The following is a 57,671-nucleotide window of genomic DNA, read 5'->3' on the forward strand; positions in this document are numbered from 1 at the left end:
TCCAGCAATATCCAGATGCGCCCATTTTGGATGATTTTCAATAAATTGTTCCAGGAATTTCGCAGCAACGATACAGTCTCCGATAGGTTTCATGGAAATGTTTTTTAAATCCGCCACATCAGACTGGATATCGTCTTTCCAGACATCCCATAAAGGGAGATTCCAAAGCCTTTGATTGGTTTTATCGCCTGTTTTTATAAGTAAATTTTTAAATTCTTCATTGTTTGAGAAAAGTGCGCCACAAGTATCACCGAACATTCTGACCGAACTTCCCGTTAAGGTCGCCAAATCGATAAGGCAATCGGTTTTATAGTTTTTCGCCAGATATGAAAGTCCGTCTGCCAAAATCATCCTGCCTTCAGCGTCAGTATTCAGAACTTCAATTGTTTTTCCATTATAAGCCGTAATCACATCACTTGGAAGAAATGCATTTTCGGAAATTGCGTTGTCCGTAATAGGTAAAATCGCAATAATATTAACAGGAAGCTGCATTTCCGCTGCATAAATTAAAGTTCCCAAAACGGCTGTCGCACCGCCCATATCAGATTTCATGTAATGCATGTTGTCGGGATTCTTCAGTGAAATTCCGCCTGTGTCAAACAAAACACATTTTCCGACCAAACCGATAGTTTTAGCATTTTTTACCGTCGTTTTATATTCCAAAATGGTGAAAGCAGCATCATAAGCACTTCCTTGATTGACAGAAAGATAAGCTCCCAAACCAAGCTCTTCACATTTTTTCCTGTTGAATGAAGTGTATTTTAAATCGTGTTTTTTTGCTAAATTTTTAAGATATAAGCCGAAAGTATCAGGTTTTTTAAGGTTTGCCGGCTTGTTTAGCCAATCCTGACAAGCAATTTGGCCATTACTCAAAGCTAAAGCTCTTTCAGAGATCGTATCCAGCTTTTTCTGGCTTACATTTTCAAAATGAATCTCAAATTTTGGACTCCAGAAAGCATGCGTTTTTTCAAAAGGGTAGTTATAGGTTCCGATTAAGAGGCCTTTTACAAATTCTTCAAATTGTTTTTCAGTAAGAAAATCTGCTAAAACCAAGGTCGGAACAGCATGGAGATTTTTCTTCTGGCCTTGAGAAAATTTATTGGCAACCTGCTGAATTTCAAAGTTCTGTAAGGTTGATTTTCCTAATCCGATAAAATAAGTAATGCCTTCCTCGTGGGCATTTACAAATATTTCATTTTTTTTTCCTGTGAAGAAAGTGGAAATATTTTTGTTGAAATTTTTTGCTGTTTTCGTCCAGTTTTCTTCGGTGAATAAATGGAAAACCTGAGTATATGTTTTATTTTTTTTGTTGATTAATTTCATAATTAATTTTTAATGCTTTTTTGTTGTGGCTTTACTTCTACAGGATTTTCGGTGTTGTTGTAATACAGCCATTCGATGGCTCTCGGAAACTCCTGTGACCAGTAAAATTCATTGTGTGTGCCTTCCGGATTTACGCTGGTTTTAAACTCAAAATCAAAAAGGTTTTTCTTTTCCCAACGTTTTAAATATTCTTCAAAAATGCGGATTCTTTTAACCATCTTCGAGCCTTCCTGACCACCGCCATACAAATAAATTTTCATTTTGTAAGGTACGCGGAAATTCATCATCGGAAAATTATTATTTGGCTCCACCCAAAGCGAAGGAGAAAAAATCAATAATTTAGAATATACTTCAGGATACAGAAAACCGCTGTAAATGCTTATCAATGCGCCTAAAGAACTTCCACCGATCCCGGTATTTTCCCTGTCTTTTTTGGTGCGGTAATTTTCATCTACAAAAGGTTTCAGAGTATCAGCAATAAAGCGGATGTATTTTTTTCCTTCCGAGCCGTTGGCCACATTATCATTATCAAAAATATATTCTTTAATTCTCTCTTCACTGCCGTGCTCTATGGCAATTACAATCACATCTCCACGACCATATTCCGCAAGTATAGAGAGCTTTTTATCAATTTCCCAGTTTCCGTAACCGCTTCCTTCGTTAAATAAATTTTGGGCATCCTGAAGGTATAAAACAGGATAGCTTTTATTCGAAACATAATAATCATACGGCAACAATGCCCAGACTTTTCTGTACCGATCAAGCTGCGGAATATAAAACCGCTCTGAAATGATCTCAACGATCGGAAAATATTCATCTTTAAAAGGCCCCCAGTTGAATCTCCATTTTTCAACAATATCGGAAACCTTGCCCGCAGATTTTGCAATTTTTTTATTAGGCGTAATGTTTCCATGCTTGTCGAGCTCTACATTTTCCCAACCGCCTTTTGTGAATTTATATTCAATTTCATCGGGCAAAAGCAGATCTTCGATGTCTATAAAATAATTATTTACGTCTGTTTGATTGAGCCGATAGCTATAATCTTTAGGATTCCAGCTGTTGAAATTTCCTGTAATATAGATGGCTCTGTCATCACTTTCCCCGGTATAGAGTTCAAACCTCATCATGTGTGTTTAATAGATTTAGCCGCTAAATTTATAAAAAAATCTTTTTAAATCGATTATTTTTAAAATTCATAAAAGGGTGAAGAAAAAATTATATATTTGATAGACACGTGAGTGTGGAAGAATTAGATAATAATAATTTCAATGATAGTTAACGAAAATTGTTGATATTTTTCGTAGTTTCAAAGAAAATATAAAAAATAAACCAAGTTTTGATGAATTCGGTGAAAACCTATACACTTTTTACAGACCATGATATTTACCTTTTCAAAGAAGGTAGACATTATAAGCTATATGACAAGTTTGGTGCACATTCTGTAGAAAAAGACGGGGTAAAAGGGGTTTATTTTTCGGTTTGGGCTCCAAATGCGAAAAAAGTTTCAGTAATAGGTAATTTTAACAATTGGAACCATAAAGATCATATTCTGTATCCCCGATGGGACGAATCGGGGATTTGGGAAGGATTTATTGCGGGATTAACCTGGGGAACATTGTATAAATACGCTGTTGAGACAGCTCATGGCGAAATTTTAGAAAAAAGTGATCCTTATGCATTAAGCTGGGAACAAAATTTACAGGCGGCGTCTTTGGTTTCTACGACCTGGTACGAATGGGATGATAAAGAATGGCTTGAAAACCGTTGGAAAGTGAACAGTTTGAAAGCTCCTCTTTCGGTTTATGAACTGCATTTGGGTTCCTGGGTAAGAGAAATTGATGCTCCCAAGCAATTTTTAAATTATAGGGATATTGCCAAAAAATTGGTTCCTTATATCAAAGAAATGGGCTTTACCCATGTAGAATTCATGCCCGTGATGGAATATCCGTACGATCCGAGCTGGGGGTACCAGATTACAGGATTTTATGCGGCGACATCGCGCTTCGGCTCGCCACAGGATTTAATGTTTTTGATTAATGAGCTGCATAAAAACGGCATCGGCGTTATTCTAGACTGGGTTCCTTCCCATTTTCCGGGTGATGCGAATGGTTTGCATCGTTTTGACGGTTCTTTTTTATACGAGCATGAAGATCCGAGAAAAGGTTTTCATCCCGATTGGAAGTCCTATATTTTCAATTACGGAAGAAATGAAGTGAAATCTTTTTTAATTTCAAATGCCATGTTCTGGCTGGAAAGGTACCATGTTGACGGATTGCGTGTGGATGCCGTAACTTCAATGCTTCACCTCGATTATTCAAGAAATGAAGGCGAATGGGAACCCAATATGTACGGTGGAAACGTAAATCTTGAAGCAAAAGCTTTTTTACAGGAATTCAATACTGCTGTTTATAAAGAATTTGGAGATAATATTATCACAATTGCCGAGGAAAGCTCAGATTTTCCGATGCTTACAAAACCCGTTCACGCAGGCGGGGTAGGTTTTGGAATGAAATGGATGATGGGATGGATGCACGATACATTGGATTATTTTAAAGAAGATTCCGCCAACAGAAAATTTCATCACCATAAGCTGACCTTTGCCTCAATGTATATGTATAATGAAAATTATATGATGCCATTATCACACGATGAGGTCGTTCACGGAAAAGCAAGTCTTATCTATAAAATGAGAGGCGATGAATGGCAGAAATTTGCAAATCTCCGCGCGCTGTATGTGTATATGTTTACGCATCCCGGCGCGAAACTTCTTTTTATGGGAGATGAATTCGGGCAGACAAGCGAATGGAATTTTACCCAAAGCCTGGACTGGCATTTGCTGGAATATCCCGTGCATAAAGGATTGCAGACATTAGTCAAAGATTTAAATCATATATACCGGTATGAAGCTGCATTTTATGAAAATCAGTTTGATCCAAGCGGTTTTGAATGGGTTGAAGCTGATGATGTGGAAAACTCAGTTTACATTTATTTAAGGAAAGGCAAAAAACGGGACGATGTTTGTATGGTAATTTTAAATTTAACACCAAGAGTTTTGGATTATAAAATCGGAGTAAATGCAGGAACCCAATGGGAAGTGATTTTTAATTCTGATGACGAAAAATATAGCGGAAGCGGTGTAAAATCTGAAATTTTCCTTGAAAAAAATGAAGAATGGATGAATCATCCGAAATCGATAAGCATTAATTTGCCACCCCTTGCCGGAATTATTTTAAGGCAAAAGAAAGATAAGAAGTATAAATTACATAGAATTAAGCACAAAAGATAAAAAAAATGATTGTTTATCATCTAAGCACGGAATGTTATCCGATAGCTAAAGTAGGAGGTTTAGCAGATGTCGTAGGAGCTTTGCCGAAATATCAAAATAAAATAAAAGGCGTTGATGCTAAGGTTGTTATGCCTTTTTATAATAAACCTTTTGTTCGTGAGCATGAGTTTGACACAGTTTTTGATGGCTTCATTCATCAAAGAGGAAACATGCTTCAGGTACAGGTTTTGAAGGAGAAAAGTGATGTTTTGGGTTTTGAATTATTTATGGTCAGAATTCCCGGACTTTTAGACCGAGATAATCCTTACGGTTATCAGGATGAGAATTATCAGTTTCTGGCTTTTCAGCATGGCGTTTTGCATTGGCTGAGCGCGATGGAAATTCGTCCGGATGTATTGCATTGCCATGATTATCATACAGGATTAGTTCCTTTTATGATTGAATATTGCCCGGAATTTGCTTATTTAAAAGGTGTAAAAACAATCGGAACCATTCATAACGGTGAATATCAGGGAATGATGAGCTGGGAAATGGCGAATTATATGCCTGCTTTTGATTCGTATAAATGGGGAATGATAGATTGGAACGGGCTGATAAATCCTCTGGCAAGCATGATTAAATGCTCGACAGCTTTTACAACAGTCTCAGAAGGTTATCTGGAAGAACTTTTTATAAGTTTCAGAGGTCTGGAAAGCTTGGTTCGACAGGAATTCAGCAAAGCCTACGGAATTATCAATGGTATTGATACAGAAGTCTGGGATCCCAAAACCGATCCAATGCTTGATTTTAATTTTAATAGTAAAAATGCCATTGCCCAGAAAAAGAAAAATAAAGAAAAGCTCTGTAAAGAATATGGGTTGAAGCCTGAGCTTCCGTTATTTGCTTTTATCGGAAGGTTTGCAACTGAAAAAGGAGCAGATTTACTGCCGGATGTAGTCTGGAAAAGCATTAAACAAAGCTTTGGAGCTTTAAACATCATGATTTTAGGCTCAGGAAACACGTATATTGAAGATAAGCTGAAAGAATACGATTATACGTACTCCAATTTTGCACTGGATTTAGGCTATAAAGAGCATCTTTCACATAAAATTTATGCTTCGGCAGACTTTTTATTAATGCCTTCAAGGGTTGAGCCCTGCGGATTAAATCAGATGTATTCAATGCGGTACGGAACAATTCCCGTCGTGCGATATACAGGAGGTTTGAGAGATACTGTAGAGGATATTTCGACAGGCGGGGCAGGATTAAATTTTACTTATGCCGGAGTAGATGATATTGTACATGCAATGAACAGAGGATTAAGTATTTATAACGAAAAAAATATCATGGAAAATCTCATTCATGCCAATATGAATTTTGATTTTGCCTGGGAGAAATCCGCAGAAAAATATATAGCTTTATATAATAATTAAGTAAAAACGCAACATAATTTATGAATCGCAATGTAATTTCCATTGTTTTGGGAGGAGGAAGAGGCACAAGACTTTTTCCGTTGACGTACACAAGATCAAAACCGGCTGTTCCCATCGCGGGAAAATACAGATTGGTAGATATTCCTATTTCAAATTGCCTGAACTCGGGGCTGAATAAAATCCTGGTTCTTACACAGTTTAATTCGGCATCATTAAATTCACATATCAAAAACTCTTATCATTTTGATATCTTCAGTAAAGGTTTTGTAGATATTTTAGCTGCTGAGCAGAATGTGGAAAACGAAAGCTGGTATCAGGGAACTGCCGATGCAGTGCGCCAGTCGATGAAACACCTTGAAAAGTATGATTATGACTATATTTTAATTCTTTCCGGCGATCAGCTATATCAGATGGATTTCAGGGAAATGCTGAATTTCCATATCGAAAAAGGGGGTGATGTAACGATAGCAACGATTCCCGTAAATGCAAAGGATGCCACAGGTTTCGGTATTTTAAGCTCTGATGATGAAGGAAATATCACTTCTTTTGTTGAAAAGCCAGGCTATGATATTCTGGATGGCTTAAAATCCGAAGTTTCCGAAGACAATAAGCACGCAGGAAAAGAATATCTTGCTTCTATGGGAATTTACATTTTTACGAAAAGTATTCTTAAAAAAATGTTTGATGACGGGGCAGGTGATGATTTCGGAAAAGACATCATTCCAAACTCGATCGGAAAATATACAACATTAAGCTATCAGTTTGAAGGATATTGGACGGACATCGGAACGATCGAATCTTTTTATGAAGCAAATATTGATCTTTGCCAGGATTTTCCTCAGTTTAATCTTTTCTCATCTTCACCGATTTATACAAGAGCGAGAATGTTGCCGCCGTCAAAAATCAACGGATCTTATGTAAGTAAGGCTGTTTTTGGTGACGGATGCATTATTATGGCTGATAAAATCGAAAATTCGGTTATTGGAAACAGAACGAGAATCGATAAAGGGAGCACCATCGTAAATTCTTACGTAATGGGTGCTGATTTCTATCAAAATACCAAAGAAATTATCATTAATGACAGAAAAGGACGCCCTAACATGGGAATCGGGAAATATTGTTATATCGAAAAAGCAATTTTAGATAAAAACTGCTATATCGGAGATAATGTAAGGATCATCGGAGGAAAACACCTTCAGGACGGCGATTTTGGAACACATTCAATCCAGGACGGAATTGTTGTTGTAAAAAAAGATGCAGTGATACTTCCCGGAACTCATATTGGGTAATTGGATTTGAGAGTTTTAGGGTTTGAGTGCGCTGTCATTCTGAATGAAGTGAATGTGGAGTGAAGAATATATTCGTTATAAATAAAAAAAGGTAGCTCATTTAAGTTACCTTTTCTTATTTAACTATTACAGGGAAATCTTATTAATCAGGTTACAATTATAAAAGTAGAAAAAATAATCACTTTAATGTGATGAAATAATTTTTTATATATTTGAGAACTAAAAAAAACAAAACAAATGAGAGAAAAAACTATTCTCAGGCTATTTTTATTAATAGTCTTAAGTATTTCACTGTATTCCTGTGTTCACGATGAAATTTCTTCATCATCCGATCCTTATTCAAAAGAATATAGTTCCAAAAGTCCTGTTAAAGAAGACGAGGTGTACATCAAAAATGTAATGAAAGTTTTTGAACAGTATGGTAACAAAGATTATTTTGCCAATAATTTTGGTACTATCTCTTGGGATTATGCAGTAACGATGGGAACTCATGAAAGCTTTCTTGAAGTACCTGTCATAAAAAATAATAAAGTAAACCTTGTTCTTTTCGTTTATAAAGAGGGGAACAGAATCTTTTTTAAAAGAAAAGACGAAGAAGACTCGAAGCAATTTTTTAATGCCTTAGTTTTTAATGATAGAAAGAATCTTAAAAATGCAACAGTAAACAATTCTTTAAGTGATAAAGGCGGTTGTATTTCTATGACAATCACTTGGACTTGGACAAATGAGGACGGTAGCGCAGGACCTACTTATACATTTGTTACAATGGGTTGTTTACCTTCTGGTCCTTCATTGCCATGTCAGGCTATAGATGAAAATGCAAATTGCGGTGGTTCTACCGGAGGTAACACAGGAGGTGGATCATCATCTGGCGGAGGTGGTGGTGGTTATCCGTATCCCCAAACCCCACAGACTCCCTGTGACAAAGTATTAGATGTATTATCAAAACCGGGTGTACAACCAAAAATTAAGGAATTAAAGGATCAGTCTACACAAGGCGGTGAAAAAGGTGTGAAATTTAAAATTGATGGCACTCCTTCGCCGACAATAACAGGTGGAGCTCATAGTGTGAATCTAGGAGATAAGACAGGATACACTGGAGGTTATCATAATCATACACCTACTGGAATTCCAATGCTTTCACCACCTGATATAGACCAATTACTAGGTTTTGCAAGAGCTCAGCCAACATCTAACCCAACTAATGTAAATAATGCTTATTTGGGAATGATTGCTCCTAATGGCATGCATTATGTTATTTGGTTCAACGGAACTTATCAAGATGCTATTAAGACTTTTTCGCAGGATGATTTAGATGTATTCGGTGAAGATTATAGAGAGTTAGCTAGTGATCTAACTACACCATTACTATACGGACAAACTTATAGAAATAGTGACGGTTCAATAAATAACTTGGGCGTAGAAAAATTATTTTTTACAACTTTGAAAAAAATGGGATTGGAAGGAAAGGTTAATTTACAAAGAATCGAAGATAATGGAATAATACAAAATATAAATTTGGACAGTAATAATACTCCGAATGCAGTACCTTGTTCTTAAATTAATAAAAATTACAATATGATAAATTTTAAAAATATTATACTATTCAGCTTTATTACATCTATTACGTGTTGTAAAGCACAAACGCAAACATTGCCATTAAATACAGGAGTATTAGACATACCTCAAAATGCATATGTTAAAGACTTAAATAATGAACTAACTCCATATGTTGGTACTTATAAGGCAAGCTTTCAAGGAAAAGAAATAACATTGTATATTACTAAAGAAGAAAATAAATTAGTGAAAAGGGCTAATCAACAATTTTATAGAGATGCTTTGGTGGTAAAATATATAGTTAAAAACTCGGCGGGAACTACTTTACAAGATACAAAGAATAATAATCTACCTAAAATTTATATTTATAGTACTAAAATGAAATCACAAAATTCGGTAGTGTTTATCTATAGTGGTACTAATTGCCGTGTAGGTTGGGGGGATATTTACTTGACAAAAGTTAACTCAACACAAATTTCTTGGGAATATCGTCCTGACGATATTATCCTTGAAAACAGTAAATGCCCCCCTGGAACAGATATAAATATTTATCTTCCAGAGACAAAAGATTTAATTTTTACAAAGCAATAACGTAAAGCATCTTGCAAGCTTTTTCAAATAATGAGATATGAAAAATATATTTTTATTCACATTATTGGGAGGAACGCTTTTCTGTAAAGCACAACAAATTCTTCCCCTAACTACTATGAATAATGAGCTTTCCCTAAATTCTTATATAAAAGATTTAGATAATCAACTTCCTGCATTTGAAGGGATATGGAAGGGAATTTCAAATAATAAAACATTTACTATTGTTTTCAAAAAAGTGAAATATTATGATACACTTTCACAAAAAAATCCGTACTACAAAGATATGCTTTGGGGTAAGTTTCAAGTAAAAGACTTAGATGGTAAAACTCTTTTTGATAATCTTTCCATTGAAGATAATTATTCAAAAATACAAGGTATGCATATTTATCCTAGTGGAAAGTACGAGTTAATGTATATTGATCAAGATTTATGCAATAAAGTAGGCCTTATTATGATTGGATTTACAGATTCTTCAAAGAAAGAATTAAAGTTTAAATATAAAGATTATCCACAAAACTTAGATCCTAAGTGTTTTTATTATGGTAAACCTGTTGATCAACAACCAGATCCATTACCCAAAGAAATTATTCTAGTAAAACAATAATGTAAATCTTCCAAATGGAGTTTTTTATTTTCTGGATACAAATCTCATATTTAATTTTTACTAAGCAATAAAAACATAATACAAAGTGATCAATATATTGGTCACTTTTTTTATTTGTCTTACTTTTGTGTGATGCGTTTTTTTAAAATCATAGCGGTAATTGTTGTTTTGCTGGGAGGGGCTTATGCTGCTTCCATGTATTATTTTGTGGATGAAAGCAAAAGTTTTAAGATTGAAAAAGAGATCGATTATCCTGTCGGGAAAGTTTTTAATCAGTTCAACAACCTGCAGAATTTCACAAGATGGAATAATTTCTTTAAAAGCTCTCAATCGATTGATATTGATTACTATACACCTTACGAAGGACAGGGAAGTTCCATCAGTTATGTAGATCCGAAAAACGATACCGACGGTGAGATGTTCATCCGGTATGAAAACCCGAACAGAACCCTAAGATATCAGCTTTTTGAGAATAAAAATGAGAATCCGACCCTGGTTGATGTTAAATTTAAAGCCGTTTCCGCGCAGAAAACAAAAATCACGTGGACCGTTCATACTCCGAAATTATCTGTTTGGAAAAGAGTTGAAAATTTTTGGACAGAAGATAAATTTGCCGAAAATATTGATAAAAGCATGGCCAATCTTAAAAATGTTTTAGGCAATAAGGTCGAAAAAGACAATCAGATGGCTGCCATAAAATACGACAGCTTAATGGTGGAAAATGAAGAAGCTAAATTATTATTGGGAATCAATGTAAGCACTTCCAATAAAAAAGACGCACTTTACAAAAATATTGTGATGAATTACAATAAAGTCTACAATTACATAACGATGGATTTAGGCAAAAAAGACGACGAATTCGGATATCCGATCCTGATGACAGATGCCGATAATTACAAGGATAAAGAAGTATCTTATTTCCTTGGTGTGCCTTTGTCTAAAAAGTTTGGCGTTACAGATAACAACTTTAATTTCAGATCGGTAAACCCAACCCAGAATTATGTAATGTACTACAAAGGAAGCTATGAAGGACGGGTAAAAGCCATTCAGCAGCTGATGCAAAAAGCGAAAAATGATGAAATGCGTTTCGGGGATATTCGCCAGACTTTCATCGAACGCCCGACGGAGGGGCAGGATGTGAATATCAAGCTCTCTTTATCTGTCTTTAAGTAAATTCATTACATTTATTTCTTTTATAGTTTTTTTAATACTTTGAAACTCTTACAACTCGGTTTTTTTTATTAAATTTGAAGATTAATTCTACAAACAAAATTTAATAATAGATAAACTGTAATAATGGACAGATTTTCATTCCTAAACGCAGCTCATTCTCAGTTAATTGAGGATTTATACCAACAGTACTTAAAATACCCGGACTCTTTAGAACCATCATGGAAAGCTTTCTTTCAAGGCTTCGATTTTGCTTTAGAGAACTATGGTGATGATGATAGCGTTCAATATATTCAGGCTCCGGCTAATTCTGCACCTGCAGTACAGCAAATTTCCCAGGCAGCAGCCAACGGAGAGGTTCCTGAGCAAATCAAAAAAGAATTTAAAGTAGTAAACCTTATTGAGGCTTACAGAACGAGAGGGCACTTGTTCACAAAAACAAATCCTGTCAGAGAAAGAAGACACTATACTCCGACTCTGGATATCGAAAACTTCGGGCTTGATCAATCTGATTTAAATACAAAATTCAACTGTGCCGTAGAAATCGGTTTCAAAGAACCTGTGACTTTACAGGAAATAGTGAAACGCTTAGAAACGATCTATTGTGATTCTATCGGTGTTGAATATACATACATCAACAATGTTGAAGAAAAAGATTTCATCAAAAAATGGCTTCAGGTAAATGAAAACCACCCAAGTCTTTCAGCCAACGAAAAAACTGAGATTTTATTGAAGTTGAATCAGGCTGTAGCTTTTGAAAATTATCTGCATACAAAATTTGTCGGACAGAAAAGATTCTCACTGGAAGGTGGTGAAACTTTGATTCCGGCTTTGGACCAGTTGATCTCGAGATCTTCTCAATTGGGAGTTGATGAGGTAGTTTTGGGTATGGCTCACAGAGGAAGACTGAATGTGTTGACAAACATTTTCGGGAAATCTTACAAACAGATTTTCTCAGAATTTGAAGGTAAAGAATTTGAAGAAGATGTATTCTCAGGTGATGTTAAATATCATTTAGGTTCATCAAAAAAAATAAAAACAGCTTCAGGAGAAGAAGTTTCAATTAATTTAACTCCGAACCCGTCTCACTTAGAAACAGTTGCCGCTCTTGTAGAAGGGATTTGCCGTGCAAAAGTGGACGATAAATATAAAGGAGATTACTCTAAAATTTTACCGATCGTAATCCACGGTGACGGTGCGTTGGCTGGTCAGGGTATTGCTTACGAAGTTGCTCAGATGATGACTTTGGAAGGTTACAGAACTGGTGGTACCGTTCATATTGTTGTCAATAACCAGGTTTCATTTACAACGAATTATATGGATGCAAGATCTTCAACGTATTGTACAGACATTGCAAAAGTTACGGAATCTCCTGTAATGCACGTAAATGCTGATGATGCAGAAGCGGTTGTTCATGCGATTCACTTTGCTGCTGATTTCAGAGCGAAGTTTGGTAAAGATGTTTATATCGATTTATTAGGATACAGAAAATATGGTCATAACGAAGGGGATGAACCAAGATTTACTCAGCCTAATTTGTATAAATTAATCTCAAAACACCAGAATCCGAGAGAAATTTATAAAGACAAATTAATCAACGACAGTGTAATTTCCAACGATGTTCTTAAAACAATGGAAACAGATTTCAAAGCGCTTTTAGATAAAGACTTTGATGCTTCCAAAGAGATCGAGAAAAACGTTATGGATTTATTCATGGCAGAAGACTGGACAAACTATCCGCTTGGAAAAAGAGGAGCCGTGCAGTTGCCTGTTGATACAAAATATGACTTAGAGAAGTTGAAAGAGCTGGCAATTAAAATGTCAACGCTTCCGGCTGATAAAAAATTCATCAATAAAATTACAAGACTTTTCGAAAACCGCATCAAGGCGATCGAAGGAAACTCTTTGGATTGGGCCTTAGGAGAGTGGTTGGCATATGCTACATTGCTTACTGAAGGTCATAATATCAGAATTTCCGGAGAAGATGTGGAAAGAGGAACGTTCTCTCACAGACATGCAGTTGTAAAAACTGAAGATACTGAGGAAGAATATGTTCCCTTGAAGCATGTTTCTGAAAACAGATTTGATATTTTCAATTCTCATCTTTCTGAATACGGTGTTTTAGGTTTCGATTACGGATATGCGATGGCTTCTCCTAATACATTAACGGTTTGGGAAGCTCAGTTTGGTGATTTCGTAAACGGTGCTCAGATTATTGTTGACCAATATTTAGCTGCAGCAGAAGAAAAATGGAAGATTCAGGATGGTTTGGTGATGTTATTGCCTCACGGTTCGGAAGGTCAGGGTGCAGAGCACTCTTCCGCAAGATTAGAAAGATTTTTAACGCTTTGTGCAAATGAAAATATGGTGGTGGCAAATATCACTTCACCAGCCAATTATTTCCACTTGTTGAGAAGACAATTAAAATGGTCTTTCAGAAAACCATTGGTCGTAATGAGCCCAAAATCATTGTTGAGACATCCAAAAGTAGTTTCTCCGCTTGAAGATTTTGCTACAGGTGGTTTCCAGCCGATCTTGGATGATCCAACTGCAGATCCTAAGAAAATAGAAAAATTAGTGCTTTGTTCAGGTAAATTATATTTCGAATTATTAGCTAAAAAAGAAGAATTAAATGCTGAGAATATAGCTTTGGTAAGATTCGAGCAGCTTTATCCGCTTCAGGCAGATGCAATTGAAGAAGTTTTTGCTAAATATGAAAACAGAAAAGAGCTTGTCTGGGCTCAGGAAGAACCTGAAAATATGGGAGCCTGGTCTTATATTCTAAGAAATTTCAGAGATACGGGAATCCAGGTAATCGCTCCGGTACCAAGTGGTGCTCCGGCTCCGGGAAGTCACAAAATGTTTGAGAAAAATCAAAACGCGGTGATCAACAGAGTGTTTGACAGAAACGATGCTCCTGTAAAAAGACCTGTAACAGCTTAATTTAAAATAGAAGTTAGATATTAGAGGTTAGAAGTTAGAATTTTAAAGGTCTTTTTTCTTCATCTATTTTCTTAAAATCTAAAAAGAAATAATAATCATTAAAAAATAAAAAATACGATATGTCAGTTTTAGAAATGAAAGTTCCTTCACCGGGCGAATCAATTACAGAGGTTGAAATTGCCACTTGGCTTGTAAAAGATGGTGATTACGTAGAAAAAGATCAACCTATCGCTGAGGTAGACTCAGATAAAGCGACTCTTGAATTGCCTGCAGAAGAAAGTGGAATTATTACTTTAAAAGCAGAAGAAGGTGACGTGGTACAGGTGGGTCAGGTTGTTTGTTTAATTGATAGAGATGCTGCAAAACCGGAAGGGGCTGCTGCTCCTGCTGCAGAAGCTCCGAAAAAAGAGGAGGCTCCAAAAGCGGCTGAACCGGCTAAGCAAGAAGCTCCAAAACCTGCTGCTCAACCAGTAGCGGCGGCGACTCAAACGTATGCGACGGGAGCTCCATCTCCTGCTGCAAAGAAAATTCTAGACGAAAAAGGTATCGATGCTTCTCAGGTTTCAGGATCTGGAAGAGATGGAAGAATTTCTAAATCTGATGCTGAATTAGCAGCTGTTCCTGCATTTGGTGGAAGTTCATTAACTGCTACAGGTTCTAGATCTGCAACGACCACTAAACTTTCAGTTCTTAGAAGAAAAATCGCTCAGAGATTAGTTTCTGTAAAGAATGAAACAGCGATGTTAACGACTTTCAACGAGGTAGATATGTCTGAAATCTTTAGACTGAGAAAACAATATAAAGACGAATTTGCTCAAAAGCACGGAGTAGGACTTGGTTTCATGTCTTTCTTTACAAAAGCAGTTACCAGAGCATTAAAAATGTATCCGGATGTAAATGCATCGATCGACGGAGATTTCAAAATTAACTACGATTTCTGCGATATTTCAATTGCGGTTTCAGGTCCTAAAGGATTGATGGTTCCCGTATTGAGAAACGCTGAAAATATGTCTTTCAAAGGTGTTGAGGCAAACATCAAAGATTTGGCAACTAAAGTAAGAGACGGTAAAATCACGGTTGACGAAATGACCGGCGGTACGTTCACAATTACAAATGGCGGTACTTTCGGATCAATGATGTCTACACCGATTATTAACCCTCCTCAGTCTGCCATTTTAGGAATGCACAATATTATCCAAAGACCGGTTGCGGTTGACGGTCAGGTGGTTATCCGCCCAATGATGTATGTTGCCATGTCTTACGATCACAGAATTATTGACGGTAAAGAGTCTGTAGGATTCCTTGTCGCTGTAAAAGAAGGTATTGACAATCCTGTTGAAATTTTATTAGGTGGAGACGAAAGAAGAGGCCTTGAATTATAGATTTTAATAAAATTATAGTATAAATTTCTAATCTCGCCTCAAAAAGGCGAGATTTTTGTATCCGTTTAATAAATACTAAAATGATGTTCTCAAAAACTACCTTAAATATCAGAGTTTCAGTCATACCTGAATATGATAGTAAAAATAGTTATCCATCTGAAAACAGATATGTTTTCAAATACAATATAACAATTGAAAATGACGCAAATTTTTCTATAAAGATTCTTAAAAGAAAATGGTTGATTTTTGATGTTGGCTTTGGATATACGGAAATAATAGGAGATGGGGTTATTGGATTGACACCGGAGATCCCTATGACTGAAAATTTTGAATATTTCTCTAATGTAATGCTTCGTTCCGGAGTCGGAAACATGAGTGGAAAATATCTTGTAAAAAATATGGAAACCCAGGAAAATTTTGAAATAGATATTCCAAAGTTTAATTTGTTGTCAGAAGTTTTAAGTAATTAATTAAGCAAAGAAACACATTGCAATTTATACAAAAGTTTGTATAAATCCGTGTAATCTGTGGAAATACTAAAGCTTTTTAATCTTCAATTTCATATATTCCTGCACTTCTTCATTGCTTGTGAGAAATAATTTTTCAAAAGCAAGTAAAGAAATCTTCGCACAAGCTTCCGCATCATCTCCCGCACGATGATGTTTAAACTTAATTTGATGATATTCCGCCAAATGCTTCAAACCATATTTAGGAAGATAATTCCATGACTTTTTCGCCAGCTGAATGCTGCATAAATAATCCAATTTTGGCGTAAACATCCCATAATGATCGAGACAGCCTTTTAAAACACCGGCGTCAAAACTCGCATTATGAGCAATCATCAATGTTCCGTACATCAATTCTTCAATTTCATACCAGATTTCGTCAAAAGTAGGAGAGTCTTTCACATGATCGGGCAAAATCCCGTGTACATCAATGTTATACTGACTAAAATAAGGAAAGCTGGGTGGTTTTATCAGCCAGGTTTTAGTTTCTACAATTTTAGAATCCTGCACAACACAAACTCCGACTTCACAAGCTGAGCTTCTGTGATTGGTGGCTGTTTCAAAATCTATTGCGCAAAAATCCATGTATTGTAGTTATAAATTGAGAGTGATAAGATATGAATTTTTTCTAATATTTTGTGCAGCTTGGAACTTCGTTTTTAAACTTCGAAAAAGCATTTGCTTTATCTCTTTTATGCCCTCCTTTCCCATGATTTGTAGTTTTAAAAACTACAAAATGTGCTCCACTTAAGTAGACCTATACCTTTGAATCTTTCTTAATGTAACATTAATTACGGAATTAAGCCCTACGACCTAAATCCTGCAATCCTTGTTATAAAAAATGTTTAAAGATCAACCATTTTGTCTGATAAAACTTGTCTTTTTGATGTTTTTGTCTCAGCTTCCAGGTTCCTGATGCCTGTCCGTAAAACCCGAAATGAGCTCTCGCGACCGCCCAAAGATGTGGAAAGCCCAGTTTAAATCCAAAATAGATGCCTGCAGCTCCATCTAAACAAAGCCTGAAAAATATCAACCAAATCAAGCTCGGAAACGGTAAATTTTTCAACATCATTGAAAGATTATTTCTAATGTTTAAATAAGTTTTTTGAGCACTTTGCTTGTTTAAAGTTCCACCACCAACATGGTAAACTTTAGATTTTCCTGTATAAAAAATTTTCTTTCCCGAATTGATTAATCGCCAGCAAAGATCAATTTCTTCCTGATGGGCAAAAAATCTTTCATCAAAACCTTTCTGTTCCCAAAAATCTTTTGAACGGATAAATAAGCTGCATCCCGAAGCCCAGAAAATTTCTGTTTCATCATTATATTGGCCTTTATCTTCCTCAAGATCATCGAAAATTCGCCCTCTGCAATAAGGATAACCTAAATTGTCAATTAACCCGCCTGCAGCTCCCGCAAACTCAAAGAAATTTTTATTATTATAAGATAAAATTTTAGGCTGAATAGCAGAAATTGATGAATCTTTTTCAAATAACTGTAATACAGGCTCCGTCCAGTTTTCTGTAACTTCTACATCTGAGTTTAAAAGACAGTAATATTCAGCTTCAATTTTTTTTAAACCTTCATTATAACCGCCTGCAAAACCGTAATTTTTATCATTTTTAATGACTTTTACGACAGGAAATTCATTTTGTAAAAATTCAACTGAATCATCTGTTGAAAGGTTATCAATCACATAAATATCCGCATTCTGAGAAAAATTAATAATACTGGGAAGAAATTTCTCAAGCCAGCTTTTCCCATTCCAGTTGAGTATGGCGATTGCTAATTTTTTCTGCATGTGATCTATATTTTTTCAGAATCAAAAACTTTAATAGAGTCTTTATATTTCCACTTTCTATGTGACCAAAGATAGTTGTCAGGCCTTTTGTGTAAGGTGTTTTCTAACAATTTATGGAACTTTTTTACCACTTCATGTTCAACGAATTTTTCTCCGTCAGGATAAATTCTGTGATAATTGACCTGATAAAAACTGCGTTTTACTTTCTTCATTTCACAATAAATGAACGCAAGATCCATTCTTGTTGCGAGCTTATCATAACCTATAAAAACGGGCGTTTTCTGATTAAGAAATTCCAAACCGTAATTTACATGGGAAGAATGTGGGGTTTGATCTGCCACAAACATATAAATAGAATTTCCGTCATTTTTATTCCTGAAAATATTGAGGATCACTTCGTTGGCTTCCAATGCTTCATTCCCGAATTTGTTGCGGACCTTTTTCATCTGGTTTTCCCAAAAATCACTGTTAACCTTTCTGTACACCGGATGACAGTGCTTTTGAGGAACAATTTTCGCCAAAGCATTGATCCATTCCCAGTTAAAAACATGGCCGGCAAGCAGAATTATATTTTTTCCTTCCTTTTGGGCTTCATGAAATAATTCCTGATTAATATGCTGCATTCTCACTCTTGCTTCCGTTTCCGAAATGCTGAATGATTTTACCGTTTCAACCAGATAATCTGAAAAATTTAAATAGAATTTTTTTCGTATTTCGTCTATTTCTTCTTTAGATTTTTCAGGAAACGAATTGGTAATATTTTGAGTAATTACATGCTTTCTATAGCCTACAATATAATAATTTAGGAAAAATATTATATCTGAAAAAACGTATAATATTTTCAGAGGAAGTTTAGATATAAAGTATAGTATTTTTATTAAAAAGTTCATAAAACAGGCAAATTTACGGATAATAAAATTATGGTTCTATTTTTGATGCAATTAAGTATTATTTTTTTATTTTTATGTTATGAAAAAACTGACATTAGCAGCATTTTTAGGAGTAAGCTTTTTGGCTTTTTCCCAGGAAAGTAAAACTCCTGAAAAAAGAGATACAGATAAAGCGTTACTGGTTAAAACAGATCATGCAGAACTTGATGCAAAGAAAAAAGCAGCTGAAGAAAAAGCAAAGCTGCCTAAGCCATACGACCCGAAAGCCGATGCGCAGGCGGATATCGATAGATTGGTAGCACAGGCAAAAAAAGAGAATAAAAACATCATGATTCAGGCGGGTGGCAACTGGTGTATCTGGTGTCTGAGATTTAATCAATTTGTACAAACTACTCCAGAACTGAAGGGGATTGTTGATAAAAATTATCTTTATTATCATTTAAACTTCTCTCCTGATAACAAAAACGAGAAAATTTTCGCTCAATATGGCAATCCGGGGGATAAATTCGGATATCCGGTTTTTATTGTTTTAGATAAAAACGGCAAGATGATTCATGTTCAGCAAAGTGATGTTTTGGAACAGGATAAAGGATACAGCTTAGAAAAAGTAAAGGAATTTTTCAATCAATGGACGCCAAAGTCTTAATAATATAAACCGGGAATTTTTCCCGGTTTTTTTATAGCAATTTTTTGATCCATTTTAATTTATTTTCGGAATATGGTGGATATTTTATATTTGGTTCTCCCCAAGTTGTTTTCTCTAAAACAGTTTTCTGATGTGAAAAAGTTTCAAAACCATATTTTCCGTGATAACTTCCTATTCCTGAATTACCAACTCCTCCGAAAGGCAGATTTTCATTGCTTAAATGCATAATAACGTCATTGATACAACCTCCGCCGAAAGACAGTTTTTGGGTAAAAGCTTCTTTTTCTTCATTATTATTGGTGAATAAATATGCAGACAAAGGCTTTTCTAATTCTATTATTTTATTTAAAGTTAAATTGTAATTATTAAAAGAAATAACAGGCAATATTGGTCCGAAAATTTCGTCCTGCATGATTTCATCTTCCCAATTGATATTCGTTAAAATTGTTGGTTCGATGAATAATTTTTCTTCATTAAAATTTCCGCCAAAATAAATTTTATTTTTGTCAATAAGCTGAATTAGTCTTTCAAAGTTCTTTTGATTGATAATCCTTGTATATTGCTCTGAATCAAATTCATATTTAAATTCTAGGATATATTTTCTTAATAATTCCAGAAATTGCTCCTGAATAGATTCTTCAACCAATAAATAATCCGGAGCGACGCAGGTTTGACCGGCGTTTAAAAATTTACCCCAAATAATCCGTTTGGCAGCAACTTCCAGGTTAGCGTCCTTAGAAATGATTACAGGCGATTTTCCGCCTAGTTCTAGCGTTACAGGAGTTAAATGTTCTGCTGCAGCTTTGTAAATAATTTTCCCGACTTTGGTGCTTCCTGTGAAAAATATTTTATCGAATTTTAATTTTAAAAGCTCTGTCGTTTCATCAATTCCGCCTTCAAAAACATATAAATATTCAGGAGGGAAGTTTTCATTGATGATTTTTGACATTGCTTTCATTGTATTTTCAGCAATTTCGCTGGGCTTTAAAATACAGCAGTTTCCTGCCGCTAAAGCTGCGACAATAGGAGAGAGGGATAATTGATAAGGATAGTTCCATGCGCCAATTATCAATGCACAACCAAGAGGTTCGGAATATATTTTACTCGATCCGATCTGATTGGCGAGATTTGTTTTGACTTTTTTAGGTTTTGCTAAAGATTTTAAATTCTTTATATAGTAATCAATATCTTTGATGACAAAAGAAATTTCCGTTGTAAAGGTTTCAAATTTGGATTTTCCGAAATCTTTATCAATGGCTTCATATAAAAGGTTTTCATTTTTAATGATAATTTCCTTTAATTTTTCAAGATATATTTTTCTGAATTTCAGATTTTTTGTTTTCTGCGTTTTAAAAAGCTCTTTCTGGCTTGATATGATTTCGTGAATTTCCATACCTCAAATTTCAGAAAATATTACAAATTTTTTGCCTAAAAATTCATATAATATTTGAATTCTGAAAACCAGGATCTATTAAAACAGAAAACCACTTCAATTGAAGTGGTTTTATATATATGAGAAAAATCTCTTAATCTTAAGCTTCTTCAGTAGGAGTTTCTTCTACTACTTTAGCTTTAGGAGCAGCTGGTTTAGGAGCTTCTACCGGAGCGTCTGATACGATATCGAATTCGAAATTGTACTCAACATTTCTGTGTAATCTTACATTTGCAGTTACTTTACCAGTTCTCTTGATCGTGTTTCCTGGGATTTTGATATATTTCTTATCTACAGAAACTCCAGCCTTAGCAAGAGCAGCAGAAAGATCTGCATTGTTGATAGATCCGAATAATTTATCACCAGAACCTACTTTTGCAGGAATAGTAATAGAAGTTTTCTTTAATTGATCTACTACCGCGTTAGCAGCAGCGATTAATTTAGCTTCTTCTTCTTTTCTAGCTTCCAAAGTAGCTTCCAGAGCTGCTTTATTTTTAGGTGTAGCTAAAAGTGCAATTCCCTGAGGAAGTAAAAAGTTTCTAGCATAACCTGGCTTTACGCTTACTGTATCGAATTCAAGACCTAAGTTTTCTACGTCTTTTTTTAGGATAATGTCCATTGTTGTTGTCCGTTTTAAGATTGAAAAATTAAAGATTGAAAAATTAAAAGATTAAGAAATTCAAAAAATCTAAAATCTAAAACCCAAAATTTAAAATCTCAATTTTCGTTAGAATTAAAATTATTTATTCAGCAACAAAAGAAGAAGGCGAACCCTCTTCTCTTATTTATTTTTTTGTTGGCTTATTTTAACAAGTCAGCTATATACGGCATCAAAGCAAGGTGTCTTGCTCTTTTGATCGCTGCAGAAACTTTTCTTTGGTATTTCAAAGAAGTTCCTGTGTATCTTCTTGGTAAAATTTTACCTTGTTCGTTTACGAATTGTAATAAGAAATCAGCATCTTTGTAATCAACGTGCTTAATTCCAAATTTTTTGAATCTACAATATTTCTTTTCAGATTTTGTATTGATATCAAGCGGAGTAAGGAATTTTACTTCTGATTCTCCTCCAGCTGAGGCTTGTTTAGCCATTTCGTCTATTGCCATGTCTTGTCGTTTTAAAAAATTGGGTTAATAATTAAGCTCTAGATGCTTTTACTTTAGTTCTTCTAGTTACCGCATACTCGATAGCGTGCTTGTCTAGTTTTGTTGTAAGGTAACGGATTACTCTTTCGTCACGTTTGAATGCTAATTCTAAATCAGCAACGATAGTACCTTCGCCTTTAAACTCGATTAAAGTATAGAATCCGTTCTTTTTCAATTGAATCGGATAAGCTAGTTTTTTTAATCCCCAGTTTTCTTTAGCAACGATTTCACAGTTCTTTTCTTTCAAAAGATCTTCAAATTTTTTCACTGCTTCCTCCACCTGAGCATCAGATAGAACGGGAGTTAAAATGAAAACAGTTTCGTAATTGTTCATAATGTTAAATGAATTTGTTAATTATTTCGAGGTGCAAAATTATGGTTTTTATTTCTAATACACAATATATGAGTGAATATTTATGGAAAAATATTGGTTCATATTAGTTTATAAATAGAAAAATTTCGGATTTTTTAACTAGGAACTAGCATCATTAAAAAGCTAAAAAACTAGTTAATCATCATTATTCCTAATTTCGTTCAGGAAATTCAGTTTAATGACATCATATAAAGAATGTCTGCTCACTAAAATCGAAACAATGGACGAAACCATTCCTGCCAGCATTAGATGAAATATAAGTGAATGTCTGTCAGTCATTTCCAGAACGATAATTGCAGATGTAAATGGTGCTCTCGTAATTCCGGTAAGAAAAGCGACCATTCCTCCGAGAATGACAACATTGCTTTCGTTTGGTGTTAAATGAATTGCTCCTGAAATAACAGAACCAATACTTGCTCCTGCTGTCAAAGCTGGTGCAAAGATTCCTCCTGCGCCACCTGAAGTGAAGGAAAGGGCAGGGCCCAGCATCCTTAAAACAGGAACGTACCAGTCTTCATGTTTATCCTGAGTAAAAAGTACGCGCTGCATAATTTCTTTACCTGAACCTAATATTTCTCTGTTGATAAAATATGCTATAGAAGCTATAACAAGTGCACAGGCAATTAAAAAAAGTATGTTTGACCGGTCGGTTTTAAGCTTTCTTTTCTTCCAGTCGCTCATTTTAAGCATAGTTACAGAAAGCTGGCTCGCCAAAATTCCTGCAATTCCTGCAACAAGAATAATAGGGAACATGACCATTAAAGAAACGTCATTGGTTTTCGGATAGCCGAGGTATAAATAAGATCCGGCTAATGTTTGCGCTGTTAAACCCGCAATAATAACAGCGGTAAAAAGAGCGGTTTTAAAGTAATTGATATGTGTTTTTGAAAGTTCTTCAACGGCAAATACAATTCCGCCAAGCGGTGTATTAAAGGCAGCTGCAAGTCCGGCTGCGGCACCTGTCATGATCATATTTTTCTTTGAAATTTTCGGCCACCATTCGGGAAGATATTCATTGACTTTCCTGAAAACGGAGCCCGCAATCTGAATTGTAGGGCCTTCACGTCCAACGGCGCCGCCTCCAATTACTAAAACAGTGGATGAAAGTATTTTAAAGAAAATAATTTTAAGGCTTAAAAGGCTTCTGATTTTTCGATGCTCTTTAGGGTTTGCCAGCTCTACGGCGGCCATCACCTGCGGAATTCCGCTTCCTTTGGCATTGGGGGCAAACTCTTTCACCAGCCACCAGGAAAGCACAAAACCGATCGGCGCAATAATGAAGATCATCCAGGCGTGCCAATCGATAATTATGTGTAAAAGACCTTCACCCCATGCAAAAATTTTAGCATACATCACTGCAAAAAAGCCTGTAATCACCGAGCCTATCCAAAAAGGAATGGCTTGAAGCAAATTATGCTTCAGCTGTTCGTTTCGGATATTGTCAAAAGATTTTTTGAGACTTCTGCGGATGAGATCGAAAATTTTACGCATACCTCAAATTTAATCTAAATTTTATTAAAATGAAAAAATATTGGTTAAATATCTTTTAAAAATTTCGAAATCTGTAAAGCTCGAGCTAATGATAATTTTTTAGATAAGCCGAAACTTAAAATATTGTTTTTAATTTCGAGTTTAAAATCTTTATCTGGAAATAATTTTATAGTTTCTTTTCTTTTTGGGCTTAAAAAATTCTTAGTCTTAAATTGATCGCTTCCCAAAACATAGAAATCTTTAAAATCATCATCTTTTATATTTATATTAAAACTGCTGAAAATTCCTGCAATTTTATCTGTCCATTTCTTTTTGTTGATTGAAATGTATTCGAAGTTTTCATCTAATTCTTTTATTCCCCAAACTTCTAAAAATTCTTGTGTTCTAGCACTATACTTTCTGTTATAATGTATGGTTCTGATTACTATATAAAGGTAAAATGAGTTATTTTCACTATCAACTAAATAACAAATTTGAGGAATGAAATCCGGATTCTCTATCATTGGTTTGAAATGGAATAAAGGAGAATCTTTAATGTCAATGACTGAAACATTATATATTTCACAAAGCTTATCATAAATTTTGAAAATTTGTTTTTTCTGCTCTTCAGTAAAGTAAATAATTTGATATAGTTTATTTCTCTTAAATTAAAATTCATTTATTTGAATATAAGATTTTAAAATTAAATAAATCAATATTAAATCCAACAAAAAACCTCCGAAAAAATTCGAAGGTTTGTATATTTTAAATGTTTCGATAAGTTAAAGATAACAATTATCTCACTTATCAATAATCATTTATACATTAAATCTCTGTATTCAGATCCCAGTTTTGAAGGTAATCGTGAACGTGCTTCAACATCATTCCTCCTAAAGAACCGTCTACCACTCTGTGATCGTAAGAATGAGACATGAACATCAACTGACGGATTGCAATCACATCACCGTCTTTAGTTTCAAGAACTGCAGGTTTTTTAACGATGGCTCCGATTGCTAAAATCGCAACCTGTGGCTGAGGAATAATAGGCGTTCCCATTAGGTTTCCGAAGCTTCCAACGTTAGAAATCGTGTAGGTCGCCCCTTGAGTATCTTCTGGTCTCAATTTCTTGTTTCTTGCTCTGTACGCTAAATCGTTGATCGCTTTTGCAAGACCTGAAAGTGATAATTGATCAGCATTTTTAATCACAGGAACAATAAGATTTCCGTCTGGTAAAGCAGTTGCCATACCGATGTTAATATTTTTCTTTTTTATGATGTTTTCACCGTTAAGAGAAACATTGATCATTGGGAAATCCTGAATAGCTTTTACTACGGCTTTAACGAAAATCGGCATGAAAGTTAGTTTTTCACCTTCACGTTTTTCAAAAATATCTTTATGCTTATTTCTCCATTTTACAACGTTGGTAACGTCTGTTTCGATGAAAGAAGTCACGTGTGGCGCAATTTGTTTTGCTTTCACCATGTTTTCAGCGATGATTTTTCTCATTCTGTCCATAGGAATGATCTCATCCCCAGCTGCAACAGGAACTGTAGAAACCGGAGCTGAAGTTGCCATCGGCTGTGGAGCAGGAGCCACTTGTTGTACCGGAGCAGCTTGTTGTATAGGCTGATTTCCTCTGTTGTTAACGTAAGCTAAAATATCTTCTTTGGTAATTCTTCCTTCTAAACCGCTTCCTTTGATAGATTTAAGTTCAGTTTCAGAAATATTTTCCTGTTGTGCGATTGATTTTACAAGCGGAGACAGATAAAGATCTCCTGAAAATTCTACGTGTGAAGTAGCGGTAGGGCTTAGCGGCTCTTCAATCGTTTTTAAAGTATTTGCGTCCGGAGTGGCAGCCGGAGTTTCAGTTACTTCTTCTGAAGCTGTATTTCCGCCTTCTCCTTCAATTTCTAAAATAGCAATGGCTTCACCCACTTTTGCAACCTCGTCTTTCTGCTTTAAAATCTTTACGATTTTCCCCGAAACTGGTGTCGGAACGTCTGAATCTACCTTATCTGTTGCAATTTCTACTACGGAATCATCTTCTTTTACATTATCTCCTTCGTTGAACAACCAAGTGATAATTGTCGCTTCCATAACACCTTCTCCCATGGAAGGAAGCAATAATTTGTATTCTGCCATTTTTAATTTTTAGATTTTGACAAATATATAAAAAAAATCAATTTTTTTACGGAATATTTAATTTTAGGAAAATTCGATGTAAATATTTTCGCCAACATTAAGTCCGAATAAAGATTTTGCGCCGTTTTTTTTGCTTCCTTTATAGATTGTAAGCTCCAAAAGCTGACTGTCATTGAAAATTGCCGCAGACTGCCCGTGGAATTCCGTTTCTCTTTCCCAGTCAGAAACCACTTCCGTATGACTTGAAAATATCCTTGAAAGACTTAAATTTCTGAATTTTATGGTGAAATTTTCATATCCTTTACCCATACTTTCGAAAAAATCTTTGCTGATATTTGATATTATATTTCCGAAATTATCAATATAAGTTACTTCCCCGATAATCATCTTTTCAGACTCATTATAAACAGGTTTCGGGAATAAAAGCTGCTTTGCAGAATCTATTTTTCGCCCGATCACCTCCGGAAGTCCGCCATTCGCCAAATGGACAGCTGCAGGAACGAAAACATCTGTTGAAGTGAAATTAATAATGTCATCAAATCTGTTGTTTAATGTAATTTCATAAATGGCTTCAGGTTTAATATCGAAAAAAATTAAACTTAAAAGTCCGTTATCGGCTGCTAAAAAGTATGATCCGTCTGCTTTATAGAGAATATTTTTCCTCGATTTGTTGTGAAAACTGTCTACAGAAATAATATGAATCGTACCTTTTGGAAAATATTTATAAGAATTTCTAACAATATACGAAGTCTGTATAAGGTTAAAAGCCTGGATGTCGTGGGTAATATCAATAATATTAACCTTCTGATTCAGAGACAGAATCTTGCCTTTCACAGCTGAAACTCTGTAATCTAAATTTCCGAAATCCGAAGTTAGGGTAATAATTGACATGGGTGGTTGTAGAATGATAGAACTGCAAATTTATTTAAAATAAAGAGAATGCCCGAAAGATTGTGGAAAAGAATTTGATATAAATTTGAAAAAAAACTTTAAATTTAAAATCTAAAATAAAAATACTGCATGTTTGAATTAACATATGATTTGGAAGAGATCGATTCAAAAATCTTCTATGGAGTTAATAACCAATATTTCAATTTAATTAAATCAACTTTTCCGACACTGAAAATTACGGGGAGAGATCACTATATTTTTGCAATGGGAAATCAGGAAGCTTTGGATGTATTCAAGAAAAAGCTTGATGATATTGTAGGATTTATTTCAAAAAATAATTCTATCGACCTGAAAGATGTTGAAAATCTTCTTAATATCAGGGATGAAAACGAAAAACAATTGGTTTTCGATCAGGATATTATTGTAAAAGGCGTAAACGGTAAAATAATTAAAGCCAAAACCACCAATCTTAAAAAATTAGTAAAAGAAACTGAGAAAAAAGATATGGTTTTTGCGATCGGACCTGCGGGGACGGGTAAAACGTATACAAGTGTTGCATTGGCTGCCAGAGCTTTAAAAGATAAACAGGTTAAAAGAATCGTTCTGACGAGACCGGCTGTAGAAGCGGGGGAGAGTTTAGGATTTTTGCCGGGAGATCTTAAAGAAAAGCTGGATCCTTATTTGCAGCCTTTATATGATGCACTTCGTGACATGATTCCTCACGAAAAACTGGAAGGTTTTATTGAGAAAAAAGTAATCGAGGTTGCGCCATTGGCTTTTATGAGAGGAAGAACGCTGGATGATGCTTTTGTAATTCTGGATGAAGCTCAAAATACAACCCATTCTCAGATGAAAATGTTTTTAACAAGAATGGGGATGAATGCGAAATTTATTATTACAGGCGATCCAACCCAGATCGATTTACCTCCAAAACAACAATCCGGGTTAAAAGAAGCCATGAGAATTTTAAAAGATGTAAAAGAGATCGGTTTTGTGCATCTTACGGAAGAAGATGTGGTAAGACACCCTGTTGTAAAGAAAATTATCCTTGCTTATAATGAAGAGGATAAAAGATTGAAAGATTAAAAATTTAAATATAAAGCGGGATAAAATTTATTCCGCTTTTTTTGTTTTAATGGAGAATTGTAAACATTAATTTTAATTAATAAAAGAAAATAATTAGTAATTTTGGATCGAAGAATTTAAAATTATTAAAATGAAAAAACTATTATTATTAGGAGCTTTTGCTTTCTTGGGAGGCGCTGCTCAGGCTCAGGAAGGATTTAGATTAGGCGGTCATATCGGTGCTCCGCTGGGGGACGCTTCAGATGCAGCAAGCGTTACAATAGGTATAGACGCTGCTTATATGTGGAATATTACCAAAGGTCTTGATATTGGTGTTACCACAGGATATTCACATTTTTTCGGAAAGGATAATCTTGATGATTTCGGCTTCATTCCTTTGGCGGCATCAGGAAAGTATAAATTTGATAAAATTCCTCTTTTTGTGGGATTGGATCTGGGAGCTGCAATTTCTACCAAAGATTATATCAACAGTGGATTGTATGTTGCCCCAAGAGTGGGATATCAGATGAAAAATACTGAATTGTATTTAGGATTCCAAAGCATTAGCAGTAAATACAAGGATCATGGTCCTTATTGGTATGACAACGGCAGGCATAATTTTGGAGCCGTTAATTTTGGTGTAAATTTCTTTTTAAAGTAAAAATTCAAAAAATCAAATAATTTAAGCTCCAATTGCAAAGTTGGAGTTTTTTTGATGAAAATTTTGTGAATAAGTCAATATCCTTTATTTAATACGCTTTATTGTCGAAAATTGCTAATATTAATCAATGATATTAATCACATTAACAAATTTTAATATTACCGTAACCAGACGTAATTTTGCCGTCAGAAAGTATTAAAATTTTTAAAAAAATGAAAAAAGTATTATTAATGGGTGCGATTGCACTTTTTGGTTTATCTAATGCTCAGATTGCTAAGGGAACAACTTATCTTTCAGGACAAGTAAACTATACTTCAACTCAAGATAACAATACTGATGCCAAATCAGAAGATTTCAAAATTATCCCTACTGTAGGATATTTCGTTGGAACTAACTTAGCAGTTGGTGTAGGTGTAGGTTACCAAAACGGTTCTACTACTAGCTTTATCGCTGATGATAAAGTAAAAACTTCAACTGATGCTATCGTTGTAGCTCCTTTCGTAAGAAAGTACTGGACTTTAGGTGAGAAATTCTATTTCTTCGGTCAATTAGAAGTTCCTATGGCGTTTGGTAAGGATAAAAGAGAATCTAATTCTCCACTTGTAAACGAGTACGAAAATAAATTCACTTCTATCGGTGTAAACGTAAAACCAGGTTTAGATTATTTCTTAAACAAAAACTGGTCTATCGAAGCTACAATCGGTGAGTTTGGATACAACAACTTCAAATACAAAGATATCGATAACAGTACTGATAACTTCAACTTCGGTCTGAACTTATCTTCTGTAACTTTCGGTGTTAAGTATGTTTTCGCTAAATAATTGACGAAACATAAAAATATAAGTCCTAAGATTAATTTCTTAGGACTTTTATCTATAAATTAAACTTTTAACTAAAAAATTATGAAAAAACTATTACTAGCTGGTGCAGTTGCATTTTTCGGATTATCAAACGCTCAGATGACTAAAGGTGACTGGGTAATCAGTGGGAACACAGGATTAGGCTTTAACAGCGTAGACAGTACAATCAAAGCTAACGGAGAGTCTGTAGACGGTCCTAAAGTAAGCACATTTTCTGTAACTCCGTCTGTGGGATATTTTGTAATCAACAAATTGGCTGTTGGGATCGATTTAGGTTTCACAAGCGCAACTACAAAATATGAAGGTTCTAAATCTACCATCACAAGTTTCTCTGTAATGCCTACTGCTACTTATTATTTTGCTAATGACAGCAAATTTGTTCCTTTCCTGGGCGCAGGTATTGGTTATGCATCAAACAAGAGCAAAGGAGAAACTGAGTTTATGGGAATCTCTGGTTCTGACGAAATTACAACTGACGGCCTTGCCTGGAAAGTAAAAGGAGGAGTAACTTATATGGCGACTCAGTCTTTAGGGATCAACTTAGGCGTTTCTTACGACCAGTTTTCAAACAAAGAAACGTATAACAATGTAGATGTAAAAACTCACGTAAATACTTTCGGTGTAAACGTTGGTTTCTCTTACTTTATTAAAGCTAAGTCTCAAAAATCTGATAAATAATCGATGATTATAAAACTTTGTCAAAGTCTTGAAACTTTGACAAAGTAAAAATCCGGCTCAATCGAGTCGGATTTTTATATATTTTGAAATGTAATTTTTAAAATTATTTTCCCATTCCGCCCATTCCCGGCATATTTGGCATTTTGCTCATCATCTGCATCATTTGCTTTCCTTGAGGTCCCTGCATCATCTTCATCATTTTGCCCATTTGGTCAAATTGCTTCATCAGTTGGTTTACATCTTCAATTTTTCTCCCTGCACCTTTTGCAATTCTTTGTTTTCTCTGAGTATTGATAATAGAAGGTCTTCTTCTTTCGTCAGGAGTCATAGAGTAGATGATCGCTTCGATATGCTTAAATGCATCATCGCTGATCTCAACATCTTTGATCGCTTTTCCAACACCCGGAATCATTCCCATCAAATCCTTCATGTTACCCATTTTTTTGATCTGATTGATTTGTTTTAAGAAATCATCAAAACCAAATTCGTTTTTAGCGATTTTTTTGTGAAGCTTTTTTGCTTCTTCTTCATCAAACTGCTCCTGAGCTCTTTCTACCAAAGAAACAACGTCTCCCATTCCCAGGATTCTGTCCGCCATTCTTTCCGGGTAGAAAATATCTAAAGCTTCCATTTTCTCACCTGTAGAAATGAATTTGATTGGTTTTTCAACAACCGAACGAATCGTTAAGGCAGCTCCACCTCGAGTATCACCGTCTAATTTTGTTAAAACAACGCCATCAAAATTCAAAGCTTCGTTGAATGCTTTTGCCGTATTCACAGCATCCTGACCTGTCATTGAGTCAACAACGAACAAAGTTTCGCTAGGTTTAATGAAATAATGAACCGATTTGATCTCGTTCATCATCTGCTCATCAATCGCCAAACGACCTGCGGTATCCACAATGACAACATCGTGACCGTTTTCTTTTGCGAATTTAATTCCGTTTTCAGCAATCGTTGAAGGATTTGTAGAACCTTCTTCCGTGAAAACAGGAACCCCGATCTGACCTCCTAAAACTTTTAGCTGGTCAATCGCAGCCGGACGATAAACGTCACACGCCACCAAAAGAGGTTTTTTATTTTTTTTCGTTTTTAAAAAGTTAGCCAGTTTTCCGGAGAAAGTTGTTTTCCCCGAACCCTGAAGACCTGCAATAAGAATCACAGACGGTTTTCCTGAAAGATTAATACCTTCCTGAGATCCTCCCATTAAGTCTACTAATTCATCATGAACAATTTTCGTCATCAACTGTCCCGGAGTAAGCGAAGTAAGAACGTTTGCTCCCAAAGCTTTATCCTGAACTCTCTTCGTAAGATCTTTAGCAACTTTATAATTAACATCGGCATCCACCAATGCTCTACGGATCTCTTTTACGGTTTCCGCCACATTGATTTCCGTTATTTTTCCTCTTCCTGAAATATTATGAAGCGCTTTGTCTAATTTATCCTGTAAACTATTAAACATATGTATTGTAAATTATAGGTTTGCAAAAATAAGGAATTTTTAGCATATCCAAACTGTTGAGACACGTAATATTATATATAAAGAATAAATGATAAAAATCAATTGGCACAATAATCCGATAGAAAATGTCTATTTTTGCGATAAATTAAAATGAGCCTAATGATTGATAGGCGAAAATAAGTCGATAAATGAAAGCTAATCCTAATATTCTTGTTACCATATTATTTTTTTTAACATTTATGATCCATTTCTCTTTATGGAAATTTGTTTTTCATTTAGATGAAATCATTATTATTAAATTTTATTTATTCTTAAGCGTAATGTTTATGATGATGATCACGCTGATCATTTTAATTAATAAAGTGGTCCCAGAATTTTTAGGGCTTTCTGTGATCGGTTTGATCCTTTTAAAATTTGGTTTGATGTATTTAATAAGAAAAAAATTAAACTTTGAAGTCATTCCGGGTTATAAATTTCACTTTATCATCCCTTATTTTGTCCTGACAACGCTCCTTACGTACTATGCGATTAAGCTAATTAATCATGACAAAAAACAGTAAAATTATTTATTGAAACTAGAAAAAATATTATATTTTTGCACAACGAAAAAAACCTATCAATGTTTAAGAAATTCGCAGTTTTATTCTACAGTATTTTTGTATTAAACCTAGTGTCTGCACAGCACGGTGAGGCTACTGCTGAGGGAGTTCCAGCTACTGAGCTTTCAGAAAAAGACAAAGTAAGTAAAGAAAACAAAGAGTTCATCGATCATCACTTGTTGGATGCTCACGATTTTACATTAATGGTTGACAAAGAAGGGCACCACATCGGTTTCCCTCTTCCTGTTATTTTTTATGATAACGGTTTTCACTCTTTTATGAGTAGCAAAGAAGGGTTTATGCACGGAGAGCCAACTGAGGTTGACGGATCTTTCTACAAATTACACCACGAAAAAATTTATAAAACTGACGCGACAGGAGCTTTGGCAGAAGATAAAGAAGGTCACGTAACTTCAGAGAAAGTTTTAGACTTATCAATTACGAAGAGTGTGCTTATTCTTATTTTAGTTTCAATCTTCATGTTGGTGTTGTTCACAGGAATGGCTAAATCTTACAAAAAATCTCAGGTTCCTACAGGTGCTACCAAATTTTTAGAGCCTTTGGTGATTTTCGTGAGAGACGAGATTGCTATCCCGAACATCGGACATAAATATAAGAGATTCATCGGTTATTTATTAACGGTATTTTTCTTTATCTTATTTTTAAACGTATTAGGATTAATGCCTTTCGGTATCAATGTTACAGGTAATATTACCATGACATTCTTCTTGGCTATCCTTACTTATTTAATTACTACATTTTCTGCAAATAAAGATTATTGGAAGCACATCTTTTGGATGCCGGGAGTACCTGTGCCAATGAAATTGATCATGTTGCCAATCGAATTGTTAGGAACGATCACTAAGCCTTTTGCATTGATGATCCGTCTTTTTGCAAACATGACGGCAGGGCACATCGTAGTAATGAGCTTGATCGGATTAATTTATGTATTTAAGAATTTTGCAGCAGGAGTTGCATTCCCGTTCTTGACATTGGTTATTTATTTATTGGAAGTATTGGTTGCGTTCTTACAGGCTTATATCTTTACAATGTTATCTGCATTGTTCATCGGAATGGCTGTACAGGAGCATGAGCACGAACACCACGCTGCTCACTAAGTGAAAATTATAAACAGAAACAAATTTTTAAAATTATATATTATGGAAATCCCTAAAATTGTAGGTGCTGGTATCGTAGTACTAGGTGTAGGTATCGGTCTTGGTAAAATCGGAGCTGCTGCTCTTGAAGCTATCGCTAGACAACCTGAGCAATCTGGAAAGATCCAAACAGCTATGCTTATCGCTGCTGCACTTGTTGAAGGTGTTGCGTTTGCTGCTCTATTCGCGGTAAACTAATTAAAGTTAAACCATTACCCGTAACGGTTGGTTGCAGGTAATGGTTATTTAAGAAAAAAAGTAATAATTATTTATACATTTATATAATGGAATTAATTCATCAGTTTTCATCAGGATTATTTATTATCCAGTCTGTTATTTTTCTAGCACTATTATTTTTGTTAGGTAAATTTGCTTGGAAACCTATTTTAAAATCTATTAATGATAGAGAAACTTCTATTGTTGACGCTCTTAATCAGGCTACATTGGCTAGAAAAGAGATGGAAACTTTAAAAGAGGATAACGAAAGAATCATTCGTGAAGCTAAAGTCGAAAGAGATGCTATTCTTAAAGAAGCCAGAGAAATTAAAGATAGAATCGTAGGTGAGGCTAAAGATGCTGCTAAAACTGAAGGAGATAAATTAATCGAAGCTGCTAAGCAGACCATCAATGCTGAGAAAAATGCTGCAATGGCAGACATCAAATCTCAAATTGGTACTTTATCTGTAAACATCGCTGAATCTATCCTGAAGCAAAAACTTGATAACAGTGAGGCTCAGAACGAATTGGTTCAGAATTATTTAAACAAATCTAATCTTAACTAAGAATGCTTACATCTAAAGTAGCTAAAAGATACGCACAGGGTTTGCTTGATTTCACAAATGAAACAGGTCAGACGGCTACTGTATTTTCTGAAATGAAAGATGTTACGAAACTGATGTCTCAATCTCCGGATCTGAACAAATTTTTCATGACCCCTTACATTGACGCAAAAAAGAAAATAGAAGTAGCAAAAGAGATTTTCAAAAGCTTATCGGTTTCTTCCCAAAATATGATTACACTGGTGATCAGACAAGGTCGTGAAAGCCAATTGAAAAATATAGCTCAGGAATTCATCAATAAAGTTGAAGATATCAACGGAGTACAGAGAGTAACGCTTACAACGGCAACTGAGATTTCAAAAGAAAATATCGATCAGATTTTAAAATCTACAAATTTGGTAAAAGCAGACTCAAACTTTGATCTGAAAGTAAATGTAAATCCAGGTATTCTTGGAGGATATATTTTAAGAGTGGGAGATCAGCTGGTAGATGCATCGGTGAAAGCTAAGCTTAATCAAATTAAAAAAGATTTTCAATTAAATTAAAGAAAAAACAACCATACAATGGCAGAAATAAATCCGGCAGAAGTATCTGCGATCTTAAAACAGCAATTGGCCAACTTCGATACTCAATCAAACGTTGAGGAAGTAGGTACAGTTTTAACCATCGGTGATGGAATTGCTCGTGTATACGGGTTAGAAAACGTACAATACGGAGAGTTGGTGAAATTTTCTAGTGATGTAGAAGGTATTGTACTTAACCTTGAAGAAGACAACGTGGGTGTTGCGCTACTTGGGGAAAGTAAATTAGTAAGAGAAGGAGATACCGTAAGAAGAACGAACAGAATCTCTTCTATCAAAGTAGGAGAAGGTATGTTAGGTAGAGTAGTTGATACTCTTGGTAACCCTATCGATGGTAAAGGTCCTATTAGTGGGGATTTATACGAAATGCCATTGGAAAGAAAAGCGCCTGGAGTTATCTTCAGACAACCCGTAACTGAGCCTTTACAGACAGGTATCGTTGCGATTGACTCTATGATCCCTGTAGGAAGAGGTCAGAGAGAGCTTATCATTGGTGACAGACAGACGGGTAAAACTACTGTTGCGATCGATACGATCATCAACCAAAAAGAATTTTTTGATGCAGGAAATCCTGTATATTGTATATATGTTGCAATCGGACAAAAAGCGTCTACTGTAGCACAAATCGTTAAAACGCTTTCTGATAAAGGAGCTTTAGCATATACTGTAATCGTTGCGGCTAACGCATCAGATCCGGTTCCTATGCAGGTGTATTCTGCAATGGCAGGAGCATCTATCGGTGAGTTCTTCAGAGACACTGGTAGACCGGCATTGATCGTTTATGATGATTTATCTAAACAGGCAGTTGCTTACCGTGAGCTTTCTCTACTATTGAGAAGACCACCGGGACGTGAGGCTTATCCTGGAGACGTTTTCTATCTTCACTCAAGATTATTGGAAAGAGCTGCAAAAGTAATCGCTGATGATAAAATTGCTAGCCAGATGAACGATTTACCTGAGTCTTTAAGACCAATCGTAAAAGGTGGTGGTTCATTAACTGCACTTCCGATCATCGAAACTCAGGCGGGTGACGTTTCTGCATATATCCCGACTAACGTAATCTCTATTACTGACGGACAGATTTTCTTGGAGTCTGATCTATTCAACTCAGGGGTACGTCCGGCGATCAACGTGGGTATCTCTGTATCTCGTGTTGGAGGTAATGCTCAGATCAAATCAATGAAAAAAGTTTCTGGTACACTTAAATTAGACCAGGCTCAATATAAAGAATTAGAAGCGTTTGCGAAATTCGGTTCTGACCTTGATGCTTCTACTTTAGCAGTTATCTCTAAAGGAGAAAGAAACGTTGAGATCCTTAAGCAGCCGGTAAACTCTCCGCTTCCTGTAGACAGCCAGGTGGCAATGATCTACGCTGGAACAGAGAACTTATTAAGAAACGTTCCTATCAGAAAAGTAAAAGAATTCCAAATCGAATATATCGAGTTCTTAAGATCTAAGCACCCTGATACAATGGCTGCTATTAAAGCTGGGAAAATCGATGATTCAATCACAGGTGTTCTTAAGCAGGCGGCTAACGATTTAGCTTCTAAATATAACTAAAAAATTCAATGTTTAAGGTTTGAAATTCAATGTTTTAGACCTTAAACTTTAGACCTTAAACCTTGAACCAAAATAATGGCAAACTTAAAAGAAATACGAGGCAGAATCAGTTCAATTTCATCTACGATGCAAATTACACGTGCTATGAAAATGGTTTCCGCTGCGAAACTTAAAAAAGCACAGGATGCAATCGTAATGTTAAGACCTTATTCTGAAAAACTACAGGAGATCATCCAGAATGTAAATTCTAGCTCAGATCCTGATCAGGTTTCTATTTATGCTCAAAAAAGAGAGGTTAAAAGAGTACTTTTCATCACTGTTACATCAAACAGAGGTTTGGCAGGTGCATTCAACTCTAATGTTGTAAAAGAATTAAACATTCAGTTTCAGAATAATGCTCAATATGAGGTTGAAGTTCTTTCAATCGGTAAAAAAGCTTATGATGCTGTAAGAAAAACTCGTACAGTATATTCAAATGAAAGTGCCGTTTTTGATAATCTGAATTTTGATACAGTTGCTAATGTTACTGAAGCGGTAATGAGCAGTTTCAGAGAAGGTAAATTTGACGAAGTATATGTTATTTACAACAAATTCGTTAATGCTGCCACTCAAGAAGTGACTACAGAAAAACTTCTTCCGATCACAATGGCAGAAGCAGATGCTGCAGAACCTCAGGTAGAAACAGATTATATTTTTGAGCCAAACAGAGCTGAGATCTTAGATAATTTGATTCCAAAATCTATTAAAACTCAGGTTTTCAAAGCTGTTTTAGACTCTGTAGCGTCTGAGCACGGTGCGAGAATGACAGCAATGCACAAAGCAACTGACAACGCACAGGAGCTTAAAAATGATTTGGTGATTTTCTACAACAAAGCAAGACAGGCTGCAATTACAAACGAGATCTTAGAGATCGTTTCAGGAGCAGAAGCCTTGAAAAATTCGTAAAGAATTATTTTAACATAATATTAAAGCATCGATATTCTCGGTGCTTTTTTTGTTATTTTTATTTTGTATATCTTTGTAATAATAAATTTTATATAATTTCTAAATGGACTCGGACATAGTCAGGCTTTTGCTAGCTGTATTTCTTGTATTATTAAATGGCTTTTTCGTAGCCGCAGAATTTTCAATTGTTAAAGTTCGTTACTCACAAATCCAGTTAAAAGCAGCCGAAGGTAACTCTATGGCGAAACAGGCAGAGCACATCATCAAGCATCTTGATGAGTATCTTTCCGCGACACAGCTGGGTATTACATTGGCATCTCTTGCCCTTGGTTGGGTTGGGGAAAGCGCTTTGCACCATGTTGTTGAAAGTATTTTTCATTCCTTGAATGTTGAATTGGCTCAGACAACTATTACCACAATTTCAGTTGTGACAAGCTTTGTGCTAATCACAGTGATGCATATTGTATTTGGTGAGCTTATTCCAAAATCAATAGCGATCAGAAAATCAGAAGCGACGACAATGGCAACAGCAGTTCCGTTGAGAGTTTTTTATACGATCTTCAAACCATTTATCTGGTTGATGAATTTAATGTCGAATACTTTTTTAAGACTGGTTAAGATTCATCCCGCTTCCGAACAGGAGATTCACTCGACAGAAGAGCTTCAGCTTTTGGTAAAACAAAGTGCGGACAGCGGAGAAATTGAAGAAGAAAATTACGAGATCATCAAAAATGCATTTGATTTTACAGATCATTCTGCAAAACAGATCATGGTGCCTCGTCAGAACATCACATCGATTGATTTTGAGGAAGATATCAACGAAATTATCAATAAAATCATGGATAGTGGTTACTCGCGTATTCCGGTTTATGTTGATTCGATTGATAATGTGATCGGTATTTTATATACAAAAGAAATTATCCGTGAATTTGTCAGAAGAAAAGGCGAAATTAATCACGAAGATTTAAAAGAACTGATGCGTGATGCGTTTTTTGTGGTTGGAAGTAAGAAAATTTCAGATTTATTGAAGACTTTTCAGCAGAAAAAACAGCATTTGGCAATTGTAATTGACGAATTTGGCGGTACGGAAGGTATCATTACTCTTGAAGATATTTTAGAAGAACTGGTTGGTGAAATACAGGATGAAGAAGATGATGAAGAAAAAATCGTTGACAAGATAGGAGAACATACCTATTGGGTGCAGGCGACACAGCCTTTGGATGAGATTAATGAGTTTTTGCCTAAAAGATTACCACTTTCGGAAGAAAGCGAATACAATTCATTGGCAGGATTTATTCTTCATGAATTAGCGGATATACCGGAAGAAAATCAGGAATTTGACCTTGAAAATTATCATTTCAAAATTTTGAAAATGAATAATAAGAGCGTTGAGCTTGTGGAATTGGTTTACGAAGGACCAAGTGTTATCAATGATTTAGCCGACAGAATAGGCGAAGTTTAAAAAAATTAGGGATGGTTTTTTATAACAATATTAAGGATTATGAAGATCCGAAACGTCAGTACGAAGAAGAAGTGCTGGTTTTGGAGGAAACAGATGATGTTTACAAATTGATTTTACATAATGATGATATTCACACTTTTGATTATGTGATCGATTCATTAGTCGAAATTTGTAAACACACATTAGAACAGGCCGAGCAGTGCACGATTTTAGTACATTTTAAAGGCAAGTGCACCGTAAAAACTGGTTCAATGGAAGTTTTGAAACCTATGCATGAAAAACTTATTTCAAGGGAATTAACAAGTGAAATAGTATAATTTAAAGCTCTGACTAATGTTGGGGCTTTTTTATTTTTAATTTCATAAATTTTTATTCTTTTTTAATTAATTTTATCTAATAAATTAAAAAGAAATTTGTTTTTTTAATAATGTTTATTAATTTAGCGCACATAATTAAAAATACATTTATGAAGTTAAAAATTAATTCTTTAATCCTGGGTTGTGCTTTGTCTTTTGCAGGTCTTAATGCCCAGGAATCAAATTTAGAAGCTCCTGCTAAAAAATGGATCACAGAAAATTCAAGAAGCTTAGGTATTCAGAATTTTAGTCAGCATAAATTAAATTACGTCAGAAAAGGAAACTCCGGCGAAACATTGCGTTTTCAGCAAATGATTAAGGATATTCCTGTTTTTCAATCGGAAATTGTCATTCATTTTAACAAACAGGGAAAAATAACGCACACTTCTACAGATAGTTATAAAAAAGGAGTGAAAGATATTAATACAACTCCTTCAGTTTCTGCTGCTGATGCGCTTAGAAAAGCTCATGCAGCTTCTCATTCCAAAGGAGATATTGTTTTCGAGCAAACAAAATTATTCGTATATCTTACAGATTCCGGAGATACAAAATTAATTTATAGAGTGTTGATCAATTCTCACGACAATCCCGGAAGTTGGGAAACAATTGTTGACGCACATACCGGAGAAGTTATTAGCGTAAAAGATATTTCAATTTATCATCACGATAAAAATGATCCTGCAAAACCAAATAAAAGCTCTGATAAAGAAGCTGAAGCAAAGAAAAATACTTTGGTAACAGGTTCTGCTTATATATACGAGCCGGATCCGCTTTCTAAAATGCAGGTTGCTTATGCCGGACAATACGTGGATGGAAGTGACGCTACTAATACAAGTCTGGATGCTGCCAGAACTTTGGTGACCATTCCAGAGCTGGAATTGGCGGCAGGTGTTTATAAATTAAAAGGAACTTACGTAGAGCTACAAAATCTGGAAGCTCCAAATACAGGACTTTTTACGCAGGCGACGAATCAGTTTTTATTTAACAGGAATGATCAGGGTTTTGAGGCCGCAAACGCTTACTGGCATTTGGATAACAATCTTCGTTATATCAATTTAACATTGGGAATTGTTTGTAAACCATCATTATATAATGGAGTTTTAAGATTTGATCCACACGGTTTAAGTGGGGCCGACAACTCTCATTATAGTCCTTCAAATCAGACCTTAGCGTTTGGAGAAGGCGGGGTAGATGATGCAGAAGATGCAGATGTTATCATTCATGAGCTGGGACATGGTGTACATGATTGGTTAACAGGAGATAACGCTTCTCAGACAGAAGGCTTAGGGGAAGGTTCCGGAGATTATTGGGCACAATCTTACAGCAGAAGCTTAAATCAATGGAATTCATCTGCTCCGGCACGTCAGTGGATGTTTAACTGGGATGGTCATAATCCGTTTTGGGCGGGAAGAATTACAAATTATACGGCCTCTTATCCAACAGGTCTTACCGGTGCAATACATACAGACGGACAAATCTGGGCATCTGCTTTGATGAGAATCTATGACAAAATCGGGAAAGAAAAAACCGACCGTGCTTTCTTAGAAGGTCTTTCTATGACAGATTCAGCTACCAATCAACAAGATGCTGCAATCGCCGTAAGACAGGCTGCTATTGATATGTTGGGGCAGTTTGGTTTTACATGTACGGACATAAATACGATTACGGAAGAATTTACAAATACAGGATACGTTTTACCGGCTTACACTTGTCTGTTAGGCACAGAAGAAACTTCCAGAAAAGAGATTATATCGATTTATCCTAATCCTGTTTTTGATGTGCTTCATGTTTCATTGAAAATCAACAAGGAACAGAAAGTGGAAATCTATAATATGGAAGGCCGAAAAGCATTGGAAACAACAATTAACGGTAATAAAAATACAATCAATGTTTCAAATCTTCCAACCGGAGACTACATTTTAACCATAAAAGGAATGGAGATCTCAACGAAATTTATAAAGAAATAAAAAGTTAAATCTTATATAAATCCGGTGTTTATGCATCGGATTTTTTATTGGTATTAAAATCAGACCGATTATTTTACTGCATTCATCTAAAATAGTATATTTGTACCAACTAAAGAAACTCAAAGAATGCTTGTAATAGGAATTGCAGGAGGTACAGGATCCGGCAAAACTACAGTTGTTGACAAGATATTGCAACAGCTTGATATTGAGGGAATGAACATCCTTTCTCAGGATAATTATTACCACGATAATCATAATCTGACGCTTACGGAAAGAGAAGCCCTGAATTATGATCATCCAAAGTCTATAGATTTTGAATTGATGTTAAAACATGTAAAAGCTTTAAAAAATCACGAGGTGATCGAGCAGCCGATTTACAGTTTTGTAACCCATTCCAGAACAGGAGATCATGTGACTGTAGAACCTAAAAATGTATTGGTAGTAGAAGGTATTCTGGTGTTGACTAATAAAGAATTACTGAAAGAATTTGATCTGAAAGTATTCGTTCACGCTGATTCTGACGAGAGATTAATCAGAAGGATCAGAAGAGATACACAGGAAAGAGGAAGAGATTTAAATGAAGTTCTTCACCGTTATCAGACCACATTGAAGCCAATGCATCAGGAATTTATCGAGCCTTCTAAAAACGAGGCAGATTTAATTATTCCCAATATGAAACAAAACTCGGTAGCTATAGATTTTCTGACTACTGTGATTAAAAATTCATTGAAAAAGCACTAAAAAATTAAAAATGGCTGAGAAAAAATTAATAAAAGACATTCAACCGACATCAGAGACAATCAAATTTATTAAGCATTATGTCTTTAATAAATATGTACTTACGATCTGCTTGTTTCTGGTATGGATGATTTTCTTTGATAAAACTTCGTTTCTTGTGATCAACGAGCTTAACGGGGAAATCAGCAAATACGAAGACCAGTTGGTTTATTATAAATCAGAATACGAAAAGAATGATGCATTCTACAAAAAACTGATGAACAATAAATCCGAAAAAGAAAAATACGCAAGAGAAAATTATTTTATGAAAAAGCCAAATGAAGAGATTTTTATTTTGGTGGTAGACAGCACAAAAGTTGCTAAAAAATAGTTAAAAAGTCAATTATCAATTGTGAATTTTGCTTTGCAAGTGAATTTCTAAATTGACAAGTTTGCGAATTGACTATTCACTATTCACATCATAAAATTTACAAATAATCCATAATCAATGTCAAATACAGCCTGGGAAAATCTAGTAAAAAAACAGCTTAAAATAGAAGATATTTACACGATTCTTAAAAAAGAAAATTTGGAAGGAATTGTTGTAAAACCTTTCTATGATTCAGTTCATAAGCCGTTGGTCAATTTACCGAAAGTGGAAGAAAATACACATTTGGTTGCCAATTATCATGAAAGCCTGGAAGAGGATGTTTTTGCTTTTCTATTAAATAAAAATGTGGAAAATCTTGAGCAGAAAGCTATTTTTATTAATAATAAAGATTTGGCGGAGCATATCAGCCCGAAAGATGAAGATCAATATTTTTCATTAATTGATGTGTTTGACGAAAATAAAGGGGTGATAAAAGATCAATTGGTGAAAGAATTACTGGCCAAGGATTTTAAAAGAAACATTTGCGTTGATATTTCTCTTCATCAGAATGCCGGAGCCGCGATTTATCAGCAATTGGGAATTGCTTTGGCAAAAACAAAAGAATTGCTGGAAGTTTATGGAACAGAAATTTTAAATAAACTGCTTTTCAGGATTGCTGTAGGAGGAAATTATTTCTTTGAAATGGCAAAATTGAGAGCTTTTAAAATCGTTTTTAATCAACTTTCAAAAGAATATAACTTAGATGAAATTCCGTACATTTTTGCAGAAACTTCATTAAGAAATAAAGCGGTTTCAGACAGTGAAAATAACCTGATCCGTTCGACTTTAGAGCTTGCTTCGGCAATGATCGGCGGGGCAGATGCGGTGTACAGCACCAATTATCTGATTAATGGAAGTACAGAAAACTCTGAGGAAATTTCGTTTAAACAACAGATTGTTTTGGCTTACGAAAGTATCATCAATGTCTTTGAAGATGCCTCAAACGGAAGCTATTATGTAGAAGATATTACCCAGCAAATTGCTGAAAAATCCTGGGCTTTATTCGTTGAGATTGAAGAAGCGGGAGGATATCTTAAGCTTTTGCAACAAAGAGTTATCCAGAAAAAGATCTACGATCAGGCTGTAGAAGAGCAAAAATGGGTTGAAGAAGGAAAAATAAAGCTCATCGGCGTTAATTTATATCCAAAATTAGAAGTTAAAAAATCTGTTGAGGAAATGTATAACGCAAACGAAATAAAAGCCGTTCGTTGGGCAGAGATGTTTGAATAATGAAAGAAAAACTGATCGATTTATTTGAATATACACATCATTTCAATCACGAAATGATTAAAATTATTTCAGAAAACAGCTCAAAAATTGACGAGAAAACCATCAGTTTAATCAATCATACACTAAATGCCCAACAAATCTGGAATTCAAGGATTTTAGGTGAAAAATCTTTTGAAGTCTGGCAGATCAATCCTTTTGAGAATTTAAAAGAAATTAATCATCAGAACTTTAAGAAAAGTATTCAGATTGTAGAAAATTCAGATTTAGATCAGAAAATTGAATACCAAAATTCGAGAGGAACGAAGTTTGAAAATACTATTTTTGAAATGCTTTTTCAGGCGATCAATCACTCGACCTATCACAGAGGGCAGATCAATTCCTTGCTCAAGCAAAGCGGAATTGATCCTTTATTGACAGACTATATTTTTTATAAAAGATAAATTTTAATATAATTTAATAAAGATGCTTCGACAAGCTCAGCATGACATCTCTAATACTAAACGTCATTTTGTAGCGTTGTCATGCTGAGCGGAGTCGAAACATCTCTATCAAAGAATCTTACGAATCTGTGGTGAACAAAACAATTTTAAACAAAGAAATCCAAAACTTCATCAATGCAAATCTAAACACAGACTTGCATTCTTTATTGTTAAAAAAGTCCCCATTTTCAGAAGTTTCCATGCAGGAAATTGTACAACAGATCAAAGGAAAGCAGGTTGCGCAGAAAAAATTTCCGTTTTTGTTGAAAGAAGGAATAATTTTTCCACCACAGCTTAATTTGGAGCAATCTTCTTCTGAAAAAACGGCTCTTTATAAATCAGGAATTATAAAAGGAAAAAAGTTTATCGATCTGACGAGCGGTTTCGGGATTGATGCTTATTATTTGTCTAAGAATTTTGATGAAATTACCCTTGTCGAGCAAAATTCAGAACTCTTAGAAATTGTTGACCACAACTGGACTGTTTTAGGAAAAAAAGCAACCTTTTTCAATCAGAAATTAGAAGAATTTCTTAATCAAAATCAGGAAATTTTTGATGTTATTTACCTTGATCCTGCAAGAAGAGACAACAATAAAAATAAAGTTTTCCTTTTGGAAGATTTATCGCCAAATATTCTTGAAATTCAGGAAAAATTATTGTCAATTTCTAATGAAGTGATAATAAAACTGTCTCCTTTAATTGATCTTAAATATTTGGTTTCCGTTGTGACGAATATTTTCAGGATTGAAATTATTGCCGTTAAAAACGACGTAAAAGAAGTCGTCATTTTCTTATCCAATAAAAAATCAGAGAAAATTATCTGCAAATGTGTCAATCTTGAAAGTGGTGAATCTGACTTTGAATATCAGTTTAATGAAGAAGAAAATGCTGTTTCAGAGTTTTCTGAACCCGAAAAGTTCATTTATATTCCCAATAATACGATTTTGAAGGCGGGAGCTTTTAATTTAATTTCAGAAAAATTTAGGTTAAAAAAGCTTCACCCGAATACACATTTTTACACTTCAAACGAGAAAACTGATAACTTTCCGGGAAGAGTTTTTGAAATGGAAGTGATTGATGCTAAGCAGATTAAAAAGAAAGAACAGTTTAATATCATTTCAAAAAACTATCCCTTAAAACCGGAAGAAATCAAAAAGAAATACGGACTGAAAGACGGCGGAAAACACTATCTTATTTTTACACAATCCAAAAAAGGTAAAATAATTTTAAAATCAGTATAAAAATGTTGCCGAAAAATGCAGGATTTCTTAATTTTGGGCAATTAAAAAAATAAGCATGAAATCGCCTGCTGTTAAAATCATTATAACCGGCTAAAATAACGCGATTCATCTGACCTTAAAAAAATAAATTTTACATATGAAAAAATTAATTATATGTTTAGCTGTTGCAACTGTAGCTGTAAGCTGTAAAAAAATACAAGCCGGAGGAAATAAAAATACCCTGAAACTTGAAGAAGGAGTAGAAAGATATTCTGATGACGAGCAGACAAGCGGCGAACAGGACAATCTTTCTGAATACAGAGGTGATGCGCACGATGGACATGAAACTCCTGCAAAAACGGATACTGCTGGTGCTGTAAAGCAGAAACAGGAAGATAAAGCGCATACTGAAGCTACTCCTATACCGGAAGGGTCTCAGACTCCAAAAGCCGAACACTAATTATTAGTATACAATATAAATGTCCTGCAGAAATGCGGGATATTTTTTTGGAGCTTTATCCCGCTTTCCGCACTCGCTATTTTGGAAGTTTCGGCGGCGGCAAAGCCGCCGCCGAAACTTCCAAAATGAGCTCAGACAAATGCTGCAATCGGGGCTAAGGTATTTGTCGTTTCTTCAATCTATTACAATCAATTCAACATTTTTGTCATCCTGAAGGATCTAGACATAGTATTATAGATCTTTATTTATGTAAAAATCTGTGTCATTAGTGTTAAAGAAAGAGATTGCTTCGTCACTTCTGAACTACGTTCACAGACCTACAACTTGTTCTCAATAGTCTAAACTCTTCTCAACTACTATGTCTAATCCTTTGACTATGTCGAACCTAAAGGTTTCAGGATGATAAAAAGAGTGGTTTTACTTGATGTTTTTTTAATATCTCTAATAAATTATTTAATAATACATTTTTAACTTATAAGCATTTGATTGTAAGATGTAATTGCATAAATAATCAGGCTTAAAATCCGCATAATCACAAACCTGAGGAAAATTATATACTTTTTGTTTGTTCCTGCACACCATTTTTTTTACTTTTAGCGAAACAAAATTTACAATGCAAGAGACATTAAATTACATTAACGAAAACAAGCAGCGTTTTGTTGATGAATTATTTGAGTTATTGAGAATCCCTTCTATTTCTGCTGATCCTGCGTATAAAAATGACGTGTTGAAGTGTGCGGAAGTTGTTGCAGAACATCTTAAAAATGCCGGTGCCGACCATGTGGAAGTTTGCCAGACAAAGGGATATCCTATCGTTTTTGGAGAGAAAATCTTAGATAAAAACTTGCCGACGGTTTTAGTTTACGGCCACTACGACGTGCAGCCAGCCGATCCTTTAGAATTATGGACAAGACCTCCTTTTGAGCCTTATATCGAGAAAACAGAGCTTCATCCTGACGGAGCGATCTTTGCAAGAGGTTCTGCAGATGATAAAGGACAGTTTTTCATGCATTTAAAGGCTTTTGAAGCAATGATGAAGACAAATTCCCTTCCTTGTAATGTTAAATTTATTCTGGAAGGCGAGGAAGAAGTGGGATCTGTGAGCCTTGGAGATTTTGTTAATGAAAACAAAGAAAAATTATCTTGTGACTGTATTTTAATTTCTGACACGCATATCTACAGCAACGAGCAACCAACTGTTACAACAGGTTTAAGAGGGTTGAGTTATGTTGAAGTGGAAGTTGAAGGCCCAAACAGAGATTTGCACTCAGGGCTTTACGGTGGTGCTGTTCCAAATCCGATTCATGTGCTTTCAAGAATGATTGCAAAGTTAATCGATGAAGACGGGCAGATCACAATTGACGGTTTCTATGACAATGTAGAAGACGTTTCTGATGGTGACAGAGCAGATATGAATAAATTAAAGGACAACCCTGAAGAATTCAAAAAATCAATCGGATTGAGCGGAGTTGAAGGAGAAAAAGGCTACACAACATTAGAAAGAACATCTATTCGTCCTACTTTAGACTGCAACGGGATTTGGGGCGGCTACACAGGAGAAGGAGCAAAAACAGTGATTCCTTCAAAGGCTTCGGCTAAAATTTCTATGCGTTTGGTTCCTTATCAGACTCCGGAAGAGATTACAGAAAAATTCACGAAATATTTCCATAAAATAGCTCCGGATAACGTAAAGGTTAAAGTTACACCACATCACGGAGGAATGCCTTACGTTTTGCCAACCGATACAAAAGAATTTAGAGCAGCAAAACAGGCTATGGAAACTTCATTCGGAAAAGAAGTTCTTCCATACAGAGGAGGAGGAAGTATTCCTATTACAGCAATGTTTGAGCAGGTTTTAGGAGCCAAATCTGTATTAATGGGCTTTGGTCTTGATTCTGATGCAATTCACTCTCCAAATGAGCATTACGGATTATTTAATTTCTATAAAGGAATTGAAAGTATTCCGTTATTTTTTGAAAACTATTCAAAATAAAACACTGTAATTTATCCTATATAAGTTTAAAACGCTCCGTATTGGGGCGTTTTTCTTTTTATAAAATCTTTAAAACAAAGAAAATTTTTAAACAATAATTATCTTTTTTACTGTTTTTTAATGATATTCACTTTTTTATGACTTATAAGTTTGTTTTTTTTTCTTGATTAAATAGTTTTGCTAAATATATAATTACTGATTAATTGATTTTAATGTTTGTTATTTATCAATGTAGTTTTTGTTCTTATATATTATATTTATAAATAGGTAAGCTTTTAATTAAAATTAATATTATGATGAAAAAAATTTTATTCTTGGGAGCATTGGTAAGTGTTATTTCACAAACTAAAGCTCAATCAATTGTTTTTAATGAAACATTTGAAACTTCTACTACTGCTGGCGTACCTGTTGGTTGGACAGCTACGGATTTGGATGGGGACGGAAATTCCTGGGTGGCTGATGATGAACCTGGCATTACAGATCCTATGGGATTTTCAGGTAAAGTTGCGTTATGTGTTGAGGATACGCCTAATGATTTACTTGGCAGTCCATCTATTAATTTACCTGTCGGCACTTTAAATCTTACCTATCAAATTGGTTCTTACACAGGAAATGGAGCTGTTCCATTTAACAATCATTACGCTGTATATATATTGCCTGTTGCAACACCGTATTCAGCAGCTGCAGTGCCGGTTTTGGAAGAATCACTAAGTGCAGGAGATACTGCTCTTAATAAGACGATCAATTTGTCTTCTTATGCGGGGCAAAATGTACGTATTTATTTTAGATTTTTTGATTCGGGGATCAGAGTGTTAATATTGGATAATGTAAAAGTTACCCAAACGGTATTAGGCACGTCTGAAGCTGATAATAATCCGCAAGTCGGTATCTATCCTAATCCTGCAACAGATTATATTACCATAAAATCAAATTCAAAATTGACGAATGTGGAAGTCTATGATGCCGCAGGAAGAAAAATGATAGCTCCATTAAATATTGATAAAATTGATGTAAAAAGCCTTCAGCCAGGAAATTATATCATGAAAGTAGAAACCAGCAAAGGTATAAATACAACAAAGTTTATTAAAAAATAAATATCCGAAAATTAAAAAAAAACTATTGCAGATTCTATTTGAATGATCCATTAAATTAGAAAGAAATAATTTAATGATAAATCTTAGTATAAATAAAGCGCTCCGTTTGGGGCGTTTTTGTTATTTTTAAGAACTTAAATCCAGAATTTATGATAGAGAATAAAGTAGCATATATCACAGGCGGAACAAAGGGAATAGGTTTCGGGATTGCAAAAATTTTACTCGAAAATGGAGTTTCAGTTGCTTTTTCGGGAAGAAAAAGAGATGACGTTGAAAAAGCGGAGAACGAGCTTCAGCAATATTCAAAAAATGTATTGGGAATCGTTTCTGATGTAAGAAGCCTTGAAAGCGAACAGGAAGCTGTAAAATACGTTGTAGAAAAATTCGGAAGACTCGATTTTGTTATTGCCAATGCAGGTTTAGGAGTTTTTAAACCGGTTGATGAATTATCAGCAGAAGAATGGAACGACATGATCGATACCAATTTAACGGGAGTTTTTTATACTTTAAAAGCTTCTGTTGAAGAATTAAAAAAGACAGAAGGCTATTACATCACGGTTTCAAGTCTTGCCGGCACCAATTTCTTTGAAAACGGAACAGGCTACAACGCTTCCAAATTCGGAGTTGTAGGTTTTACGCAGGCTGCGATGATCGATTTAAGAAAGTATAACATCAAATCTACGGTAATTATGCCGGGCTCGGTAGCTACAAATTTCAACGGGAATATTCCTTCTGAAAAAGACGAATGGAAGATTCAGCCGGAAGATATGGGGAATTTGGTTCTGGATATTTTAAAAATGAATCCAAGAGTTTTACCAAGTAAGATCGAATTTAGGGCAACAAAACCAGCAAACTAAGGACTTTAATGCATTGAATAGTAAATTAATAAGTGCTATGCATGCATAATATATTTTTTATTTATATTAGCAGAAATTAATCACAACAAAATCTTTGTATAAAATTCCCGATTTTTATACAAAAGAGAAACAATAAAATAGTACACATGAAACCGTAAGGTTACATATGACCATTAAATAATAAGAACAACATATGAAAATATTAGTTTGTATAAGTAGTGTTCCGGATACTACTTCCAAAATTAACTTCACAGCAGATAAAACTGCATTCGACAAAAACGGAATTCAGTTTGTAATCAATCCTTTAGACGAGTTTGCTTTAACAAAAGCGATCAAATTACAAGAGTCTCAGGGCGCTACCGTAACAGTAATCAATGTAGGTGATGCAAGTACAGAACCCGTGATCAGAAAAGCGTTGGCAATCGGTGCAAACGATGCAGTAAGAGTAAACCTTGACCCTAAAGACAGCTTCTCGACAGCAAAAGAAATCGCTTCTGTAGCTCAAAACGGCGGATATGACTTGATTCTTTGTGGTAAAGAATCTATCGATTATAACGGTGGTTCTGTTCCCGGAATGGTGGCTCAGCTGTTAAATCAGCCTTTTGTGAATGCTTCTGTAGGATTAGACGTTAACGGAAGTGAAGCAACTGCTGTAAGAGAAATCGAAGGCGGTAAAGAAACTATTTCTGTAAAATTACCTGCTGTAATCGCTGGACAAAAAGGACTGGTAGATGAAAAAGATTTGATCATTCCAAACATGAGAGGGATTATGTCTGCAAGAACAAAGCCTTTGCAAGTGGTAGAGCCTACTTCTTCAGAAGTAAAAGTTCAGGGTGTATTTTATGACAGTGTGCCGCCAAGAGCAGCTGTAAAATTAGTCTCTCCTGATAATTTGGATGAATTGGTAAGATTACTTCACGAAGAAGCTAAAGTAATCTAATCTTTTAATCATTAAATTTTTAATCTTTAAATTAATTGTAAAATGGCAGTATTCGTATACGCAGAAAATATAAACGGAGTTTACAAAAAAGCGGCTTTCGAAGCAGTGGCTTATGCTAAAGCGATTGCAGATAAGGCTGGTGAAACAGTTACTGCGATCTCTGTAAACCCTACCGATTCTTCAGATTTGTTATACAAATATGGAGCATCAAATGTGATCAATATCAAAGACGAAGGTCTTAAAAGCTTCTCAGCTAAAGCTTTTGCTCAGGCTGTAAGCGAAGTGGCAAACGGAAATATCATCGTTTTCCCTCATACTACAGATGCATCTTCAATTGCGCCAATGTTGGCAGTGATGAACGGGCATTCATTAATTACCAATGCTTTGGAAGTTCCGGAAAGTCTTTCTCCGTTTCAGGTGAAAAGAAAATCTTTCTCAGGAAAAGGTTTCATGCACGCAAAATCTGAGGCAGCAGGGGTAATTATTACGGTTTCTCAAAATGCGTTCGGTGTTAAAGAAAATGCAGTATCCGGTTCAGAAGAAGTGAAAAACCTATCTGTTGCCAATGAAGATACAAAAGTAATTTCTCACGAGCAAAGCTCAGGAAAATTAGACTTAAAAGAAGCTGAAGTTGTAGTTTCTGCAGGTAGAGGATTAAAAGGCCCTGAAAACTGGGGAATGATCGAAGACCTGGCAAATGTTTTAGGTGCTGCTACAGCTTGTTCTAAGCCTGTTTCCGATATCGGTTGGAGACCTCACACAGAACACGTTGGACAAACCGGTAAAGCAATTTCTCCAAATCTTTATATTGCAGTTGGTATTTCAGGTGCAATTCAGCATTTGGCTGGGGTTAACTCTTCTAAAACTATTGTAGTAATCAATAGCGATCCTGAAGCACCATTCTTCAAATCAGCTGATTACGGTGTTGTAGGAGATGCTTTCCAGATTATTCCTGCATTAACAGAGAAAATTAAAGCAATCAAAGGATAAGAAAGTGAATTGTGAATAGTCAATTCGCTACGCTTGTCAATTTTTTAATTAAATTAATTCACTTGCGAAGCAAAATTCACTATTGCCCTTTGACAAACATCAACATATAGATAAAAGCTCGGCTTCCGGGCTTTTATTTTTGTCTAAAAAGTAAATCCTACAATAAAAAATTAATTTATATTTGTAGTTATGGATTATAAACAGCTAATTATTCGCGGAATATCGTACAGCCAGACACAATCAGGGGCGTACGCATTGTTATTGGAACATGAAGAAACACATATAAAATTACCTGTTGTTATAGGAAATTTCGAGGCACAATCCATTTCTCTTGGCCTGGAGAAAGACATTCATCCGCCGCGACCCCTTACTCACGATTTATTCACAAAATTTATAGTTTCTGCCAATTACGAATTGATTTCTGTGATCATTTATCAGATCGTAGACGGCGTTTTCTTCTCAAATATAAATTTCAAAAATAAAAATAACGACGAAGAATTGATTCTGGATGCCAGAACTTCTGATGCTGTTGCGATGGCAGTAAGATTTGATGCGCCTATTTTTACAACTCAGCAGGTCTTAAATGAAGCAGGAATTCTTCTTGAGCTTGAAGATGTTTCCAAAGAAGAGCAGCCGTTTTCTGAAACCACTCAGGCAGAAGATAATTTAAAGTCTGTTTCTATGGAAGAGCTTACGAAATTATTGGAAGAAGCTGTGAAAGAAGAAGATTACGATACTGCTCTGGAGATTCAGGAAGAGATCAAAAGAAGAAAAAAGAAAATCGACTAAATCGAGATATTTCACACTAACTATGAATTTAAAACTACGACTTACCATCCTCAGTTTTCTCCAGTTTTTTGTTTGGGGAGCCTGGCTGATTACGATGGCTAATTTTTGGTTCGGTACAAAACACTGGGACGGGACGCAGTTTGGGGCTGTTTTCGGAACAATGGGGATCGCTTCCATTTTTATGCCGACCATCACCGGGATTATTGCCGACCGATGGGTGAATGCAGAACGGATTTTTTCCGCACTACAAATTCTTTACGGAATAACGCTTTTTGTGTTGCCACATACCGAGAATCCCAGCTCTTTTTACTTGGTAATGCTTGTTGCGATGTGCTTTTATATGCCGACAATTGCACTGGCAAATTCTATTTCATATACTGTTTTAAAGAATAGTAATTTAGACGTTGTTAAAGATTTTCCTCCGATTCGTGTTTGGGGTACAATTGGTTTTATTGTGGCAATGTGGGTGACGAATCTTACCGGAAATAAATCTACGGAAGGGCAGTTCTATATTGGCGGAATCGCAGCAATTATTTTAGGAATTTATGCATTAACGTTACCGAAATGCCCGCCTCAGAAGCTAATTGATAAAAGCGCCTCTATATTTGAACAATTAGGTTTGAATGCATTCAAGCTGTTTGGAAATTACAAAATGGCTTTATTCTTTGGGTTTTCTATGCTTTTAGGAGCTGCATTACAGCTTACAAATGCTTATGGAGATGTATTTTTGAGTGAATTTTCTCATTTTCCCAAATATGCAGATTCTTTTGTAGTTCAGAGATCAACAATTGTAATGTCAATTTCCCAGGTTTCTGAGACGCTGTTTATTTTGGCGATTCCTTTCTTTTTAAAGAGATACGGAATTAAAAAAGTAATGCTGATTTCAATGTTTGCATGGGTGTTGCGATTCGCATTCTTTGCGTACGGAACTCCGGAAGGATATGGAGTATCATTAATTATTCTGTCTTGTATCGTTTACGGAATGGCATTCGATTTTTTCAATATTTCGGGCTCGCTTTTTGTAGAAACGACTACAGACAAAAAGATCCGTTCTTCTGCACAGGGATTATTTATGATGATGACCAATGGTTTTGGAGCTTATTTCGGAAGTAATATTGCAGGTTGGGCAATTGATAAATTTTTTACCCATAAATTCGTAAATGCGGATGAATTATCAACTTATCTTGATACCACACCAAATAATCCTACTTTCCTTGAAATTCTTAAAAAAACATTCAATTCTGCTGTAAATGCAGACGGGACTTTATCATCTGCGGTAATGCTAAGAGACTGGACAAATATCTGGTTGGCTTTTGCAGCGTATGCATTAGTTCTTGCGATTCTTTTCGCAGTTTTATTCAGACATAAACACAATCCTGAAGATGTTTCTGCTGTAAAACATTAATTCATTTTCTTGATTATTAAAATATTAAATTGCACTTTTGAAGAAAAAGTGCAATTTTTTTATTTTTCAGGCAACCTTTTATAATTTCTTTCGTCTTATACATAGAAACTGATACATGGAGAGTTTAGAAAAGAATTTTATTTTGGCTAAAAAACAGGATCGTAGGGCTCAGAAGGCTCTCTACGAAATGTTTTCGGCTAAAATGCTTGCCATCGCAAATTCTTACACCAATAATCTTCATGACGCGGAAGATATTCTCCTGAATGCCTTTATGAAATGTTTTACAAAACTTGATGAATGCAGAGAATGGAAAAGTTTCCCGTTTTGGCTGAGAAAAATTATTGTCAATGATTCTATAAGCTTTGTCAGGAAAAACAAAAATATTCTCTACGTCGACATAGAAATTGCTGACGATTATTCAGATGATGATTTGGAAGAAAATCTGGGAGAAATCAATATTGAAGAAATTTTTTCTCAAATGCCGGTTGGCTACAGATTGATCTTTAACCTGTATGTTTTTGAAGATAAAAAGCATCAGGAAATTGCTGAGATTCTCAATATTTCAGAAGGCACAAGTAAAAGTCAGTTTAGCAAAGCAAAAAAATGGCTTGCAGATTATTTAAAAGGAAAAAAAAATGAAAAAAGAAATACTGAGACAGTTAAAATCTGATTACGAAAAACTCGAAATAGAGCCTTCTGCAGATCTTTGGAGCAAAATTGAATCAATGGAATTAAAAGAGGGAAAAATGCCGGATTTAAGTTCTAAAACCTCTTTTCAATGGTGGAAATATGTGGCAATTGTAGTGTTTTTGATTTCTTTAGGTGGTTTGTTTTATTTTAATTCAAATCAAACAGAAAAAAACAATATTGTTGCAAAAAATAATCATTCAAAAAAGTCTGTAAAAGTAAAGTCAAATGCTGAAATTATTAACTCAGATCTAAATTATACTGAAAATAATATTATAATTACTTCAAATGAAAATAAAACCGATGAAATTAGACAAGATAAGAAGGTAATTATTATTTCTCAAAAACCTTTACAAATGAGTAATTCGGTTATAGCTGTAAAGGAAAAGGATATTGTTAATTATTTTAGCCAAAATCCAGTAATTGAAGAAAAAATAACCAATTCAACTCTTGAAAAACCGGTCATCGTTGAAAGGGAAAAAACGAGTTATATAAAAGCTGAAGAACTGCTTTTAGGAAGAGAATTTGATAAAACCCGCGAAGAAAGTCACGAACACCACAAAACTTTTGGAATTCTGGATATGGAAAGAATTAAAATAAAAAGTCCGAATTCATTTAAAATATTAGGAGTAACCGTTTTTTCCGATTCTTTAGAAACTAAATAGAATCTTAAAAATAAGATTTTAAATCTAGTATCTCGCATCTCACATCTAAATATTTGAATAATAAATACTGTTCTGAAAAACAAACAGGGCTAAAATATTGTCTAAAATTAAACCTAAAATATGAAAACGAAAATCGCCTTAATGACTGCTGTAATGGCTTTTTCTTACACTTTTGCACAGGAAAATCCGCACATGAAATTGTATTCTCAAAAAATTGACAGTATCGTAGTTTCGGAAAAATCAAAAATGGATACCGAGCTTAATGAGATCGATAAAAATTTTAAAGAAAATAAAATCTCAGCCGAAGAAAAGCAAAAACAGAGGTCGGAAATCGCTTCAAAATACGAGCAAATTATTAATGAAAAAGTCGATGAGCAAAAATCTGAGCTTGAAGATGCTACCAAATCTATGGTAAAAAATGCAGTTTTAGGAAAAAAAGATACGTTGCATGGTGGTAAAAACGAACTTGCATTAGAATTCGGCGGAATGAAAATGAAGCTCAACAAAGATAAAAACACACCAAAAGATTACCTGAGAACTATTGAACTTTCCGTGAGTCTGACAGGCGCAAATCTTACTTCAAAAGAACAGCCTTTTACGTTTTTCAATAAAGATTCTGATGTGAGAAATACGGTGATTAATTCGTCCAGCTTTACCATAAGATATGAAAATCAGGTTGGTGGCTTTACAAGTCCTGTTTTTTATCGCATAGGTTTGGGGGTAAGAACGGATAAATATATTCCGAAATACGGAAAAGTTTTCGCTCAGGAAAATAATACACTCTTTGTTGAAGATTTCGACCGTGGAAATTTGAGAAAAACAAATATGAAGACCAATTACATTTTTCTGCCTGTAGATCTGAAATTTGTATTAAATCCAAAATACATTGATTATGAGGGTGTAAAATATCTTGATAACAAGAAAAGCCAGCTTAGTATTGTTGCAGGTATTTACGGTGGTGTGAGGTTGGAAAGTGTGATGTACAATAAATATTCAAATGAAAATTCTAAGAGAATTGTTGAGAGAGAAAGAGTAATGCAGGGCGTAAATAATTTTGTTTTCGGAGGTAAATTCGGAATTGGATATGGAGGATTTAATATCTTTATTCAAAAAGATTTTACTCCTTTATTTAATGATGATGCTAAACTGAGCAAGAAATATGGGTTACAAATCGGGATTGAAATAGCCAATGTTAATTTCTAAATTAACAGTAATATTAATTATTTATTACGAAATCTATAAATTTGTTAGCGATGTTTTATTTTTTATAATTGATAATTTCTAATACTCTGTTTTTAAAGCACACTCATTTTAAGTGTGTTTTTTTTTGTATTTTAGTCACTTTAAGAAATATGAAAAATATTCAGTTATTAGGATTATTATTGGTCATTGTGGGTAGTTTTCTTCCATTGGTTCATGTTCCGGTGATCGGAAACTGGAATTATTGGAAACTAGATCATTATTTAGCGATCGTATGCTGGTTTCTTTCGGCTTGCGCACTTTTCGGAATCGTCAATAACCGTATGAAAATTGTACGTATTTTTGCCGTTCTTTTAATAGGATGGTTTATTCTTACATTAGCTGCCGTGAAGATTCAGTCGTTGCAATATTTTAGTTTTTTACCTTTTAAATCCTGGCAGGAAACTTTTGCGGGAGTGGTAAAATTGAGATGGGGCTGGATCGTAGAATTCTTAGGCGCTTTTATAATGCTTTTTGCTAAAAATAAAATTAAATAGACACAGATATGAATTATGTTAAAACACTTTCCGTTGTAGCATTGTTTTTGGGAATTTCTCAAATAAACGCTCAGAAAAAAACAGATACAAAGAAAACAGAACCCAAAAAAGAGGCGGTAAAACAAAAGCCTGCGGATAATCCCACAAAATGCACCAATATTAAGGAAGGTACATTTCTTAGGATCAATTATCCGAAAAATCTTTGGTATATGACCATTAAAGATAATGTTCAGACAGAATATTATAATGATGGAAAAGAATATGTAAAATCAAGCCTCGTTTTCCTTGATGATTGTAATTATAAGGCTGTTGTTATTGATGTTAAAGGTAATGACCGTATTAAAGTTGATGATGTTTTTACCAATAAAGTGATTGCAACACGAGACAGTTATATTAAAATCCAGTCTCAGATTGCAGGAGATAAATATGATTTTATTCTGGTAAAAGTAAAGTAAAAGAATAGAAATATAAAGCAAAGCCGAAAGGTTTACTGAATTAAATATAAAAATAGAATTATAAAAATGAAAGAAGTATTCATCGTTTCCGCCGTAAGAACTCCGATGGGAAGTTTTTTGGGAAGTTTATCAACTGTTCCTGCCACAAAATTAGGATCTGCTGCTGTAAAAGGAGCATTGGATAAAATTGGTCTTGATCCTAAAAACGTTCAGGAAATCTACATGGGGAACGTTCTACAGGCTGGCGAAGGACAGGCGCCGGCTCGCCAGGTTGCTTTGGGAGCGGGTCTTTCTATTGAAACACCTTCTACTACCGTAAACAAAGTCTGTGCTTCAGGAATGAAAGCTGTGACAATGGCTGCACAGGCAATTAAAGCTGGTGATGCAGACGTAATTGTTGCCGGAGGTATGGAAAATATGTCTTCGGTTCCTCACTATTATAACGCGAGAAACGCTGCAAAATTAGGAGATGTAAAAATGTTGGACGGAATGGTTTTAGACGGTCTTACAGACGTTTACAACAAAGTACATATGGGAGTTT

58 protein-coding genes (2 of these 58 cut by a window edge) are annotated in these 57,671 nt (G+C 34.9%); 44 read left to right on the forward strand and 14 right to left on the reverse strand.

Annotated elements, in window-relative coordinates; genetic code table 11:
- Both BLT04_RS16445 and BLT04_RS16450 read right to left on the reverse strand, forming a co-directional pair.
- Positions 1-1,323, reverse strand: partial view of a leucyl aminopeptidase family protein gene (locus BLT04_RS16445; RefSeq protein WP_089756883.1) — the 5' portion only. Its footprint begins 93 nt before the window's first position; the window shows 1,323 of its 1,416 coding nt (coding positions 1-1,323); it begins with the start codon at positions 1,321-1,323; the stop codon falls past the left edge of the window.
- Positions 1,324-1,325: 2 nt separating this feature from the next.
- Positions 1,326-2,447: an alpha/beta hydrolase-fold protein gene (locus BLT04_RS16450; protein ID WP_089757314.1), complete on the reverse strand. Its 1,122-nt coding sequence runs from the start codon at positions 2,445-2,447 to the stop codon at positions 1,326-1,328.
- Between the two features lie 215 nt (positions 2,448-2,662).
- Between BLT04_RS16450 and glgB the strand changes: the two genes are divergently transcribed.
- The 10 genes from glgB (at position 2,663) to apaG (ending at position 16,027) form a co-directional block, all read left to right on the forward strand.
- Positions 2,663-4,609, forward strand: a complete 1,947-nt coding sequence (gene glgB / locus BLT04_RS16455; protein WP_170828497.1) for a 1,4-alpha-glucan branching protein GlgB — start codon at positions 2,663-2,665, stop codon at positions 4,607-4,609.
- 5 nt (positions 4,610-4,614) lie between these two features.
- Positions 4,615-6,021, forward strand: a complete 1,407-nt coding sequence (locus BLT04_RS16460) for a glycogen synthase (protein ID WP_089756885.1) — start codon at positions 4,615-4,617, stop codon at positions 6,019-6,021.
- 20 nt (positions 6,022-6,041) lie between these two features.
- A complete protein-coding gene (locus BLT04_RS16465; RefSeq protein ID WP_089756886.1) occupies positions 6,042-7,310 on the forward strand; it encodes a glucose-1-phosphate adenylyltransferase in 1,269 nt (422 codons plus the stop codon).
- Between the two features lie 237 nt (positions 7,311-7,547).
- Positions 7,548-8,870, forward strand: a complete 1,323-nt coding sequence (locus tag BLT04_RS16470; RefSeq protein ID WP_089756887.1) for a hypothetical protein — start codon at positions 7,548-7,550, stop codon at positions 8,868-8,870.
- A gap of 18 nt (positions 8,871-8,888) precedes the next feature.
- The gene (locus BLT04_RS16475) at positions 8,889-9,458 is read left to right on the forward strand and encodes a DUF6705 family protein (RefSeq protein ID WP_089756888.1); all 570 of its coding nucleotides are present in this window, start codon (positions 8,889-8,891) and stop codon (positions 9,456-9,458) included.
- Between the two features lie 37 nt (positions 9,459-9,495).
- Positions 9,496-10,062, forward strand: coding sequence for a DUF6705 family protein (locus tag BLT04_RS16480; protein ID WP_089756889.1), 567 nt, complete (start codon positions 9,496-9,498; stop codon positions 10,060-10,062).
- A gap of 132 nt (positions 10,063-10,194) precedes the next feature.
- A complete protein-coding gene (locus BLT04_RS16485) occupies positions 10,195-11,235 on the forward strand; it encodes an SRPBCC family protein (RefSeq protein WP_089756890.1) in 1,041 nt (346 codons plus the stop codon).
- 123 nt (positions 11,236-11,358) lie between these two features.
- Positions 11,359-14,175: a 2-oxoglutarate dehydrogenase E1 component gene (locus tag BLT04_RS16490; RefSeq protein WP_089756891.1), complete on the forward strand. Its 2,817-nt coding sequence runs from the start codon at positions 11,359-11,361 to the stop codon at positions 14,173-14,175.
- A 119-nt stretch (positions 14,176-14,294) separates the two neighbouring features.
- The gene (gene odhB, locus BLT04_RS16495) at positions 14,295-15,557 is read left to right on the forward strand and encodes a 2-oxoglutarate dehydrogenase complex dihydrolipoyllysine-residue succinyltransferase (RefSeq protein ID WP_089756892.1); all 1,263 of its coding nucleotides are present in this window, start codon (positions 14,295-14,297) and stop codon (positions 15,555-15,557) included.
- An 80-nt stretch (positions 15,558-15,637) separates the two neighbouring features.
- Positions 15,638-16,027 carry a Co2+/Mg2+ efflux protein ApaG gene (apaG, locus tag BLT04_RS16500; protein ID WP_089756893.1) on the forward strand — a complete coding sequence of 130 codons (390 nt, stop codon included), beginning with the start codon at positions 15,638-15,640 and terminating at the stop codon, positions 16,025-16,027.
- Between the two features lie 66 nt (positions 16,028-16,093).
- Here apaG and BLT04_RS16505 read toward each other — a convergent pair whose 3' ends face one another.
- The 3 genes from BLT04_RS16505 to BLT04_RS16515 form a co-directional block, all read right to left on the reverse strand.
- Positions 16,094-16,648 (reverse strand): 3'-5' exonuclease, encoded by a 555-nt coding sequence (locus tag BLT04_RS16505; RefSeq protein ID WP_089756894.1) that lies wholly within the window; start codon positions 16,646-16,648, stop codon positions 16,094-16,096.
- A 247-nt stretch (positions 16,649-16,895) separates the two neighbouring features.
- On the reverse strand, positions 16,896-17,864 hold the full coding sequence (locus BLT04_RS16510) for a glycosyltransferase family 2 protein (protein WP_089756895.1): 969 nt from the start codon (positions 17,862-17,864) through the stop codon (positions 16,896-16,898).
- A 5-nt stretch (positions 17,865-17,869) separates the two neighbouring features.
- Positions 17,870-18,754, reverse strand: coding sequence for a lysophospholipid acyltransferase family protein (locus BLT04_RS16515; RefSeq protein WP_089756896.1), 885 nt, complete (start codon positions 18,752-18,754; stop codon positions 17,870-17,872).
- 79 nt (positions 18,755-18,833) lie between these two features.
- Between BLT04_RS16515 and BLT04_RS16520 the strand changes: the two genes are divergently transcribed.
- The gene (locus BLT04_RS16520) at positions 18,834-19,400 is read left to right on the forward strand and encodes a thioredoxin family protein (protein WP_089756897.1); all 567 of its coding nucleotides are present in this window, start codon (positions 18,834-18,836) and stop codon (positions 19,398-19,400) included.
- A 31-nt stretch (positions 19,401-19,431) separates the two neighbouring features.
- On the opposite strand, the gene BLT04_RS16525 is transcribed toward BLT04_RS16520, so the two are convergent.
- The 8 genes from BLT04_RS16525 to BLT04_RS16560 form a co-directional block, all read right to left on the reverse strand.
- Positions 19,432-20,793, reverse strand: coding sequence for an aldehyde dehydrogenase (locus BLT04_RS16525; RefSeq protein WP_089756898.1), 1,362 nt, complete (start codon positions 20,791-20,793; stop codon positions 19,432-19,434).
- Between the two features lie 139 nt (positions 20,794-20,932).
- A complete protein-coding gene (gene rplI, locus BLT04_RS16530; RefSeq protein WP_089756899.1) occupies positions 20,933-21,451 on the reverse strand; it encodes a 50S ribosomal protein L9 in 519 nt (172 codons plus the stop codon).
- Positions 21,452-21,633: 182 nt separating this feature from the next.
- Positions 21,634-21,936: a 30S ribosomal protein S18 gene (gene rpsR / locus BLT04_RS16535; protein ID WP_089756900.1), complete on the reverse strand. Its 303-nt coding sequence runs from the start codon at positions 21,934-21,936 to the stop codon at positions 21,634-21,636.
- Between the two features lie 31 nt (positions 21,937-21,967).
- Positions 21,968-22,309 (reverse strand): 30S ribosomal protein S6, encoded by a 342-nt coding sequence (gene rpsF, locus BLT04_RS16540; RefSeq protein WP_089756901.1) that lies wholly within the window; start codon positions 22,307-22,309, stop codon positions 21,968-21,970.
- A 174-nt stretch (positions 22,310-22,483) separates the two neighbouring features.
- Complete coding sequence (locus tag BLT04_RS16545) at positions 22,484-23,839, reverse strand: chloride channel protein (RefSeq protein ID WP_089756902.1); 1,356 nt, start codon at positions 23,837-23,839, stop codon at positions 22,484-22,486.
- Between the two features lie 44 nt (positions 23,840-23,883).
- Positions 23,884-24,342, reverse strand: a complete 459-nt coding sequence (locus BLT04_RS16550) for a hypothetical protein (RefSeq protein WP_089756903.1) — start codon at positions 24,340-24,342, stop codon at positions 23,884-23,886.
- Between the two features lie 301 nt (positions 24,343-24,643).
- Positions 24,644-25,960, reverse strand: coding sequence for a dihydrolipoamide acetyltransferase family protein (locus tag BLT04_RS16555; protein WP_089756904.1), 1,317 nt, complete (start codon positions 25,958-25,960; stop codon positions 24,644-24,646).
- Positions 25,961-26,023: 63 nt separating this feature from the next.
- Positions 26,024-26,851, reverse strand: coding sequence for an SAM hydrolase/SAM-dependent halogenase family protein (locus tag BLT04_RS16560; RefSeq protein WP_089756905.1), 828 nt, complete (start codon positions 26,849-26,851; stop codon positions 26,024-26,026).
- Between the two features lie 129 nt (positions 26,852-26,980).
- Here BLT04_RS16560 and BLT04_RS16565 point away from each other — a divergent pair, with 129 nt between their 5' ends.
- The 4 genes from BLT04_RS16565 to BLT04_RS16580 all read left to right on the forward strand — a co-directional run bounded on the left by BLT04_RS16565 (position 26,981) and on the right by BLT04_RS16580 (position 30,115).
- The gene (locus tag BLT04_RS16565) at positions 26,981-27,937 is read left to right on the forward strand and encodes a PhoH family protein (protein ID WP_089756906.1); all 957 of its coding nucleotides are present in this window, start codon (positions 26,981-26,983) and stop codon (positions 27,935-27,937) included.
- A 130-nt stretch (positions 27,938-28,067) separates the two neighbouring features.
- The gene (locus BLT04_RS16570; protein WP_089756907.1) at positions 28,068-28,577 is read left to right on the forward strand and encodes a hypothetical protein; all 510 of its coding nucleotides are present in this window, start codon (positions 28,068-28,070) and stop codon (positions 28,575-28,577) included.
- Positions 28,578-28,807: 230 nt separating this feature from the next.
- Positions 28,808-29,398: an outer membrane beta-barrel protein gene (locus BLT04_RS16575; protein ID WP_228421991.1), complete on the forward strand. Its 591-nt coding sequence runs from the start codon at positions 28,808-28,810 to the stop codon at positions 29,396-29,398.
- Positions 29,399-29,479: 81 nt separating this feature from the next.
- Positions 29,480-30,115: an OmpW family outer membrane protein gene (locus BLT04_RS16580; RefSeq protein WP_089756909.1), complete on the forward strand. Its 636-nt coding sequence runs from the start codon at positions 29,480-29,482 to the stop codon at positions 30,113-30,115.
- Between the two features lie 103 nt (positions 30,116-30,218).
- Here BLT04_RS16580 and ffh read toward each other — a convergent pair whose 3' ends face one another.
- Positions 30,219-31,577 carry a signal recognition particle protein gene (ffh, locus tag BLT04_RS16585; protein ID WP_089756910.1) on the reverse strand — a complete coding sequence of 453 codons (1,359 nt, stop codon included), beginning with the start codon at positions 31,575-31,577 and terminating at the stop codon, positions 30,219-30,221.
- A 188-nt stretch (positions 31,578-31,765) separates the two neighbouring features.
- On the opposite strand from ffh, the gene BLT04_RS16590 reads away from it, so the two are divergent.
- The 29 genes from BLT04_RS16590 to BLT04_RS16730 form a co-directional block, all read left to right on the forward strand.
- Entirely contained in the window at positions 31,766-32,137 is a 372-nt protein-coding gene (locus tag BLT04_RS16590; RefSeq protein ID WP_089756911.1) for a hypothetical protein, read from the forward strand.
- A gap of 59 nt (positions 32,138-32,196) precedes the next feature.
- Positions 32,197-33,294, forward strand: coding sequence for a F0F1 ATP synthase subunit A (gene atpB, locus BLT04_RS16595; protein ID WP_089756912.1), 1,098 nt, complete (start codon positions 32,197-32,199; stop codon positions 33,292-33,294).
- Between the two features lie 42 nt (positions 33,295-33,336).
- The gene (gene atpE / locus BLT04_RS16600) at positions 33,337-33,531 is read left to right on the forward strand and encodes an ATP synthase F0 subunit C (RefSeq protein ID WP_002979108.1); all 195 of its coding nucleotides are present in this window, start codon (positions 33,337-33,339) and stop codon (positions 33,529-33,531) included.
- 86 nt (positions 33,532-33,617) lie between these two features.
- The gene (locus BLT04_RS16605) at positions 33,618-34,115 is read left to right on the forward strand and encodes a F0F1 ATP synthase subunit B (protein ID WP_089756913.1); all 498 of its coding nucleotides are present in this window, start codon (positions 33,618-33,620) and stop codon (positions 34,113-34,115) included.
- 2 nt (positions 34,116-34,117) lie between these two features.
- Positions 34,118-34,657 (forward strand): ATP synthase F1 subunit delta, encoded by a 540-nt coding sequence (gene atpH / locus BLT04_RS16610; RefSeq protein ID WP_089756914.1) that lies wholly within the window; start codon positions 34,118-34,120, stop codon positions 34,655-34,657.
- Positions 34,658-34,675: 18 nt separating this feature from the next.
- Entirely contained in the window at positions 34,676-36,253 is a 1,578-nt protein-coding gene (gene atpA / locus BLT04_RS16615; protein WP_089756915.1) for a F0F1 ATP synthase subunit alpha, read from the forward strand.
- Between the two features lie 75 nt (positions 36,254-36,328).
- On the forward strand, positions 36,329-37,198 hold the full coding sequence (gene atpG / locus BLT04_RS16620) for an ATP synthase F1 subunit gamma (protein ID WP_089756916.1): 870 nt from the start codon (positions 36,329-36,331) through the stop codon (positions 37,196-37,198).
- A 103-nt stretch (positions 37,199-37,301) separates the two neighbouring features.
- Positions 37,302-38,660 (forward strand): hemolysin family protein, encoded by a 1,359-nt coding sequence (locus tag BLT04_RS16625; RefSeq protein ID WP_089756917.1) that lies wholly within the window; start codon positions 37,302-37,304, stop codon positions 38,658-38,660.
- 11 nt (positions 38,661-38,671) lie between these two features.
- Positions 38,672-38,977 (forward strand): ATP-dependent Clp protease adaptor ClpS, encoded by a 306-nt coding sequence (locus BLT04_RS16630; protein WP_089756918.1) that lies wholly within the window; start codon positions 38,672-38,674, stop codon positions 38,975-38,977.
- Between the two features lie 149 nt (positions 38,978-39,126).
- On the forward strand, positions 39,127-40,983 hold the full coding sequence (locus tag BLT04_RS16635; protein WP_170828498.1) for a T9SS type A sorting domain-containing protein: 1,857 nt from the start codon (positions 39,127-39,129) through the stop codon (positions 40,981-40,983).
- 126 nt (positions 40,984-41,109) lie between these two features.
- The gene (gene udk / locus BLT04_RS16640; protein WP_089756920.1) at positions 41,110-41,724 is read left to right on the forward strand and encodes a uridine kinase; all 615 of its coding nucleotides are present in this window, start codon (positions 41,110-41,112) and stop codon (positions 41,722-41,724) included.
- A 10-nt stretch (positions 41,725-41,734) separates the two neighbouring features.
- A complete protein-coding gene (locus BLT04_RS16645) occupies positions 41,735-42,091 on the forward strand; it encodes an FtsB family cell division protein (protein WP_089756921.1) in 357 nt (118 codons plus the stop codon).
- 117 nt (positions 42,092-42,208) lie between these two features.
- Positions 42,209-43,360 carry a methylmalonyl-CoA mutase family protein gene (locus tag BLT04_RS16650; RefSeq protein WP_089756922.1) on the forward strand — a complete coding sequence of 384 codons (1,152 nt, stop codon included), beginning with the start codon at positions 42,209-42,211 and terminating at the stop codon, positions 43,358-43,360.
- A complete protein-coding gene (locus BLT04_RS16655) occupies positions 43,360-43,800 on the forward strand; it encodes a DinB family protein (protein WP_089756923.1) in 441 nt (146 codons plus the stop codon). Before BLT04_RS16650 ends, BLT04_RS16655 begins: the two co-directional genes overlap by 1 nt.
- Positions 43,801-43,931: 131 nt before the next feature.
- Positions 43,932-45,080, forward strand: a complete 1,149-nt coding sequence (locus BLT04_RS16660) for a class I SAM-dependent methyltransferase (protein WP_170828506.1) — start codon at positions 43,932-43,934, stop codon at positions 45,078-45,080.
- A gap of 136 nt (positions 45,081-45,216) precedes the next feature.
- Positions 45,217-45,519 carry a hypothetical protein gene (locus BLT04_RS16665; protein WP_089756925.1) on the forward strand — a complete coding sequence of 101 codons (303 nt, stop codon included), beginning with the start codon at positions 45,217-45,219 and terminating at the stop codon, positions 45,517-45,519.
- Between the two features lie 613 nt (positions 45,520-46,132).
- Positions 46,133-47,512 (forward strand): dipeptidase, encoded by a 1,380-nt coding sequence (locus BLT04_RS16670; protein ID WP_089756926.1) that lies wholly within the window; start codon positions 46,133-46,135, stop codon positions 47,510-47,512.
- Between the two features lie 314 nt (positions 47,513-47,826).
- A complete protein-coding gene (locus BLT04_RS16675) occupies positions 47,827-48,606 on the forward strand; it encodes a T9SS-dependent choice-of-anchor J family protein (RefSeq protein WP_170828499.1) in 780 nt (259 codons plus the stop codon).
- Positions 48,607-48,755: 149 nt separating this feature from the next.
- Positions 48,756-49,463: an SDR family oxidoreductase gene (locus BLT04_RS16680; protein WP_089756928.1), complete on the forward strand. Its 708-nt coding sequence runs from the start codon at positions 48,756-48,758 to the stop codon at positions 49,461-49,463.
- Between the two features lie 193 nt (positions 49,464-49,656).
- The gene (locus BLT04_RS16685) at positions 49,657-50,403 is read left to right on the forward strand and encodes an electron transfer flavoprotein subunit beta/FixA family protein (RefSeq protein WP_089756929.1); all 747 of its coding nucleotides are present in this window, start codon (positions 49,657-49,659) and stop codon (positions 50,401-50,403) included.
- A 42-nt stretch (positions 50,404-50,445) separates the two neighbouring features.
- The gene (locus BLT04_RS16690; protein WP_089756930.1) at positions 50,446-51,393 is read left to right on the forward strand and encodes an electron transfer flavoprotein subunit alpha/FixB family protein; all 948 of its coding nucleotides are present in this window, start codon (positions 50,446-50,448) and stop codon (positions 51,391-51,393) included.
- Positions 51,394-51,582: 189 nt separating this feature from the next.
- Positions 51,583-52,182 carry a bifunctional nuclease family protein gene (locus BLT04_RS16695; protein ID WP_089756931.1) on the forward strand — a complete coding sequence of 200 codons (600 nt, stop codon included), beginning with the start codon at positions 51,583-51,585 and terminating at the stop codon, positions 52,180-52,182.
- On the forward strand, positions 52,130-53,587 hold the full coding sequence (locus BLT04_RS16700; RefSeq protein WP_139166272.1) for a nucleoside permease: 1,458 nt from the start codon (positions 52,130-52,132) through the stop codon (positions 53,585-53,587). Before BLT04_RS16695 ends, BLT04_RS16700 begins: the two co-directional genes overlap by 53 nt.
- Before the next feature lie 115 nt (positions 53,588-53,702).
- Positions 53,703-54,257 (forward strand): RNA polymerase sigma factor, encoded by a 555-nt coding sequence (locus BLT04_RS16705; RefSeq protein ID WP_089756933.1) that lies wholly within the window; start codon positions 53,703-53,705, stop codon positions 54,255-54,257.
- Between the two features lie 55 nt (positions 54,258-54,312).
- Positions 54,313-54,939: a hypothetical protein gene (locus BLT04_RS16710; protein ID WP_139166273.1), complete on the forward strand. Its 627-nt coding sequence runs from the start codon at positions 54,313-54,315 to the stop codon at positions 54,937-54,939.
- 120 nt (positions 54,940-55,059) lie between these two features.
- Positions 55,060-56,142, forward strand: a complete 1,083-nt coding sequence (locus BLT04_RS16715; protein ID WP_089756935.1) for a hypothetical protein — start codon at positions 55,060-55,062, stop codon at positions 56,140-56,142.
- Between the two features lie 149 nt (positions 56,143-56,291).
- Complete coding sequence (locus BLT04_RS16720; protein WP_089756936.1) at positions 56,292-56,675, forward strand: hypothetical protein; 384 nt, start codon at positions 56,292-56,294, stop codon at positions 56,673-56,675.
- 8 nt (positions 56,676-56,683) lie between these two features.
- Positions 56,684-57,130: a hypothetical protein gene (locus tag BLT04_RS16725; protein ID WP_089756937.1), complete on the forward strand. Its 447-nt coding sequence runs from the start codon at positions 56,684-56,686 to the stop codon at positions 57,128-57,130.
- Between the two features lie 66 nt (positions 57,131-57,196).
- Positions 57,197-57,671 carry the 5' portion of an acetyl-CoA C-acyltransferase gene (locus tag BLT04_RS16730; protein ID WP_089756938.1) on the forward strand. Its footprint extends 704 nt past the window's final position, so 475 of the gene's 1,179 nt are visible here — the first part of the coding sequence; it begins with the start codon at positions 57,197-57,199; the stop codon falls past the right edge of the window.

The sequence above is a fragment of the Chryseobacterium soldanellicola genome, from assembly GCF_900100115.1.
GTDB classification, from domain to species: Bacteria; Bacteroidota; Bacteroidia; order Flavobacteriales; family Weeksellaceae; genus Chryseobacterium; species Chryseobacterium soldanellicola.

What these genes read in the sequence shown, in the direction of transcription:
- BLT04_RS16670 (WP_089756926.1), top strand. Translation starts at nt 46,133, where the DNA reads ATGCAAGAGACATTAAATTACATTAACGAAAACAAGCAGCGTTTTGTT.
- atpG (WP_089756916.1), top strand. Translation starts at nt 36,329, where the DNA reads ATGGCAAACTTAAAAGAAATACGAGGCAGAATCAGTTCAATTTCATCT.
- BLT04_RS16680 (WP_089756928.1), top strand. Translation starts at nt 48,756, where the DNA reads ATGATAGAGAATAAAGTAGCATATATCACAGGCGGAACAAAGGGAATA.
- BLT04_RS16650 (WP_089756922.1), top strand. Translation starts at nt 42,209, where the DNA reads ATGTCAAATACAGCCTGGGAAAATCTAGTAAAAAAACAGCTTAAAATA.
- BLT04_RS16515 (WP_089756896.1), bottom strand. Translation starts at nt 18,754, where the DNA reads ATGAACTTTTTAATAAAAATACTATACTTTATATCTAAACTTCCTCTG.
- BLT04_RS16510 (WP_089756895.1), bottom strand. Translation starts at nt 17,864, where the DNA reads ATGCAGAAAAAATTAGCAATCGCCATACTCAACTGGAATGGGAAAAGC.
- BLT04_RS16520 (WP_089756897.1), top strand. Translation starts at nt 18,834, where the DNA reads ATGAAAAAACTGACATTAGCAGCATTTTTAGGAGTAAGCTTTTTGGCT.
- BLT04_RS16725 (WP_089756937.1), top strand. Translation starts at nt 56,684, where the DNA reads ATGAATTATGTTAAAACACTTTCCGTTGTAGCATTGTTTTTGGGAATT.
- BLT04_RS16630 (WP_089756918.1), top strand. Translation starts at nt 38,672, where the DNA reads ATGGTTTTTTATAACAATATTAAGGATTATGAAGATCCGAAACGTCAG.
- ffh (WP_089756910.1), bottom strand. Translation starts at nt 31,577, where the DNA reads ATGTTTAATAGTTTACAGGATAAATTAGACAAAGCGCTTCATAATATT.
- BLT04_RS16555 (WP_089756904.1), bottom strand. Translation starts at nt 25,960, where the DNA reads ATGGCAGAATACAAATTATTGCTTCCTTCCATGGGAGAAGGTGTTATG.
- atpA (WP_089756915.1), top strand. Translation starts at nt 34,676, where the DNA reads ATGGCAGAAATAAATCCGGCAGAAGTATCTGCGATCTTAAAACAGCAA.
- BLT04_RS16695 (WP_089756931.1), top strand. Translation starts at nt 51,583, where the DNA reads ATGGATTATAAACAGCTAATTATTCGCGGAATATCGTACAGCCAGACA.
- BLT04_RS16575 (WP_228421991.1), top strand. Translation starts at nt 28,808, where the DNA reads ATGGGTGCGATTGCACTTTTTGGTTTATCTAATGCTCAGATTGCTAAG.
- BLT04_RS16550 (WP_089756903.1), bottom strand. Translation starts at nt 24,342, where the DNA reads ATGATAGAGAATCCGGATTTCATTCCTCAAATTTGTTATTTAGTTGAT.
- udk (WP_089756920.1), top strand. Translation starts at nt 41,110, where the DNA reads ATGCTTGTAATAGGAATTGCAGGAGGTACAGGATCCGGCAAAACTACA.
- BLT04_RS16490 (WP_089756891.1), top strand. Translation starts at nt 11,359, where the DNA reads ATGGACAGATTTTCATTCCTAAACGCAGCTCATTCTCAGTTAATTGAG.
- BLT04_RS16460 (WP_089756885.1), top strand. Translation starts at nt 4,615, where the DNA reads ATGATTGTTTATCATCTAAGCACGGAATGTTATCCGATAGCTAAAGTA.
- BLT04_RS16475 (WP_089756888.1), top strand. Translation starts at nt 8,889, where the DNA reads ATGATAAATTTTAAAAATATTATACTATTCAGCTTTATTACATCTATT.
- rplI (WP_089756899.1), bottom strand. Translation starts at nt 21,451, where the DNA reads ATGGACATTATCCTAAAAAAAGACGTAGAAAACTTAGGTCTTGAATTC.
- BLT04_RS16645 (WP_089756921.1), top strand. Translation starts at nt 41,735, where the DNA reads ATGGCTGAGAAAAAATTAATAAAAGACATTCAACCGACATCAGAGACA.
- BLT04_RS16720 (WP_089756936.1), top strand. Translation starts at nt 56,292, where the DNA reads ATGAAAAATATTCAGTTATTAGGATTATTATTGGTCATTGTGGGTAGT.
- BLT04_RS16705 (WP_089756933.1), top strand. Translation starts at nt 53,703, where the DNA reads ATGGAGAGTTTAGAAAAGAATTTTATTTTGGCTAAAAAACAGGATCGT.
- BLT04_RS16605 (WP_089756913.1), top strand. Translation starts at nt 33,618, where the DNA reads ATGGAATTAATTCATCAGTTTTCATCAGGATTATTTATTATCCAGTCT.
- BLT04_RS16635 (WP_170828498.1), top strand. Translation starts at nt 39,127, where the DNA reads ATGAAGTTAAAAATTAATTCTTTAATCCTGGGTTGTGCTTTGTCTTTT.
- glgB (WP_170828497.1), top strand. Translation starts at nt 2,663, where the DNA reads ATGAATTCGGTGAAAACCTATACACTTTTTACAGACCATGATATTTAC.
- BLT04_RS16580 (WP_089756909.1), top strand. Translation starts at nt 29,480, where the DNA reads ATGAAAAAACTATTACTAGCTGGTGCAGTTGCATTTTTCGGATTATCA.
- atpB (WP_089756912.1), top strand. Translation starts at nt 32,197, where the DNA reads ATGTTTAAGAAATTCGCAGTTTTATTCTACAGTATTTTTGTATTAAAC.
- BLT04_RS16570 (WP_089756907.1), top strand. Translation starts at nt 28,068, where the DNA reads ATGAAAAAACTATTATTATTAGGAGCTTTTGCTTTCTTGGGAGGCGCT.
- BLT04_RS16525 (WP_089756898.1), bottom strand. Translation starts at nt 20,793, where the DNA reads ATGGAAATTCACGAAATCATATCAAGCCAGAAAGAGCTTTTTAAAACG.
- BLT04_RS16505 (WP_089756894.1), bottom strand. Translation starts at nt 16,648, where the DNA reads ATGGATTTTTGCGCAATAGATTTTGAAACAGCCACCAATCACAGAAGC.
- BLT04_RS16450 (WP_089757314.1), bottom strand. Translation starts at nt 2,447, where the DNA reads ATGAGGTTTGAACTCTATACCGGGGAAAGTGATGACAGAGCCATCTAT.
- atpH (WP_089756914.1), top strand. Translation starts at nt 34,118, where the DNA reads ATGCTTACATCTAAAGTAGCTAAAAGATACGCACAGGGTTTGCTTGAT.
- BLT04_RS16715 (WP_089756935.1), top strand. Translation starts at nt 55,060, where the DNA reads ATGAAAACGAAAATCGCCTTAATGACTGCTGTAATGGCTTTTTCTTAC.
- BLT04_RS16685 (WP_089756929.1), top strand. Translation starts at nt 49,657, where the DNA reads ATGAAAATATTAGTTTGTATAAGTAGTGTTCCGGATACTACTTCCAAA.
- atpE (WP_002979108.1), top strand. Translation starts at nt 33,337, where the DNA reads ATGGAAATCCCTAAAATTGTAGGTGCTGGTATCGTAGTACTAGGTGTA.
- BLT04_RS16470 (WP_089756887.1), top strand. Translation starts at nt 7,548, where the DNA reads ATGAGAGAAAAAACTATTCTCAGGCTATTTTTATTAATAGTCTTAAGT.
- BLT04_RS16625 (WP_089756917.1), top strand. Translation starts at nt 37,302, where the DNA reads ATGGACTCGGACATAGTCAGGCTTTTGCTAGCTGTATTTCTTGTATTA.
- BLT04_RS16665 (WP_089756925.1), top strand. Translation starts at nt 45,217, where the DNA reads ATGAAAAAATTAATTATATGTTTAGCTGTTGCAACTGTAGCTGTAAGC.
- BLT04_RS16710 (WP_139166273.1), top strand. Translation starts at nt 54,313, where the DNA reads ATGGAATTAAAAGAGGGAAAAATGCCGGATTTAAGTTCTAAAACCTCT.
- BLT04_RS16465 (WP_089756886.1), top strand. Translation starts at nt 6,042, where the DNA reads ATGAATCGCAATGTAATTTCCATTGTTTTGGGAGGAGGAAGAGGCACA.
- apaG (WP_089756893.1), top strand. Translation starts at nt 15,638, where the DNA reads ATGATGTTCTCAAAAACTACCTTAAATATCAGAGTTTCAGTCATACCT.
- odhB (WP_089756892.1), top strand. Translation starts at nt 14,295, where the DNA reads ATGTCAGTTTTAGAAATGAAAGTTCCTTCACCGGGCGAATCAATTACA.
- BLT04_RS16560 (WP_089756905.1), bottom strand. Translation starts at nt 26,851, where the DNA reads ATGTCAATTATTACCCTAACTTCGGATTTCGGAAATTTAGATTACAGA.
- BLT04_RS16690 (WP_089756930.1), top strand. Translation starts at nt 50,446, where the DNA reads ATGGCAGTATTCGTATACGCAGAAAATATAAACGGAGTTTACAAAAAA.
- rpsF (WP_089756901.1), bottom strand. Translation starts at nt 22,309, where the DNA reads ATGAACAATTACGAAACTGTTTTCATTTTAACTCCCGTTCTATCTGAT.
- BLT04_RS16485 (WP_089756890.1), top strand. Translation starts at nt 10,195, where the DNA reads ATGCGTTTTTTTAAAATCATAGCGGTAATTGTTGTTTTGCTGGGAGGG.
- BLT04_RS16565 (WP_089756906.1), top strand. Translation starts at nt 26,981, where the DNA reads ATGTTTGAATTAACATATGATTTGGAAGAGATCGATTCAAAAATCTTC.
- BLT04_RS16545 (WP_089756902.1), bottom strand. Translation starts at nt 23,839, where the DNA reads ATGCGTAAAATTTTCGATCTCATCCGCAGAAGTCTCAAAAAATCTTTT.
- BLT04_RS16480 (WP_089756889.1), top strand. Translation starts at nt 9,496, where the DNA reads ATGAAAAATATATTTTTATTCACATTATTGGGAGGAACGCTTTTCTGT.
- BLT04_RS16655 (WP_089756923.1), top strand. Translation starts at nt 43,360, where the DNA reads ATGAAAGAAAAACTGATCGATTTATTTGAATATACACATCATTTCAAT.
- rpsR (WP_089756900.1), bottom strand. Translation starts at nt 21,936, where the DNA reads ATGGCAATAGACGAAATGGCTAAACAAGCCTCAGCTGGAGGAGAATCA.
- BLT04_RS16590 (WP_089756911.1), top strand. Translation starts at nt 31,766, where the DNA reads ATGAAAGCTAATCCTAATATTCTTGTTACCATATTATTTTTTTTAACA.